Here is a 40,496-nt window from a genome sequence, read left to right on the forward strand (position 1 = left end):
GTCGATGTGGTCGGTGCCGACCCGGGTGTAGTTCTGCTCGACGAGCAGTGAACCGTCGGCGGCGGGCTCGGGCTTGGCGAAGATCGGCCGGCCGTCGGTGGCGGGGTAGGCGGTGCCGGGCCAGGAGTAGAGCGCCAGGTCGTAGTCGCCCGAGGCGATGTGGTCCTTGAAGTAGCTCTGGTCGTCGACCTTGGTGACCTCGGTGCGTACGCCGATGGTCTGGAGCATCTTCGAGATCTTCTCGCCGACGGTGCGCAGGGCTGCCGAACCGGGGTCGGAGGGGAGCACGAAGCGCAGGGTCAGCGGCTTGCCGTCCTTGCCGACCAGCTGGGGGGCGTTCGCCGCCGCCGCGGCGCGGGCGGCCGGGGCTGCGGTGCCGCGCGGGGCGTAGGCACCGGCCATGCCGCCCTTCTTCTTCTCCTGGGCCTCGGTCTTGCTGTCGGTCTTGCTGTCGGCCTTGCCGTCGGAGTTCTGCCTGAGGTCGCGGGGGCCCACGGCGGGGGCGAGGACGTAGATCCCGGACTCGGTGCGGAAGGCGTTGTTGCCGTTGTCGCCGGGCTTGTTGTCGCGGGGCTTGCTGTCGCGGGGCTTGTTCTCGCCGGGCTTGATCTCGCCGGGCTTGTTGTCGTCGCCGACGATGTACATGCCGTCGTTCGAGGGCTCCTCCTCGCTGCTCTCCTTGCTCGCCTTCTTCTTGGCCTGCTCGCGCTTCTTCTTCTCCGCGTCGGACTTGCTCCCCGCCGTACGACTGCCCGCCCCGCCGGGCGTGAAGCCCGCGTCGGCGAGCAGGGCCTGTGCGGCCTGGGTGTCCTGGCTGCCGAGGGCGTCGCTGCCGTCGGCGTACGTCTGCTGCCCGGCGAGGGCGAGGTGGCTGCCGAGCGGGGCGGCGGGCAGGCCGAGCGGGGCGAGCACGGACTCGGCGAGCTCCTGCCGGTTCAGGGCGCGGGCCACCGCGCGGCGCACCCGCTCGTCGGAGAGCGGCCCCGAGGCGCCGTTCAGGGCGAGCTGGGTGTACGCGGGCTCCAGGGACTTGCGGACGGTGAAGCGGCCCAGGCCGCGCTGCTCGGTAGCGTACTTCCGGGCCGCCTCCCTGGCCTTCTCGCGGGCCGCCTGCTCGGCCTCGGCCTGCTCCTCGTCGTCGGCGGCGCCGTGCGCCCGCGCCCAGGAGCGGAGCGCGTCGGCGGGGGTGGTGGTGGAGCCGGGGCCGTGCGCGACGGGCGGCTTGCCCGCGTCCTTGACGGCGAGGGCGATGCGTTCGGCGGCGGACCTGTCGATCTCGGCGAGGTCGACCCTGCCCTCGGCCAGCGCGGTGGCCCGCTGGCCTCGCGGCACCGCGCGCAGCACCAGCTTGTCGAGCTTGGTGGGCTGCCCCCACCAGCGCGGATTGCGCTCCAGGACGACCGAGCCGTCCGCACGGTCCACCTTCGTCGGGCGGAAGGGTCCGGCCGTCTGCTTCAGCTTCGTACGGGCGCCGTCGTTGAAGGCGTCGGGGGTGCCCATCACCTCCTTGGGGTACAGCGGGGTGAAGAGCGAGCGCCAGTCGGCGTACGGCTTGGCGTAAGTGACCTTCACCTCAAGGTTGTTGGCGCCCCTCTCGATCTTCTCGATGCGCTCGTAACCGGCATTGCGGGCGGTCCAGTAGGCGGACTCCTTGCCGCGCAGCGCCCGCCACTGGGCGACGAAGTCGGCGGCACCGATCTCCCGGCCGTCGCCCCACACGGCCTGCTGGTTGATCTTGTAGAGGACGACCTGCTTGGGCTCGCGCTCGACGATCGAGGCGTCCTCCAGGAAGTCCGGATTGCGCTGCGGCTTTCCGGCCTCGTCGAGTACGAAGAGGGAGGGGAGCACCGCGCCCGCGATGCGCGCCGTGGTGGCGTCGGCGTCGGCCTGGAAGGCGTTGAAGGTGGCGGGCACCGAGTCGACCGCCCAGTTCAGCGTGCCCCCGTCGGCGACCTGCTCGCGGTTGGTGGAGGCGAGGTCGGCGGCGACGGCCGTCGCTCCCGCTGCTCCCTCGTCGTCAGCGCCGCCGCCGCAGCCGGTCAGGGCGGGGAGTGCGAGTACGCCGGAGGTGAGGAGCGCCACACCGCGAAGGGGGCGGGGGGATCTGCGGCCGATGTCGGACATGGCTGGTTACCTCCAGGCTGACCCGGCCCCTCCGTACCGGATTGGGCCGTTAAATTCACATTCGGTGGCTTATTGCGGTGATCACACTTGTTGTCCTGCCGACCCACTGAAAGGGGTCTCGCGCGGGAGGTGGCGCCGACACGTCGGGCATCCGGGGAAGCCCACCCGTGCGGCCCAATCGGCGGTCCGCACCGGTCCGTGCGGGGGCGCGCGGGGCGGGCGCACTTCGCGTACCGCTGTACGCACCCTTCACAACAGGGGATGTGACGCGCGACACTCCAAGGCGCAGACGCGTCTCCTACCGCACCGCGGAAGTGAGGGCAATTGATGTCCCTGCAAGAAGAGTTGACGGATCTTCAGAACTGCCTGGACCGGCTGGACGAGTCGGTGCTCCGGCTGACCGGGCACCTCGGGGAGAGCCACGGCCTGGACGTTCGCCGGGTCCGCACGGACGCGGCGCATCTGCGCGAGAGCGTGGCCATGCTGGGGGCGCTCGCGTCCGCGGCCGGGGCCGCCGCGCAGGCGCCGCCGCGACCTGAGCTGATCACGATCCCGGACGCGCCGTACGACAGCGCGCTGTGGACGGACTCGGACGACGAGGGGCTGGGGGCCCGGGACCGCCATGCACCGTGAGGGTGCGCGTGGGGGGTGGGTGCGGCCGGTGGGCGTCGTGCGAGTGCGGCCGGTGGGCGTCGTGCGGGTGCGTCGTGGCTGGTCGCGCAGTTCCCCGCGCCCCTAACTGCTTGCCCCTTACCCCCCAGCCCTCTTGGGCAGCGGGGCCGCACCCCGGGGGCGGGACGGGTGGGCAAGGGGGCGGCCCCCACGCGGAGCACGCCCTCACGACCGCACGCGCTCGCCACCGCCCCCCCCCGACCCCAGGAGCCCCCCTTGGCCACCGGCACCGACCCCTCAGCCCGTACGCCACGTACCACGCATGCGTCCGGCGTTCACAGCCCCACCCGCGCCGCAATCCCCGCCCGCCACCTCCGCACCGACCGCTGGTGGCTGGCCCCCGCTCTCACCGCCGCAGGGCTGCTCGCCTTCGTCGTCTATTCGACCTGGCGGGCCTTCGCCAACAGCTACTACTACTCCGCCCCCTACGTCTCGCCCTTCTACTCCCCCTGCCTGGCGGACAACTGCATCCCCATGAAGGGCGGCCCCAACTGGGAGATCTTCGGCAGCTGGTGGGGGCTCTCCCCCGCCCTGCTCGTCCTGATCTTCCCGCTCGGCTTCCGGCTGACCTGCTACTACTACCGCAAGGCCTATTACCGGGGCTTCTGGGCCTCGCCCCCGGCCTGCGCGGTCGCCGAGCCGCACAAGAAGTACTCGGGCGAGACCCGTTTCCCGCTCGTGCTGCAGAACATCCACCGGTATTTCTTCTACGCGGCGGTGCCGGTCGCCGGAATCCTCACGTACGACACCGTGCTCACCTTCCGCGACGAGAAATACGAGTGGGGCCACATGGGCCTCGGCACGCTCGTCTTCCTACTCAACATCGTGCTGATCTGGGCGTACACCTTCTCCTGCCACTCCTGCCGGCACATCATCGGCGGCCGGCTGAAGCACTTCTCCAAACACCCGGTGCGGTACCGGATGTGGGGCTGGGTGGGGAAGCTGAATGACCGTCATATGTTGCTGGCCTGGGCCTCGTTGATCAGTGTGGCGCTCGCCGATTTCTATGTGTATCTCGTCGCTTCCGGCGCCTTCGAGGATCCGCGCTTCTTCTAACAAATGGAGCTTTTGGGCAATGACTCAACTGGAGCGGCAGGAATGGGACGTCGTCGTGGTCGGGGCGGGCGGCGCCGGGCTGCGGGCCGCGATCGAGGCGCGTGAGCAGGGCGCCCGTACCGCGGTGATCTGCAAGTCCCTGTTCGGCAAGGCGCACACGGTGATGGCCGAGGGCGGCATCGCCGCGTCCATGGGCAATGTGAATTCCGGGGACAACTGGCAGGTGCACTTCCGCGACACGATGCGCGGCGGGAAGTTCCTGAACCAGTGGCGGATGGCGGAGCTGCACGCACGTGAAGCGCCGGACCGGGTATGGGAGTTGGAGACCTGGGGGGCGCTTTTCGACCGTACTGCGGACGGGCGGATATCGCAGCGCAATTTCGGTGGGCACGAATATCCGAGGCTTGCGCACGTCGGTGACCGTACGGGGCTCGAACTGATCCGCACCCTCCAGCAGAAGATCGTGGCACTCCAGCAGGAGGACTTCCGGGAGACCGGGGACTATGAGTCCCGGCTGAAAGTCTTTCAGGAGTGCACCGTGACACGGGTGTTGAAGGACGGGGAGAGAGTCGCCGGGACCTTCTGTTACGAGCGCGAGTCGGGGCGCTTCTTCGTGCTCGGGGCGCCGAGCGTGATCCTGGCGACCGGCGGCATCGGCAAGTCCTTCAAGGTGACGTCGAACTCGTGGGAGTACACGGGCGACGGGCATGCGCTGGCCCTGCTCGCGGGGGCGCCGCTGCTGAACATGGAGTTCGTGCAGTTCCACCCCACGGGGATGGTCTGGCCGCCGTCCGTGAAGGGGATCCTGGTCACCGAATCGGTGCGCGGCGACGGCGGCGTACTGCGGAACTCCGAAGGCAAGCGGTTCATGTTCGACTACATCCCGGACGTCTTCAAGGAGAAGTACGCGAAGTCCGAGGCGGAGGGCGACCGCTGGTACGAGGACCCGGACAACAACCGGCGTCCGCCCGAGCTGCTCCCCCGCGACGAGGTCGCCCGTGCCATCAACTCCGAGGTCAAGGCGGGGCGGGGCACCCCGCACGGGGGCGTCTATCTGGACGTGTCCACGCGGATGCCCGCCGAGGCGATCCGGCGCCGACTGCCGTCCATGTACCACCAGTTCAAGGAGCTGGCGGACGTGGACATCACGGCCGAGGCGATGGAGGTGGGGCCGACCTGCCACTACGTGATGGGCGGCATCGCCGTCGACTCCGACACCGCAGCCACCCGCGGTGTACCCGGCCTGTACGCGGCCGGGGAGGTGGCGGGCGGCATGCACGGGTCCAATCGGCTCGGCGGCAATTCGCTGTCCGACCTGCTCGTCTTCGGCCGCCGGGCCGGGCTGCACGCGGCGCAGCACGCCTTGGAGCACACGGGCGGGGGCCGCCCGCAGGTGGACGAGGAGCAGGTGGACGCGGCGGCGGCCGAGGCGCTGCGGCCGTTCAGCGCGGAGGGGCCCGAGTCCGGGGCCACGGCCGGGACCGCCGCCGAGCCCGGCAGGCCGGCGGAGAATCCGTACACCCTCCACCAGGAGCTCCAGCAGACCATGAACGACCTGGTCGGCATCATCCGGCGGGAGGCCGAGATGACGCAGGCCCTCGACAAGCTGGCCGAGCTGAGGGTGCGGGCCCGGCGGGCCGGGGTCGAGGGGCACCGCCAGTTCAACCCGGGCTGGCACCTGGCCCTGGACCTGCGCAACATGCTGCTGGTCAGCGAGTGCATCGCACGCGCCGCCCTGGAGCGCACCGAGAGCCGCGGCGGCCACACCCGCGAGGACTTCCCGGCCATGGAGCGCTCCTGGCGGCCGGTGAATCTGCTGTGCCGCCCCGCCGACCCGACGGGCGGGCTGGCGGCGACCGACCCGGTGCACGGCCAGATCGAGCTCGCAGCGACGACGACCGAGCCCATCCGCCCGGACCTGCTCGCTCTCTTCGAGAAGGAGGAGCTGGTCAAGTACCTCGCCGAAGAGGAGCTGTTCGAGTGACCACGACTCCGTCCACCGGGCCCGCGTCCGCGTCCGGGCCCGCGTCCGCATCCGGGTCCGCGTCCGCCAAATATGTGGCGAACTTCCGTGTCTGGCGCGGCAATGCGGAAGGCGGCGGCCTGGCGGACTTCAAGGTCGCCGTGAACGAGGGCGAGGTCGTCCTCGACATCATCCACCGTCTCCAGGCCACCCAGGCGCCCGATCTCGCGGTGCGCTGGAACTGCAAGGCGGGCAAGTGCGGTTCGTGCAGCGCGGAGATCAACGGGCGGCCCCGGCTGCTGTGCATGACCCGGATGTCGACCTTCACACCGTCCGACACGATCACCGTGACGCCGCTGCGCGCCTTTCCCGTCGTACGGGATCTGGTGACGGACGTGTCGTTCAACTACACGAAGGCGCGGGAGGTGCCGGCGTTCGTACCGCCGGAGGGCGTGGCGGCGGGCGAGTACCGGATGCAGCAGGTGGACGTGGAGCGGTCGCAGGAGTTCCGCAAGTGCATCGAGTGCTTCCTGTGCCAGGACACCTGTCATGTGGTGCGCGACCACGAGGAGAACAAGACGTCCTTCGCCGGGCCGCGCTTCCTGATGCGGGTCGCCGAGCTGGACATGCACCCGCTGGACGCGGCACAGGAGGCCGGTCTGGACCGGAAGAGGAGCGCGCAGGAGGAGCACGGGCTCGGCCTCTGCAACATCACCAAGTGCTGTACGGAGGTGTGCCCCGAGCACATCCGGATCACGGACAACGCCCTGATTCCGCTGAAGGAGCGGGCAGTGGACCGGAAGTACGATCCGCTGGTCTGGCTCGGCAACAAGATCCGCAGGCGGACTGAATAGCTCCGGAACAGCTACGGAATAGGTACGGAATAGCTTCGGGCTCGCAGCTGCTGCACCGGTCATGTGGAACAGCGACTCATTCGACCTCGACGCCTATCTGACCAGGATCTCCTACGGAGGGGACCGCGCACCCACCCTGGCGACCCTCCACGCCCTGCACCGCGGCCACGTCCTGAACCTGCGGTGGAGCACCATCGACCCGGTGCTCCACCAGGATGCGCCGCTCGACCTGGAGACCCTCCAGGCCAAGATGGTGACCGGCGGCCGCGGGGGCTACTGCTTCGAGCACGCCACGCTCTTCGCGGCGGCCCTCGAAGCCCTCGGCTACGACTTCTTCGCCGTGCAGGGCCGGGTCGTGATGGGCGGCGACAAGATGCTGCCGACCACCCACGCGATGCTGGTGGTGGAGCTCGACGGGCGGCGCTGGCTGTGCGACGTGGGCTTCGGGGCGAGCCAGCTGGAGCCGATCGAGATGATCGCGGGCGAGGCGGGCAACGAGGTGACGCAGGACGCGTGGCGGTACTGGCTGCGCGAGCAGGAGGTCACGCCGGGGGCACACGGTTGGGCGCTGCACCAGCCCGCCATGGGCCCCGGAACGGACCCGGACGGCGACGGCTGGATGGTGCGGCACACCTTCACTGTGACGCCCCAGTACCCGGTCGACTTCCGCATGTCGAACTACTTCGTCGCCACGAACCCCCACTCCCCCTTCAGTCGCCGCCTGTTCGTCCAGCGCGTGCTGCCGGACCGGACGCACATCCTGGATGAACTGAAGCTGACGACTGTCAGGCCGGGCAGTCACCTTCCGCCCGAGACGCGGGAATTGGAACCTGCGGAAGTGCCGAAGGTGCTTTCGGAGGTCTTCGGGATCGAGCAGGACGAGGAGGAGGCGGGGCTGCTGGTGCGGAAGCTGAGCGGATGATCGGGGGGCTAGGGGGGCGTCGTGCGGGTGCGTTGTGGCTGGTCGCGCAGTTCCCCGCGCCCCTAAATGCTTGCCCCTTAGCCCCTGGCCCCTTGGGCAGCGGGACACCCCCACGCGGAGCCCCGCCCCCCACTCAGTACATGCTCAGCAGCTGGTCCACGCTCAGTTCCGCCGGGGCCTGCGGCTCCCCGTCCGGCAGGGCGAGTTCGAACCACACCGTCTTGCCCCGGGGGGTGCGCCGCGCACCCCACGCCGCGCTGAGCAGTCCGACCAGCTGGAGGCCGCGGCCGCCCTCGTCGGTGTCGCGGGCGCGTCGCCTTCTGGGCTGGACCAGGCCCGCGTCCCACACCTCGCACACCAGCGTGCGGTCGAGGAGCAGCCGGAGGCGGACTTCGCCCTCGCCGTACCGCAGTGCGTTCGTGACCAGTTCGCTGACCAGCAGTTCGGTGGTGTCGACGAGGTCTTCGAGGTTCCAGGACTGGAGCTGGGCCCGTGCCAGTTCGCGGGCCCGGCCCACCGAGCGCGGTTCGCGCGGCAGCCGCCAGTCGCCGACCGAAGCCGCCGGGAGGCCCTGGATGCGGGCCATGAGGAGGGCGATGTCGTCCTCGCCGTGCCGGGTGTCGAGGGTGTTCAGGACGTGGTCGCAGACGTCCTCCAGCGGGCGGACGGGCCCGCTCATCGCCGTACGGAAGTCGCGCAGTCCCTCGTCGAGCGGGTGCTCTCGGGACTCGACGAGGCCGTCCGTGTAGAGGGCCAGGAGTGACCCCTCGGGCAGCTCCACCTCGACCTCCTCGAAGGGCTCGCCACCCACGCCGAGCGGCATGCCCGGCGGTACGTCGAGGAGCAAAGGCTCCTCCCCCGGCTCGACCACGACCGGCGGCAGGTGGCCCGCGTTGGCGAACGTACACCGGCGGGTGACCGGGTCGTAGACCGCGTACACGCAGGTCGCGAGGTACACCTCGGACAGGTCGGCCTCGCGGGACTTGTGCGCGGCGCGGGACGCCTGCTGGGTGCCACCGGGGGTGCCGAGTCCGCGGGCGATCTCGTCCAGTGCGGAGAGGACTTCGGCCGGCTCCAGGTCCAGCAGCGCCAAGGTGCGTACGGCGGTGCGGAGTTCACCCATGGCGACGGCGGCCCGCAGGCCCCGCCCCATGACGTCTCCCACCACCAGCGCCGTCCGGTGCCCCGGCAGTTCGATGACGTCGAACCAGTCCCCGCCGACCTCGGTGGCGGTGTTGCCGGGGAGGTAGCGGCAGGCGATGTCGAGTCCGGCGGCCTCCGGGTCGCCGGGCGGCAGCAGACTGCGCTGGAGGATCAGCGCGCGCTCGTGCTCCCTGCGGTAGAGGCGGGCGTTGTCCATGCAGACGGCGGCGCGGGAGGCGAGCTCGGTGGCCAGCGCCCGGTCCCGTTCGCCGAAGGGCTCGCTGCCCTTCGTACGGGAGAACTGGACGAGCCCGATGACCGTGTCGTGCGCGACCATCGGCACGGCGAGCGTGGAGTGCACGAGGTCGCCGTCCGCGCCGTGCACCGCACGGGCCCGCCCGGTGCGCAGCGCCTTCGCGCACGGCGTGCCGAACGGGTAGCGGTGCAGGGACCCGACGGTGATCTCGGCAGGGTCCTCGCCAGGACCCACGCACCCGGGCGCGGCCAGCGGTGCGTCCGACACCGCGCTGGCGAAGGCGACCCGGCGCAGCTCGGCACTGCCGTCGGTGACGTCGGTGACGCCCGGCGGGGCCTCGTCGCCGCTCAGCAGCCCCTGGTAGAGGTCGACGGATGCGAGGTCGCAGAAGCCGGGGACGGCGACGTCGAGGAGTTCGCGGGCGGTGGTCTCCAGGTCGAGCGAATTCCCTATGCGGGCGCCCGCCTCGTTGAGAAGGGCGAGATTGCGCCGGGCGTCGGCGGCCTCGCGGGCGGCCCGGTGGCGGCGGGTGACGTCGGTGGCCAGGCCCGCGACGCCGACGGGGCGGCCGGAGCCGCTGTGCACCCGGTAGAGGTTGACCGACCACTGGCGGCGCTCGGTGCTGCCCGGCTCCGTGCCGGTGATCTGGATGTCGGTCATGGAGTCGCCGCTCTCCAGGACCCGTTTCAGGGCTGCGGACATCCGGTCCGCCTCGGGCGGGGCGAGGTAGTCGTGCACCGTGCGGCCGCGGTGGTCGTCGGCGGCGCCGCCGAACACGGCGGCGAAGCGGCGGTTGGTGCGCTGCACCGTGAGATCCGTACCGAACAGCAGGAAACCGAAGGGAGATTGACCGAAAATGGCCTGTGATGCGGCGAGGTCGGTTTCGATCCGGCGCAATGCCCGTACGTCCACGACGAGGCAGAGCGCACCGCGCTCGCCGGTCGGTGTCTCGCTGGGCATCACATAGATCTCGGCGACCCCCTCCGCCCCGGCGGCACCGGTGGCGGATGCGGGCATCCGGAACGGGACGAGGCCCGTCCACTCCTTGCCGTCGAGGATCTCGGCCACCTCGCGGTGCCCGAGTCCGCGGTGCTCCTCGGGCATGAAGACCTCGACCGGGTCGCGGCCCACGACGTCGCGCGCGGCGACCCCGAAGAGCTCTTCGGCGCGGTTGCTCCACTGCTCGACGCAGCCGTCGGCGCCCAGCGAGAAGGACGCCACCCTGATGTAGTCGTAGATCGAACCCGGCGGGCTGCTCTGCCACAGGGCGCCGCCCGCGGCCCCCGCAGCTGTTGCGCCCCCCGCAACGCCCGCAACGCCCTCAGCGCCCGTACGTGCGTCGGCGCCTGCGTCAGCGCTTGCGTCAGCACCCGTCCCGGCCGGCCCGGACGCGCCGGACACACCGTACGTACCGGACGCGCTTGAAGCGCCGGACGTGCCTGAAGCACCGGACGCACCGGACGCACCCGGCTCGCCGGAAACACCGCCCGCGCCCGCGCCGGACTGCTGCGCCTTCGCTGGTATCTCGTTCACACGACCGTCCCCTCCAGCTCACCTCACCGGAACCGGCCTTGACCGCAGTATTCAGCACCACGGCCCCAGTCGGCACGGCGTTCACGATCGCGACGTCCTCCCGGCCTTCCCCCGGCCCTTTTCGGCCGTAGTTCGCCGCCCGCCCGAAGTGCGGCGACGCCCTTCCGGGTGCCGTCGTGATCGTTCAAGTCCCTTCACACTTCTAACCGGGCAGAGCCAGCTCGAACCACACCGTCTTGCCGCTCTTTCCCCGCCGGGTGCCCCAGCGATGCGCGGAGCACGCCACCAGCTGGATTCCGCGCCCTCCCTCGTCGTCGGGGCCCGCGGCCCGCTCGCGGGGCGGATCCGGAAGCGGATCCGAGACCTCCACCCGCAGGACGGCGTGAGCGGTCCCGGCGGTTCCGGCGAGGGGGCCGGGGGTGTCGAGCCTCACCAAACGCACACCGATGGGCCCGGACGCGTGCCTGAGGGCATTGGTCACCAGCTCGCTGACCAGCAGCACACTCACATCGCTGACCTCGTCGAGGCCCCAGGCGCGCAGGGTGTCACGGACGGCATGCCGCGCGGTGCGGACCGCGTGGGGCCGGGCGGGGAAGGTCCACTCGGCGCAGGCGCCTTCGGTGTCGAGCACGCCGACCACATCCCTGAACAGCAGCAGCGGACCCCAAAGAGGGAGCGTCCTTTTTCGGGGGGTTAATCAGCACATACCCGATATCGGACTCCGGCTATCCCGGGAATGGGCGCACTGTGGCACGAACGGCGTACGAGGTCGCCCGTGCGCTGGGTCCCGTTGCCCCGTTCAGACCCTTGCGGACCAGCCGCGTTAGCCCGTACGAAGAGATCACCGCGCGGTCGTACGAATCCGGCGCGCGCCCCCGTCCCGGGAATCCGCGCCCCCGCCTCGGGAATCCGCGCCCCCGTCCCGGGAATCCGCGCGCCCGTCTTTCCGAAAGTTCACGCGCCGGTCCGGGAATGCGCGTGCCTTTCTAGGACTCCGCGCGCAGCCGGCGCACTGCCTCCGCGACCGCCGGGCGGTCCAGGTCGAGCCAGTCCACCGTGTCGCTCTCGTCCGGGCCGAGCCAGCGCAGCTCGTCGTGATCCTCCAGCGGGCGGGGCTCGCCGGACAGCAGCCGGGCGGTCCACACCTGGAGGACGTATCCGCGCGGCAGCTGCCACTCACCGGGGATCCGCTCGACGGGCTCGGCCTCCACGCCGAGCTCCTCGCGCAGCTCGCGCACGAGGGCCTGCTCGGGCGTCTCGCCCGGCTCCAGTTTGCCGCCGGGCAGCTCCCAGCGGCCGGCCAGCTCCGGCGGGGCGCTGCGGCGCGCGGCCAGCAGCCGTCCGTCATGGCAGAGGGCTCCGCCCACCACAAGTCGATTCGTCATGGGCGGAGCCTAGGACCTGGCCGGCGGGCAGATCCAATGGGTTCACGTGGTCCGGCGGACCCGGCGGGCCCGGTTCACTACTGCCGGGTGGCGGCCTGTTCGATCAGATAGAGCTGCTTGTGTCCGCGGCGGTCGAGCTGGTCGGCCTTCTGCTCGGCCTCCGCCCGCGTGGCGTACGCGCCGACGCGATAGCGGTTGCCGTTGCCGTCCTGCCGCACCACCAGCCACGGAAGCTGTGCACCAGCGTCATTCATCGCGCGCCTCCGTCCGCCGGCCCGCACGCCGTCAGGGATCCCCAGGAAACCTCAGTACGCATATGCCCGACCCTACGCCTGACCTTTACTCACCGGATATGACTTTTTACAAAGAGACACCGATCTGGCCAAGAAACACCGGGGAGTTGACGAAGCCCTCGGGGGCGCATCCGGCTGGATGCGCCCCCGAGGGCTTCAACTGAGCTGTGTACGTAGGGGAGTTGGGGCCGCTCTCACTTCACGGGGAGGTGGTAGGAAACCCGGTATCTGTCGGCGGGAACCACCAGGTCCGCGGTCTCCACCGCCCGTCCGGACGCGTAGTAGGTCCGCTCGATGACCAGCACCACATGTCCCGGTACGCCCCCCAACTCGGCCAGCTCGTCGGCCAGTCCCGGCCGGGCGCCGACCTCCTCCGCCACGTTGTCCACGACGACGTCGATGGCTGCCATCCGCTCGACGACCCCGCAGCCGCCCAGCGGCCCCTCCTCGGGCAGCATCACCGGCGTGCGGCCGGTCACCGCGAGGGGCTCCCAGGACGTGGAGATCATCATCGGCTCCCCGGCGTCCCGGAAGACGTACCGGGTCTCCATCACCCGCTCGCCAGGCTCGATGCCGAGCCGTCCCGCGACCTCCTCCGACGCCCGCGTCTGCTCGCTGCGCGACTCCCAGGTGCCGCGCGCACCGTCGGCCGCCTGCTCCTGCCGGAAGGGCGTGGAGGAGCCTCCACCCCGGTAGGCGGAGCGGGCCACGCTGCGCGGCACCGGCCGCTCCCGTACGTACGTCCCCGAACCCGAGCGGCCCTCGACGAGGCCCTCCGCCATCAGCACCTTGCGGGCCTCCAGGGCGACGGTGTCCGAGACGCCGTAGACCTCCCTGATGCGGGCCTGCGAGGGGAGCCGGGTGTGCGGCGGCAGCTTCCCTTCGGCGATCTGCTGCCGGAGATCCTTCGCCACGCGCAGATAGGCCGGCTGCTCACCGAATGTCACTGGCCACTCCCATCAGGTTGACAGACAGCAACAGCCTGGCAACCTACGGTTGTTGAGCACAAGCAAAGGCCAGGGTTTCACTCGATGTGATGATTCGGCTTTAGGCAGGCATGTTCCCGCGGGTAATGGGCCCGCAGGCTTACACCTCTTCGCCCACACCGCTTCCGGTGCTCCCACTGTCCCCAGTACTCCCGGTGTCCCCGGTGCCACCACTGCTCCCACTGCCCCCGCTGCCCCCGGTGCCCCCGGTGCTGCTCCCGTCGTCCCCGCCCGCCCCGGGGTTGAGGAGCGATCCGGTGAGCTTCTCGCCGGACTCATTGCCGAAGACACAGGTGACGCCCCGGTCGCCGAGCCGCCAGCCGCGCGCGTCCGGCATCAGGTAGTACGAGTCGGCGTCGACGCTGCCGCCACCGGTGTACGCCTTCTCGGCGGTCGCGCACTTCTTGTCTGCGATCGTGCTGATCTTCGCGTCGCCGGGGTACTCGCCTGACTCGGTCAGGTCGAAGGTGCCGAACACCTCGGCGTCGTGCGCCTTCTCGCAGTCGAGGAGCGTCACGTTGTACGTGGTGCCCTCCAGGGAGCCGTCCGGGGTGTCGAAGCACTGCCCGGTCCGCAGGTCCTCGACGGCGTGCGAGTTCTCCCGCATGCCCTCCTCGAAACCCTCCTTGAAGTTGGACAGGGCGCCGGTGAGGGCGCCGACCAGTACGAGAACGACGCTGAGCGACGACAGCACGATGCCCGCGACCGCCATGCCCTTCCCGGAGTCGCCCCGCTTCCTGATCTGCGACAGGGCGATCAGACCGAGGATCAGACCGAGCACCGGGATGCAGCAGACGATGCCGGTGACGAGGGAGGCGATGGCCAGCCCGTTGGTCCTGGGCGGCGCGGGAGGCATCCCGTAGGGCTGCGAACCGCCGTAGGACTGCGGGCCGCCGTAGGGCTGCGCACCGTACGGGGACGGGGCCGGCGGGTAGGGCGTGCCGTAGGCCTGGTGCGGGGGCGGGACCGGTTGCTGCGGGGGTCCGCCGGGCTGCTGCGGCTGGTTCCAGGGCTGTTCCGGGGGCGGCGGCGGTATCGCCATCAGTACGGTGCTCCTCGTCGGGCGGTGCAGGGGGTGCCGCGCGCATCGTACGTGGCGGCTCGGACAGGGGCTCCCGACCGGTCAAACCGGACAGCCGGCAGGCAGCCGGTGGGCAGCCGGCAGACATCACGGCCCCGGTGTCGGAAATTCGCCAGACCGTGCCGCCGGAACCTGGTGAACTGCTCCCATGACGACGACGCAGCACGAAAAGGCGACCCTCCTCCGCTCCCTGCACACCACCCCGAAGGCCCCGCTCCTGCTCCCCAATGCCTGGGACGTGGCGAGCGCGCTGCTGGTCGAGGAGGCGGGGGCCGCCGCCGTCGCCACGACCAGTGCCGGGGTCGCCTGGAGCCTGGGCTCGCCGGACGGCGACGCGCTCGACCGGGACCGGGCGATCGACCTGATCGCCCGGGTCGCCGCGGCGGTGAAGGTACCGGTCACCGCGGACATCGAGGGCGGCTTCGCGGACACCGCCGAGGGCGTGGGCGAAACCGTCGCCGCGGTCATCGCCGCCGGTGCGGTCGGGGTGAACCTGGAGGACGGCAACCGCAGCCCGGCGGAGCACACGGGCCGGATCGCCGCCGCGCGGGCCGCCGCCGACAAGAGCGGTGTGCCGCTCTACATCAACGCCCGTATCGACACCTACCTGTTCGGCCTCGGCGAGGAGTCCGGGCGCCTGGCGGAGACGGTCGGGCGGATGCACGCGTACGTGGGCGCGGGCGCCGACGGCGTCTTCGTGCCCGGCGTCACCGACCCGGAGACGATCGCGGCGCTGATCGCGGCCGTCGACGTACCGCTGAACATCCTGGTGCACCCCGGCTCGCCCACCACCGCCGAGCTGGCGGAGCTGGGCGTGGCGCGGGTCAGCCTGGGCGGGGCGGTCGCGGGCGCCGCGTACGCGGCGGTGCGCCGCGCCACCCGGGAGCTGCTGACCTCGGGGACGTACGACTCGGTGGCGGACGCGGTGCCGCACGGCGAGCTCAACGCCCTTTTCGACAACTGACGTTGAGCCCCTTGGGACACCCCGCGCCTACCTGGCGCCGAACACCTGCGTCCAGTGGATGCCGCGCGAGCTGTCCTTGATGCCGATGCCGACCTCCTTGAACGAGCAGTTGAGGATGTTGGCCCGGTGGCCAGGACTGTTCATCCAGGTCTCCATCACCGCGGCGGGGGTGGACTGGCCGTAGGCGATGTTCTCCCCGTACGTACTCCACTTGTACCCGGCGGCGGTGACGCGTTCGCCGGGTCCGTCGCCGTCCGGGTTGGAGTGGTCGAAGAAGTTGCGCGCGACCATGTCCGCGGAGTGTCCCTGGGCGGCGTTGTCCAGCAGTCCGTTGCGGCTCAGCGGCCCGCAGCCCGCCTTCTGCCGCTCGGTGTTGAGGATGTTCACCACCTCCTGGGCGGGCCCGGCGGGAGGTGCGGGCGGCCGGGTGGCCCTGGTGGGGGCGGCGGTCCGGCTCGGCTTCGGGGCGGGCGGCGGCTTCGGCTTCGAGGTGGTCCGGGTGGGGGTGGCGGTCTTGCTGGGCCTGGCCTTGGTGGGGGTCGCGGAGGCGGTGGGCTTCGTCGCGCTCGGCGTGGGAACCGCCGCGGCGCTGCTGCCCGCACTCGGCAGCACGCGCCCGCCCGGCTGCCCGGCCTCGGCGACCACCGTACTGGCCGCGCCGTCCGTCCCGCCGGAGAAGATCCGGAGCACCCCGAACCCGCCCCCGACGAGAGCCAACAGGGCTGCCGCGCCGATCACTTGACGCCGCCGCCGGGTCCGCTGCTGACGACGGGCGGCGCGGGCGCCCGTACCCGTACCTGTGCCTGTGCCTGTGCCTGTGCCTGTGCCTGTGCCTGTGCCTGTGCCCGTGCTCGTGGCGGAGCCGGTATGCGGGTACGCCGGGTCCGCGTGCGGGAGCGAGGTCTCGCCATGGGCCGTCTCGCCGTGGGCCGCGTACGCGACCGGCTGCGTGTGGGCCACCGATCCGGCGGCGCCCATCGACTGCCCCGGCGCCGCGTTCCGTATCGCCAGACCCACCAGTCCCACCAGCGCTCCCGTCACCGGCACCAGCCCGAACCCGGCCAACAGACCCTCCGCGGGCATCAGGCCGCTGCGGTGGCCCGAACACACCGCGCACTCCTTCGCGTGCTTCGATATTCGCTTCCGCCACAGCGCGGACGGTGCCCCGTCCCACGGCCCGAGCACCTCACGCAGCTGCCCGCACAGCGGCACCGCCGCCAGTGCCCGCACGACCACCCGGGCCGCTTCCAGCTGCGCCTTCACGCGCTGTACGCGTACGGCGGTGTGCTCCGGCGACAGTTCGAGCGCGGTCGCCACCTCGGCCCGGGTCAGCTCGCCTGCGGCCTCCAGCCACCACAGGGACAGCAGCCCGCGGTCGTCGCCGTCCAGCCAGCGGGTCGCCTCGACGGTCTCCTTGCGCTGCCCGGAGAGCCCCATCCTGACGAGGGTGAGACCGACGAAGTCGGCCCCCGGGTCGACGGGCTCGCGGTCGCCGGGGGCAAGGGCGGCCGTCGGCTGCTCGCGCTGCCAGTGGCGCCGTACCTCGTTCATGGCGATGGCCACCAGCCACGACCGGAAGCTCTCCGGGATGCGGAGGGTGCCGAGGCCGTCGAGGGCCCGCAGCATGGTCTCCTGCACGACGTCGTCGACGTCGGCGTGGCCACCCAGGGCCCGGCCGACGATGTTGTAGACGAGCGGCAGGTACGCGGCGACGAGTTCGTCCTGCGCCTGCGGATCGCCGCTCTGCGCCGCCACGATTCTCGCGACTCCGTGTTCCCTGTTCACGGTTGCCCGCCCCTCTTCGTCCGGTCGGCCGCCTGGGCCCGTACGCACACACTTCTTTGCTCCGACACCTGGGAGACCTCGGGCCGGACGGCGGATAACAGAAATCGGCCCGCAATTTCCTCCCGAGCCCGAGCCGGGACCCGAACCCAGACCCGGCCGGGCGGCACGCAGCCGTGGGGCACGATGCTCGCACGGCGGGTTCCGGGCCGCCCGGCGGATGTGACCGGAGACACTGGGGCCCTTGTGGCACCGGGACCCTGGGACACTGGGCGGGTGACCCTTCAGGAGTTTTTCCGGTGGACCGAGGCCGACGGCACCGCGGCGCAGAACCGTTGGCGGTCGGAGAACGGTGCTCCGGCACCCAAGCGGGTCGTCGTCGCCGACGACCGGACGACCGCGGACGCCGCGTTCAAGCTCGTCTGCGAGGGCACGGCGCTGCTGTGGCGCGGCGACTTCCACAACGCGCGGCAGCTGCTGACGGCGCTGGCCCGACGGGTCGACCGCAAGGGCGCCAAGCCCGGCCAGACCCCGGCCGAAAGCTTCCATCTCCACCGCCAGGCCCAGTCCCGGCGCACCCGGATCCTCGGCATGCTGGTGGTGCAGGTCGAGCCGGGACACCGGGTTCCGCTCCGCCGGGCGCCGGAGGTCGCGGACGCCTGCACGGGTGCGTACGGCCCTGCCGACGAGCCGTACACGGTCTCGCTGCGTGAGCTGCTCGGGGTGGTCGGCGCGCACGAGTGGCGCAAGAACGGCGTGCAGGTGCCCGCCCTCGGCGGCGACCGCATCCACCCGCACTACGGGGTGTTCTCACCGGCCCGCGGCGAGTACGTCGACCTGGTCGCCGACGCTCCGCTGCCCGCGCTGACGACCGCGTTCGACATCGGTACGGGTACGGGCGTGCTGTCCGCGGTGCTGGCCAGGCGCGGGGTGCAGCGAGTGATCGCCACCGACCAGGACCCGCGGGCGCTGGAGTGCGCACGGGAGAACCTCGAACTGCTCGGGGTCGGCGACGCGGTGGAGGTCGTCCAGGCCGATCTCTTCCCGCCCGGCCGGGCTCCCCTGATCGTCTGCAATCCGCCGTGGGTGCCCGCCCGGCCTCGCACCCCGGTCGAGTACGCGGTCTACGACCCGGACAGCCAGATGCTGCAGGGCTTCCTGGACGGGCTGCCCGCGCACCTGGAGCCGGGCGGCGAAGGCTGGCTGATCCTCTCGGACCTGGCCGAACACCTCGGCCTGCGGACCCGCGCGGAACTCCTGGCCCGCTTCGAGGAGTCCGGCCTGCGGGTCCTGGACCGCCTGGACATCGCCCCGCGCCACCCCCGGGCCAGGGACACCACGGACCCGCTGTACGAGGCGCGGAGCGCGGAAGTGACGTCGCTTTGGCGCTTGGCGACGCGCTGAGGGCGCTGCGGCACCTGGCGGCGTACTGAGGGTCGCTGTGGCGCTTGGCGACGTACTGAGGGCGCTGTGGGTGCCTGGCGACGCACTGAGGGGCGCTGTGGCGTCCGGCGACGCGCTGAGGGTCGCTTTGGCGCCCGGCGACGTACTGAGGGTCGCTGCGGCGCCCGGCGACGCGCTGACTCCGGCCCCTGGCCGTCGGGGGCGGGCGCGGGCTCAGCCCTGCCCGGCGGCGGCCTCTCCCGGTTCGGCGAGGGCCGCGTTCAGCCGCGCGCGGGCGCCGTCCAGCCAGCGGCGGCACACCTTCGCCAGTTCCTCGCCCCGCTCCCACAGGGCGAGGGACTCCTCCAGGGTCGTGCCGCCCGCTTCGAGGCGGCGTACGACCTCGATGAGCTCGTCGCGCGCCTGCTCGTAGCCGACCTCGGCTTCATCCGTCTTGGCCATGCGTTCCACCCTATGTGCGAGGTCCGACAGCAGCAGTACAGCCGTGGCTACGGTTCGGGCTACAGCTCGGGGACCCTCACCACGAACTCCCCCTCCGACACACGTGCCCGCAGCTCGTCGCCGGCGGACACGTCCTCCGGGGACCGCACCACCGCGCCGTCGGCGCGCTGCAGCACCGCGTACCCCCGTTCCATGGTCGCGGCGGGTGACAGGGCGACCACCCGGGCGCGGGTGTGCGACAGCTCGGAGTCGGCGCGGTCGAGGAGGTGCCCGAGCGTCCGCCGACTGCGCGCGACGAGCGCGTCGACCTCCGCCTCCCGCTCCTCGACCATCCTTTGGGGCCGCTCCATCACGGGCCGGGCCAGGGCGGAAGACAGCCCGCGTTCCTCCCGGTCGAGCATGCCCCGCACCGTACGCAGCGCACGGTCGCGCAGCCCTTGGACGCGGTCGAGCTCCTCACCCACGTCCGGTACGACCTTCTTCGCGGCGTCCGTGGGCGTGGAGGCCCGCAGGTCGGCCACCAGGTCGAGCAGCGGCGAGTCCGGCTCGTGCCCGATCGCGGAGACGACGGGGGTACGAGCGGCGGCCACGGCCCGCACCAGCTGCTCGTCCGAGAAGGGGAGGAGGTCCTCCACGCTTCCCCCACCCCGCGCCACGATGATCACGTCCACGTCCGGCAGGGCGTCCAGCTCCTCGACCGCCTGGACGACCTGAGTGACGGCGTGGACGCCCTGCACCGCGACGTTCCGCACTTCGAAGCGGACGGCGGGCCAGCGGTGCCTGGCGTTCTCCAGTACGTCCCGCTCGGCGGCGGAGGCGCGGCCGGTGACGAGGCCGATCAGCTGCGGAAGGAAGGGCAGCGACCGCTTCCGGTCGAGCGCGAAGAGCCCTTCGGCAGCGAGGGACTTCTTCAACTGCTCCAGCCGGGCGAGGAGTTCACCGATCCCGACGGGCTTGATCTCACTGGCCCGCAGCGAGAGCTGACCGCGCGGCGCGTACCACTCGGGCTTCGCGTGGACGACGACGCGGGCACCTTCGGAGACGACGTCGGCGACCGCGTCGAAGACCTGCCGGTAGCAGGTCACGGCCACGGAGATGTCGCTCGACGGGTCCCGGAGCGTAAGAAAGACGACGCCTGCGCCGGGTCGGCGGGAGAGCTGGGTGATCTGTCCTTCGACCCATACGGCACCGAGACGATCGATCCAGCCACCGATGAGGCGGGAGACTTCGCCTACGGGGAGGGGGGCGTCGGCGGAGGTGTGGAGAGCCATGGGGTGAGGCTAGCGGGGATCGTCGGCGGGGTTGGTGCGCGAGGCCGCGCAATCTCCGCCCTTCCGGGCACCTTCGGCCCGGTCCGGCCACTTCAGCCTGGTCCGGCCATTTCAGCCCGTCCGGCGTTTGAGGACGCGCGGCGCAGCCGTGCACCGGGCGCAGCCCGGGACGCCCGCCCCCACCGGCGCGAGCGGTGCTGCCTTTTCCGCCCCGCGGCGAGCGGTTTAGGTGAAGGGGTGGGGAGGGGCCGAATCCGCGAAGCGGCCCACCGGGCCGCACGGGGTGCGGTGGCGGAGCGGATGCGGTCGCGGAGGAGGGTGTGCTCCGCGTGGGGGCCGCCCCCTTGCCCACCCGTCCCGCCCCCGGGGGGCGGCCCCGCTGCCCAAGGAGGCTAGGGGTCGGAGGGCGGAGGGGCGGCCCCGCTGCCGGGCGGCCCCGCTGCCCAAGAGGGCTGGGGGTCGCAGGGCGGAGGGGCGGCCCCGCTGCCGGGCGGCCCCGCTGCCCAAGAGGCTAGGGGGCGGAGGGCGGAGGGGTGGAGGGGCGCCCCCGCTGCGCGACCAGTACCCCAAGTCCCACCACCAGCCACACCGCCCCCACCACCTGTGCCGTCCTGCTCGCCTCCACGATGACCGCCACCGCGATCGCCGCGCCGATCACCGGGGCCAGGACGTGGCGCCACCACACCGGCGGCCCCTCCTCCCGCCGTACCGCGAACCAGCCCACCACCGATGCGTGCAGCAGCACGAAAGCCGTCAGGGCGCCGATGTCGACCACCGACACCAGGTGGTCCATGCCGTCTCCGCGCCGCGCCGCCCACACCGCCGCCACCAGCGTCACCACTGCCGCGAGCCCCAGTGCCACCCTCGGCACGCCGGACTTCGCGTCCACCCGTGCCAGGAGCTTCGGCAGCCTCCGTTCCCGTGCCATCGCGAACAGCAGCCGTCCCGCCGCCGCCTGCCCGGCCAGCGCCGCGAACGCCGCCCCGATGGCCTTGCTGACCGCCACCAGGTCGTGCAGCCACGACCCGACCGCCCCGTCCACCGCGTCGTAGAAGGCCGTCCCCTGCTTCTCCGGGTCGGCGGCCAGCTCGGCCGCCTGGACCGGCGAGAGCAGCGCGACCAGATACGTCTGTACGACGAAGAGCACGCCGGCCAGCGCCAGACAGAGCAGCACGGCCCTGGCGACCCGCGCCGAGCCCCCCGTCACTTCCTCCGCGAAGGAGGCGATGGCGTCGAATCCCAGGTAGGACAGGACGGCGACGGACACCGCTCCCACCACCGCCGCCAGCGAGAACGACCCCATCGACCCGTCCCCGGTGAGCGGCGACAGCCAGTCCCGCTGCGCCCCGTCCTGTACGAGCACGACCACCGCGGCCACCACGAACACCAGCAGTACGGCGATCTCCAGCGCGAGCACCGCGAAGCCCACGCGGGCGGCGGCGCGTACGCCCCACATGTTGAGCGCGGTGGTCACGACCACCGCGATCGCCGTCCACACCCACTGCGAAACCGACGGGATCAGCGCGTGCATCGCGATCCCGGAGAAGAGGTAGGCCACGGCGGGGATCAGCAGATAGTCGAGCATCGCCATCCACCCGGCGACGAAGCCGGGCCCCTCCCCCAGCGCGGCGCGCGCGTACGCGAAGACGGAGCCCGCCCGCGGCACCACCCGTACCATCTGCGCGTAGCTGAAGGCGGTGAACGCCATCGCCACCGTCGCGACGAGATAGACGAGCGCGACGGCGCCGTGCGACTTGGCGTCGAGGGTGCCGAATACGCCGACCGGGGCCATGGGCGCGATGAACAGCAGCCCGTAGACGACCAGATCCCGAAACCCGAGACTCCGCTTCAGCCCTGGCGCCCCGGAACTGGTCGCCCCGGAACTGGTCGCTCCGGTACTGCTCTCCCCTGCGCTGCTCGCTCCGGCCGCTCCTGCTGTCCCGGCCGGCCCTGTTGCCCCTGCTGCTCCGTCAGGACTCCCCGCCATCGTTCCTCCGTACGTACGTGCGCACCTTCGGCCGTCAGGCCCAGTGTTGCCCCGTACGCGATCTTTGGCCTCCCGGGCACGGCCTTACGATGGACGCATGACTTCCTCCCCCGCCCGCCGTGTCCTGCTTGCCGCCCCCCGTGGCTACTGCGCGGGCGTGGACCGCGCCGTGATCGCCGTCGAGAAGGCGCTCGAGCAGTACGGTGCGCCGGTCTACGTCCGTCACGAGATCGTCCACAACAAGTACGTCGTGCAGACCCTGGAGAAGAAGGGCGCGGTCTTCGTCGAGCAGACCGCGGAGGTCCCCGAGGGCTCCATCGTGATGTTCTCCGCGCACGGCGTCGCCCCGACCGTCCACGCGGAGGCCGCCGAGCGGAAGCTCGCCACGATCGACGCGACCTGCCCGCTGGTCACCAAGGTCCACAAGGAAGCCGTCCGGTACGCGAAGGACGACTACGACATCCTCCTGATCGGCCACGAGGGCCACGAGGAGGTCATCGGCACGTCCGGCGAGGCCCCCGACCACATCACGCTGGTCGACGGCCCCGAGGACGTCGCGAACGTCACCGTCCGCGACGAGTCGAAGGTCGTCTGGCTCTCCCAGACCACCCTCTCCGTCGACGAGACGATGGAGACGGTCGACGCCCTGAAGTCGAAGTTCCCCAACCTCCTCTCGCCGCCCAGCGACGACATCTGCTACGCCACCCAGAACCGCCAGATCGCGGTGAAGAAGCTCGCCGAGGACGCCGAGCTCGTCATCGTCGTGGGCTCCAAGAACTCCTCGAACTCGATCCGGATGGTCGAGGTCGCCCTGGACGCCGGCGCCGGCGCCGCGCACCTGGTGGACTTCGCGAGCGAGATCGACGAGGCGTGGCTGGAGGGCGTGACGACGGTCGGCCTGACCTCGGGTGCCTCCGTCCCCGACGTACTGGTGGACGGCGTCCTGGAGTGGCTGTCCGAGCGCGGGTACGGCGACGTGGAGACCGTCAAGACGGCCGACGAGTCGATCACCTTCTCGCTCCCCAAGGAGCTCCGCCGCGACCTGCGCGCGGAGGCGGCGGCCCTCGGCAGCAAGTAGCACTTCGCCCTACCCGTGCCGGTGGTGCGTCGTAACGTGGTGTCCATGAACGTGTTCGGAGTGGACATCGGCGGTTCGGGCATCAAGGGCGCTCCCGTGGATCTGGAGCGGGGCGACCTTGCCGAGCCCCGGCACAAAGTACTGACCCCGCACCCGGCCACGCCGGACGGCGTGATCGAGGGCGTCAAGGAAGTCGTCGATCACTTCGGCTGGTCGGGCCCGGTCGGCATCACCTTCCCCGGCGTCGTCACGGACGGCATCACCCGCACGGCCGCCAACGTCGACAAGGGCTGGGTGGACCTGGACGCCCAGACCCTGCTCGGCGAGCGCCTCGGCCTCCCGGTCACCGTCCTGAACGACGCGGACGCGGCGGGCGTCGCGGAAATGACCTTCGGCGCGGGCGCAGGCCGCAAGGGCACGGTTTTCCTGCTCACCTTCGGTACGGGCATCGGCAGCGCCCTCTTCCTCGACGGGAAGCTCGTGCCGAACACCGAGCTGGGCCACCTGGAGCTGCACGGCCACGACGCCGAGAAGCACGCCTCCACGAAGGCCAAGGAGGACGAGGACCTGAGCTGGGAGCACTGGGCGAAGCGCGTCACCAAATACCTGGCGCACGTCGAGATGCTCTTCTCCCCTTCCCTCTTCATCATCGGCGGCGGCGTCAGCCGCAAGGCCGAGAAGTTCATCCCCCTGATCGAGGGCATCCGCGCGGAAATCGTCCCGGCGCAGCTGCAGAACAACGCGGGAATCGTGGGGGCGGCCATGGCGGCGGCGAAGCGCTGAGCGCGTGGCGCTTGGCGCGTGGCTGGGGGTGCCGGGCTGGGGGGCCAGGAGGTGCCGGTGGTCATCTGCGGGTCGTTCGGGGCTGGTCGCGCAGTTCCCCGCGCCCCTGAAGGGCGCTCCTGAAGGGGCGCCCCTGGGTGCGCCTCTTTACGGGGCGCTGCGGGGGCGGGAGCGTCGTACGGGTGCCGGGGCGGCTGCCCGTTGGGCTGCCTGGCGGCGTCCCATCTGGCGGATCTTGCGCACGCTGGCGATCAGGCCGGCGATCAGCGTCCCGCCGTACAGCCAGCCCGCGTGCACGGCGAGCGCGGTGACGACGGCCATCAGCCGGCTGCCGAAACCGTCCGAGCCGCCCGCGATGGGCAGCAGCCCGCAGGCGAAGGCGATCGGCACGCTGATCGGCGCGGTGACCAGGTCGGCGGGCCGCACCCACAGCGCGGTCACCAGGCTGACCGGCAGGAACAGCACTCCGTACACGACGGGCGACCCGTCGAACAGCAGCAGGTCCAGGAACGCCAGCGCCAGCATCGTCAGCGAGGCGAACAGCCCGCCGCCGAGCCCGGTCAGCCGCGGATTGGGCAGCCGCCGCAGCGCCAGCACCACCGGTGCCACGGGCCGCGCTGACCGCCCCGCGCCCCGGTAGACGGTCGCGGTCTCGGCGGTGATCTCCCGCGCGGCGATGTGGTGCGGTCGGCGCGGGGAGGGGCGGGGACGGGTCCTGGGTTGCTCCACCGGACCAACGTAGGTCGCCGGACTGGCGGATTCCGAGCTGGGACACGCCTTTTGGACGAGCTTGGCGTTGAGTTCGACGGCGTACGCCCGGCGGGCCGGGCAGCGCACGCGCCGAAGGCCCGGCAGCGTACCGGGGCGGGCGGTGCTCCTCCCCGTACGACACCCCCACCCCCCGCCCGTAAACTGGGGGATCGGTCGGCCCACCCCCGGGCCCGCACCAGCTCCTCATCTCTCCGCTACGGGAAGTCGCCAACGTGTCGCTCACGATCGGAATCGTCGGTCTGCCGAATGTCGGCAAGTCGACCCTGTTCAACGCCCTGACCAAGAACGACGTGCTGGCGGCCAACTACCCGTTCGCCACCATCGAGCCGAACGTCGGTGTCGTCGGCGTCCCGGACCCCCGCCTCGCCGTCCTCGCGGGCATCTTCAACTCGCAGAAGATCCTCCCCGCCACCGTCGACTTCGTCGACATCGCGGGCATCGTGCGCGGCGCGTCCGAGGGTGAGGGCCTGGGCAACAAGTTCCTCGCGAACATCCGCGAGTCCGACGCGATCTGCCAGGTCATCCGCGCCTTCAAGGACGAGAACGTCGTCCACGTCGACGGCAAGGTGTCCCCCAAGGACGACATCGAGACGATCAACACCGAGCTGATCCTCGCCGACCTGCAGTCCGTCGAGAAGGCGGTGCCCCGCCTCACCAAGGAGGCCCGCCTCCAGAAGGAAAAGGTCCTGGTCCTCGCCGCCGTCGAGAAGGCCCAGAAGATCCTGGAAGCCGGCGAGACCCTCTTCTCCGCGGGCATCACCAAGGGCACCGAGCAGGGCGACCTCCTGCACGAGCTGCACCTCCTCACCACCAAGCCCTTCCTCTACGCGTTCAACGTCGACGAGGACGAGCTGGTCGACGAGGACTTCAAGAACGAGCAGCGCGCCCTGGTGGCCCCCGCCGAGGCCATCTTCCTCAACGCCAAGATCGAGTCCGAGCTCATCGAGCTGGACGACGAGGAAGCCCTCGAACTCCTCCAGTCCATGGGCCAGGAAGAGCCCGGCCTGGCCACCCTCGGCCGCGTCGGCTTCGACACCCTCGGCCTCCAGACCTACCTCACGGCAGGCCCCAAGGAGACCCGCGCCTGGACGATCCCCAAGGGCGCCACGGCCCCCGAGGCGGCCGGTGTCATCCACACCGACTTCCAGAAGGGCTTCATTAAGGCCGAGGTCATCTCCTTCGCCGACCTGGTCGAGACCGGCTCGGTCACCGAGGCCCGCGCCAAGGGCAAGGCCCGCATGGAGGGCAAGGAGTACGTCATGCAGGACGGCGACGTGGTGGAGTTCCGCTTCAACGTGTAATCGTGCCGTTACTGCACGCTAGGCGATTCGTCAAGTGTGCAGGTCGGAAGGGGCCGACTCCTGATGGAGTCGGCCCCTTCGCCGTCAGCGTGCTGGATGGGTGCTGGATATTCTGACGCTGGATCAGGCGGTCGCCGAAGCGCGGCGAGGAGACGGTCGCGGGCGGCGGGGTGGTCCGGGTGGTCGTCGAGGTAGCCGGCGTTAAAGGCCTGAGGGTGGAAGCCGGCCAGGGCGTCGTGCCAGGACGGCCGGGCCGCAGAGGTAGTGGGTGCCGCCCGCGTTGGAGCCGGCGACGGGCTCCACCGGGAGACTGTTGGGCAGGGCGATCGACTCGATCGGGTCGGTACGGGCCAAGTCGAACTCGCCGTCGCAGGACAGGTACGAGGCGACCTCGGGATGTGCCGCGATTCTGTGGAGCAGTGCGCTGTCCGAGAGGACGGCCGGGTTGAGGGCCCGGACGATCGCTGGGGTGAGGGGGCGTCCGGCGAGGACGTGGCGGATGGCATCGAGGGGGGACGGGGCGCTCGTAGTAGTCCTCGAAGTGGGCCTGGACGGCCTCGGGGGTCGGATGGGGTCCGGCTTCTCGGAGTCGGACCCCCTGGCGTTTTCCCGTGCGAGGCACGAGACGCGGTCACTTCGGGATCAGCGGCTCTGCAGGAGCCAAACAATCCAGGCGACAGCCCCGGTACCCGCGGCGGTACCGGCCCCCGTAACAAAGCTGTACAGCATCGCTGCACGCAGACTGCGGACCGTGTCCCGCGCTGTGGTGGGCTCTATCGATTCCATGACCACTCCCGGCTCCTCGTACGGTGCGCTGCTCCGTCAATGAGCGGGCGCTGATAAGAGGTTGGGCCCACTGCACACGGGAATACTGTTGAACCGGGCACGACGGGCAGAAGTCTCAAATTCTCCTCGTCGCAGGCGTGCCCGCAGTGCCCGTCGAGGGCAGCGGACACGGCGGTCAGCGCGGCCACGAGGACCGTCATTGCCTTGGGGGAACCCAATGGACCAGCGCGCGCGTGCGTTCTACGAGGAATTACGGGCCCTGGAGAACCGTGCCAGGGCGGCGAAGCGTGCGGCAGGCCGGGGCTACTCTCGGCGGGAAGTCGGCCGCGCCGTCAAAAGGTACGGCGCAGAGGTAAGCGCACAACGGGTCAGCGACTGGCTGTCGGACACCGCGGGGCGGGCGAAGGTTCCCAGCCCAGGCAGCAGCGAGCAGGTCTGGGCTCTGGTCCGGCTGTGGAGCCACTGGGCCGGCGAGGTTCCCAACGAACGTTACTGGCGGACGTTGCTGGACCATGCTCAGCCCGTGGAACGGGGACGTGCGACAGCGCCGGCCGCAGCCCGGTTCTCCCGTCAGGGCGAGGGAGGGGTCGTGGCGTCGTCCGATGTCTCCTCGCTGCGTAGGCTTCCCCGGGACGTGGCGGCGTTCACGGGACGCGTTCATGAGCTGGAGCAGCTTGTTGCGACGGGCGGCTCGACCGGCGGGGTGACCGTACGCACTGTGGACGGGATGCCTGGTGTGGGGAAGACCGCGCTGGTCACCCGTGCCGCGCATCTGCTCGCCGACCGCTTTCCCGACGGTCAGATCTTCATCCGGCTGCATGCCCACACCCCTGGGCAGCGGCCGGCCGAGCCTGCCGAAGTGCTTGCCGGCCTGCTCGCCGGAGTCGTCGGGGCCGCCCAGCAGATACCGGTCGACCTGGACAGCAGGGCGGCCCTGTGGCGTGGTCATCTGGCCGGCCGCCGGATGCTGCTGGTCCTCGACGACGCGGTCGATCACGCACAGGTCGAACCCCTGCTCCCGGCCATCGGCGACTGTCTGGTCCTTGTCACCAGCCGCCGTCGCCTGGTCGCAATGGAGGGCGCCGCACCTCTGTCGCTGGAGGTACTTCCGCAACGCCAGGCCGCCGAACTGTTCACTCGCCTCATTCACCGCGCAGCCACCGACAGCAGCACCGATGCCGAAATGGTCGACGAGATGGTGCGGCTGTGCGGCTGTCTGCCGCTGGCCATCTCGTTGCTCGCGGGGCGGCTGGCGCATCATCCTGCCTGGAGCATCGCCCAGTTGGCGGCAGACTTCATCGCGACACGGGACCGGCTCGACGAACTGCACGCGGGTGACCGCACCGTGGCAGCCGCCTTCGAGCTGTCCTACCGAGACCTGCCTGCCGACCGCCAGCGGCTGTTCCGCCGGATCGGCCTGCATCCCGGGCCCGACATCGACGCGCGCGCCGCCGCCGCGCTCGACGACATTCCCCTGGCTCGGGCACGCCGTGAGCTGGATGCCCTGTACACCGACCACTTGATCGACGAGCAGGCACCAGGCCGCTATCGCCCACACGACCTTGTACGCGACTATGCCCGCACCCTGGTCAGCCGCGACCCGGCAGAGGACCGCGAGCGTGCTGTCACGCGTCTTCTGGACCACTACCAGAACCTTGCGGAAGCAGCCGACCGCCACCTCTCGCTCGCCCCGCGGCCCGTCGGCGGCGCCGCCCTCGACACGGAACTGGGCTCCCGGGAAGAAGCGTTGGTCTGGATGCATGCCGAGCGTGCCAACCTGTTCGCCTGCGCCGACCATGCTGCGGCCACCGGCGAGCACGCCCGGGTCGTTCGGCTGGCAGCGGCGATGACCGCGTTCCTCTACCAAGAAGGCCCCTGGCAGCAAGCCGCCGCTCTGCAGGACCGTGCGGTGGCCGCCGCGGCCCGCAGCGGTGACCGGCATGGCCAGGCCAGTGCTCTGACGGCACTGGGGCATGTACGTCTCCTGACCAACGACTACGCGGCGGCAGTCGTGCTGGAGGAGCGGGCACTGGCCCTTTATGGGGAGCTCGGTGACCGGCACGGCCAGGCTCAGGCTCTGACCGAACTGGGCCGCGTGCTCCGGCTGGTCAACGACTACCCGGCAGCGACCGAACGGCAACGGCAGGCGCTCGCCCTGCAGAGGAACCTGGGCGACCGGCACGGCGAGGCCGAGGCCCTGACCGAACTGGGTTTCGTTCGGTACCGCACCAATGACTACGCGGAAGCCGCCGAGCTGCAGGAGCAGGCGCTCACCCTCTACTGGGACCTCCGTGATCGCCATGGCGAGGCCGGCGCCCTCAGCAGGCTGGGATTCGTGCGATTCCGGACCGGGGACTATCCGGCCGCTGCGACGCTCCAGGACCGGGCTCGGCTCATTTACTGGGAGTTGGGTGCCCGCCAAGGCGAGGCCAACGTGCTGACCGAGTTGGGCCACATCGAAATCGTCACCGGCCGGCACGGCCGCGCGGTCGAGCCACTGGAGCGCGCGCTCACGCTGTACCGGGACCTCGGTGACCGGCACGGCGAGGCGGACGCGCTGACGGAACTGGGACGGGGGCAGACCTCGGCCGGAAACTTCGCACAGGCCACCGCACTCCTGGAGCAGACCCTCGAATTGTTGCGACAGCTGGGCGATCACCTGCACGAGGCTTACGTCCTTACGTGTCTGGGCAGGGTTCGCACCATCACCGGTCAGCACGCGGAGGCGGCCGAACTGCTGCTGCGGTCGCTCGCTCTGCGCCAGGAACTGGGTGATGCCCGGGGGGAGGCCGAGGCGTTGAACGCCCTGGGTGACCTACTCGTCGAGTCTGCGGGGACCGACCAGGCACGCGCCCGTTACGAGCAGGCGCTGAGGCTCACAGCCGTGGTACCGAATCCGCTGGAGGAGGGACGGGCACTCGAAGGCATCAGCCGGTGCAAGGAACTCGACGGTGCGCTCTCCGACGCACTGGCCGATATCAGGGGGGCGGTCGGAATCTACCGTCGTCTCGGGGCAGCCGAGGCGGAACCGGCCGCGATGCGACTGGCCCGTCTGGCTGGTGCCGTCCGGTCGGCTGATTCGAATCACCCGCCCGTCGAATCACCGGCCCGCGATGATCCGGCCTGTAGCTGAGCGTCTTCACCGGGGATCCATCATCGCGCAGCCGAGACATATCCCGTTACGGGAAAGGAATCGCATGGATTCGACGCGGTCAGACCCGCAGGACGTCAGGGTCGCGGTGGTGAGCCCTGTGGATGTCCCCGAAGACCCCCGGGAACAGTGGTTCATCGAGGCCGCCGCCATCGCCCGTCACCCACTGTCCCACTGGGAGCTCTTCACTCACCGGAGCGGGACCGACGACGCCGTGTCCGTCGCTGAGGAGGTGGTGGCCGACGGGGGGTTCGCAGCAGTCATCGCAGGCCTGCGGGAAGAGGAGTCCGAGGCGGCTTTGCGGCTCTACCGGAAAGCGGGCCTGCCGGTGCTGCTGCCCCTGGTGACCGGTCCCGCCGCCGGTGCGGAGAGGGACGACACCGTACTGCGGATGTACCCCAGCGACTCCGACCAGGCCGCAGCGATCGACCGCGTCTGCGAGGAACGCGGCGTACGGAGGCTTGCCGTCCTGCATGACGGCAGCGCACGAGGACGGCAAGTGGGACAGCGGCTGAGCCGACGGACTGCCACGGCAGACGGCACCGGACCGATTGCCGAGGTACACCAGGAGTGGCCCGGCAGCCAATGGCTGGGAGCGGTCGTCCTCTGCGGAACGGCCTCCGGCGTGGCCGACCTGCTGCGCCGCAGCCCCTCTACTGCCGGACAGTTGGTCATACTTACCGACGACTGCGTCCTCCCGGACGCCGGCCAGGGGGATCTCCGGCCGGCAGGCCGCACCATAGTGGTGACCCGGCCGGTCGGGGGCGGAGCCACTCGGGTAGCGGCGGCGTTCGCTGCGCTGGGCGGAGCCCTGGCCAAACACCCGGAGCGGCGAGGAGCAGCGCTTCTGGACACAGTGCGCGGGGAACTGGCTGAGCCCATCGGCCCACAGGATGACACTCCGGACCACGGTTGGCAGGTCCGGACGCAGCGACCGACTCCCCGGCCGTCGGAGCGGGCGGCTGAGCAGCACCACGAGATCGCTGTTCTCGGCGGCGGCATGGTGGGCAGGGCAGCGGCCGCCGAACTCGCCGAGGCCGGTGCCTCGGTGGTACTTGTGGACGACGGCGCCCCGGGATCGTCGGCCAGTACGGTGTCCGGCGGACTGATCCGGGCCTTCGAACTGGACAAGGGGGAGCGAATTCTCGCCTGTGAGGCGTTCCTGGCGCTGTGGGGGCGGCCCGAACTCGCTACTGCGTACGGGTTCCGCCGCACAGGAGCCCTGGTACTCCTCGGGCCGGCGGACCTGGAGAAGGCCGCTGCGGCGGTCACTGAACTGCACAAGCTGAACATTCCGGCCGAGTTGGTCTCCGTGTCCGGGCTGAACAGGCGCTGGCCGGACCTGCGGACAGCCGGGATCGCGGGTGCAGTCTGGGAGCCGGGAGCGGGCTATGCACGCGGCACTGTGGCCATGGCTGCGCTGCTGGACCGCGCCCGGCTGGCAGGCGTACGGGTCCTTTCCCAACACCGGGTCGACTCCCTCACCGCCGGTCCGGACGGCACCGCCGTGCTGACCTGTTCCGGGGCCCGGGGAAGTGACCCGGCCCGCAGGCAATTGCGCGCCGACATCGCCGTAGTTGCCGCAGGCTGCGCCACCCCCGCCCTGCTCGGGGACCGCTGGCCGGCTGACCGGCCTGCCGCGAGCAAGCTCATCCGCTACGGAATCTTCGAGTCGGGCGGCCGGCGCCTGCCCACCATCGTCGATGCCGTCACCGGCGCCTGGGCGCGCCCGGACGGAAGCGACGGGCTCTTGGCCGGCTACCCCCTCGACGGCTGGAATGCCCCCGCCGCCCCGGCGACGATCCCCAACGACCAGCAGGTGCGATGGATACGGCACGGGCTCTCCTCTCGATTGCCCTTCCTCGGCGAGGCAAAGCTGCTCACCGGATCAAGCGGCACTGACCTGTTCATCGACGGCGGACTACCCGCACTGGGCCCGCTGCCCGGCCTGCCGCCCACTGTGGTAGCCGCTGGGTGGTCGGGAGCGGGCTTCAAAACCTCTCCTGCGGCAGCCCGACGAGCCGCAGCTGCCGCCCTGCAACTGCTGGAAGGGCAAAGGAAGCGCCGCACGTCTTAGCCTCGAGCATTGGCATCCACGCGAGGGGGGCGAGTGCATGCGAGGGAGGTGATCTCCAGTCAGATCCGGTTCTGTGCGGCGTCGTAAGGGGCAGGTTGCGCAGGCCGGTGTCGCGGGCGTTTCGGATGCGGTCCTCGCAGCGGGCTTCTGCGGTGGCGCAGTTCGAGGTCGGCGGGCTGGCCGCCTGTGGTGTTGGTCGCGAAGCAGGTCAGTCGCAGTCCGTCGAAGTCGGTGAAGCGCAACTGGGCACCGGGGTGGGGGCGCTCCTTGCGGACGATCAGCCGCATGTCCTTGGGCCAGGTGCTCAGGTCGGGCACCTCGCCGAGCACGCGGTGCCCGCAGCAGGGGCAGGGGTAGCGGTCGCTCACCTGGGCAGTCTCCTTGCCGGTCCCACCGGTGCGCCATGGATTTCTCGGCCTCCGCCCGCCCGACCAGTCCGCAGCCAGTCCGCGGGACACTCGTAAACGGCCGTCGAGAGCCAACGCATGCCAACGAGGAAACCCCAGGTCAGAGCCCTGGAAGGGGCTCCGCCGCAGGTCAGGATCAGTCCACAGACGTTCCGCTTCAACGTCTGACGGTTTCCGTCACAGGGGCCGACTCCTTCGGGGGTCGGCCCCTCGCTGTTTCCGGTGTCTCGGCCGAGGACTGCGCGGTACTCCGAGAGGCGTACGAGAACGCCCTGGGCAACATCAATGTGCAGGAGCGCGAGCTGATTGGTCCGGATGTGGCGGAGATCGTGATCCTGGCAGCTCGCTACCGCTACTGAGTCCGCTGTGTCCTCGGTGAGTAGTTGACCGGAAGCCGGCCGACTGCCCGCTCCCGCTGCTCGCGCCGGGCCGGCCGGCGCGGCAGCGGAGGAGCGGAGGCGCCTCAGGCGACGGCGGTTCCCTCAAGTTCGACCAGTTGGCCGGGGATTGCCAGTCGCGCCACCCCGAGCATCGTGGTGGTCGGTGCGACCTGGGCGGCGCCCAGCCGTCCCGCCAGCAGGCCGTAGTGCTGGAAGAGCAGGTCGACGTCGGTCGTGTAGACGTTGAGCCGGACGAGGTGGGCGAGGGTCATGCCCGCCTCGCTCAGCACGGCCTCCAGGTTGGCGATGCTCAGCCCCAGCTGCGCCGCCATGTCACCGTCGTGCTCGGGCTTGCCTTCACCGCTCATCGCGGTCTGTCCCGAGATGTACAGGGTCCGTGTGTGCCCAGAGACGACCTCGCCCTGGTTGAAGCCCATCTCCACCGACCACGTCACCGGGTTGACCGCAGTTCGTTCCATTGTCGAAGTAGCTCCGTTCGGTTCGTTGAGAGTACGAACGTCCATCGGCTCGGTAGCCGCCACGCTCTGACGCCGTGTCAACGAGGCTCTCAACCAATCACGACACCCTTAGTCATGTATTCCGTTAAAGTTCCCGCATGCGCGCCGACCGGTTGGTCTCCCTGGTGCTCCTGTTGCGCCGGCACGGTCGGTTGACTGCGGACACCCTGGCCCGCGAGCTGGAGGTTTCCACCCGCACGGTGCTGCGCGACATAGAGGCACTGTCCGTGGCCGGCGTCCCGGTCTACGCCGAGCGCGGCAGGCACGGCGGTTTCGCGTTGCTGCCCGACTTCCAGACGGTGCTCACCGGGCTGAAGCACGACGAGGCGCTCGCCCTGCTGATCGCCGGATCGCGGCGTGGCGCGCAGCTGTTCGGCCTCGGCTCGGCGCTCGCCTCGGCCATGCTCAAGGTGGTCGACGCACTGCCCGAAGCCCTTCGGGACTCCGCGGCCGGGGCGGCGCAGCGACTGCTCGTCGACCCGGAGACCGACCTCCTCTCGCGCCGCGTGGCCGGCGAGGAGCTGCCCGACGCCCTCGTGAGCGAGGTCCGGCGCGCGGTGTTCGCCGGACACAAGCTGCGCATCCACTACGCGGCCGTGGACCAGGCCCCCAAGTGGCGCACGGTGGACCCGATCGGCCTGGTGACCGTACGGGAGCACGGCTATCTGCTGGCCACGAGGTCCGGCACGGACCGCACCTACCGGCTGTCGAGGGTGCTGGCCGCCGAGGAACTCGACGAACCCGCGCAGCGGCCGGACCGAGTCGATCTGGACCGGGCCTGGCAGGAACGCACCACCCGGTTCCGGGCCGGCGACGACCAGGTCGCCGTGCTGTTACGGGTGGACCCGGCGCGGCGGGAGGAACTGGTGGGCACCGCACTGGCCGTCCGCACCGAAGAAGCCGACGCGGACGGCTGGCTGCGGATGAACGTGACCTTCCAGGATTCGAGGCACGCGGAATGGGCACTGTGGCAGCTCGCCACGAACGCGGAGGCGCTGGCCCCGCAATGGCTGCGCACCTCCCTGCACAACCGCGCCGCCGCGCTCGTCACCCGCTACGGAGTGCCCTCCTGAGCCAGGCCCTGGCCACGGCGTTGCCCCGCTCCTCTCACGGTGCGGATGTGACCCCTGCCACGATCACCCACCGTTAGTTGAAATTTAACCTAAAGCCGCTCTACGGTGGTGGCATCGCTTGATTCTCCGCACGTCTGGAAGGCACGACGCATGTCCCTCGTTCTTGACCCCGCCGCCCAGGACCTCCTCTTCCGCGAGGCCCGCACCGCCAACACGTTCACCGACGAGCCGGTGACCGAGGAGCAGGTCCAGGCGATCTACGACCTGGTCAAGTACGGCCCGACCGCGTTCAACCAGTCGCCGCTGCGCGTCACCCTGGTCCGCTCCCCCGAGGCCCGTGAGCGCCTCGTCGGTCTGATGGCCGAGGGCAACCAGCCGAAGACCGCCAAGGCCCCGCTGGTCGCGATCCTGTCCGCCGACAACGAGTTCCACGAGGAGCTCCCGGCGCTGTTCCCGCACTTCCCGCAGGCCAAGGACGCCTTCTTCTCCGAGCGCCCGGTCCGCGAGCAGGCCGCCCTGATCAACGGCACCCTGCAGGCCGGTTACTTCCTGGTCGGCGTCCGCGCCGCCGGTCTGGCCGCCGGCCCGATGACGGGCTTCGACTTCGCCGCCGTCCAGAAGGAGTTCCTGGACGACGACCACACCCCGCTGATGATCGTCAACATCGGCAAGCCGGGCGAGGACGCCTGGTTCCCGCGCTCCCCGCGACTGGCCTACGACGACGTCATCACCACCGTCTGAGCCATGCACAAGTGAGCAAGTGAGCAGGGGCCGCCGCACCGATCGGGTGCGGCGGCCCCTTCCGCGTACCTACGACTGTCCGCGTACCTACGACTGCTTCGGCTACTTCGGCTACTTCGGCTACTTCGGCTACTTCGGCTGCGGAGTCTGGGGAGCCTGCGGCGTCTGCGGCTGCTGCGGCTGCTTCGTCTTCAGTGCCGCCGCCATCTCCGCGAGGCGCTCGTCGATGGCCGTGCCCATCACGACGGTGGTGGCGCCCTTGTCGGTGCGGACCAGGGCGTCGTACTTCTCGCCCTTCCAGACCTGCCAGGTGCGGCCGCCGGCCTCCTGCGTCTTCCCGGTGTCCTTCGCGGAGAGCGTGACCTTCGGGACGTACTTCGCGGGGTCGTTCGTCGACTGCTCGACCGCGACGTACTCCTTCTGCGGGTCGAGGAAGCCCAGGTGCCAGGCCTTGCCCTCGTCGCCGCGGTACGTCACCGAGGTCGCCCGCCACTCCTTCGGCAGGCCCTGCGGGGCGAGCACCGGGTAGGGCGCGGACCGCTGGGCCGTGCTGAGCTCGACCCGGTAGTCGACCGTCTTGAGGGGGTCGGCGTTCTCGTCGTGCGGGATGACCGTGTAGATGCCGGCGACGACGGCCCCGATGACCACCATCGAGAGCACCATGTCCCGGATCTTCTGATTGCCACGCTTCGCTGCTGCCACGTCCTCCATGGTCCCCCATGCGGGTCTCCCGCCCCGCTCCAGGGGGCGGACGTAACCGATATGCCGCTCATACGTGCACCCCCTCTGCTCATTTTGTCGATGTACGGATAGAGTTCGGAGTACCGTCCCCTTCCCGGTTTCCGGGTTTCCCGGTACCTCCTCTCCCGGCCGTCGCCGCCGTAGCCGTACAGAAAGGTCCGCACCCGATGACCGAGCACCAGCTCCCGTCGCCGCTCGAAGTTCCTGCCGAGGCCCCCGACCGCAACCTGGCCCTCGAGCTCGTTCGCGTCACGGAGGCCGCTGCCATGGCCGCCGGCCGCTGGGTCGGCCGCGGCGACAAGAACGGCGCCGACGGCGCGGCGGTCAACGCCATGCGCACCCTCGTCTCGACCGTGTCGATGAACGGCGTCGTCGTCATCGGCGAGGGCGAGAAGGACGAAGCCCCGATGCTCTACAACGGGGAGCGGATCGGCGACGGCACCGGCGCCGAGGTCGACATCGCGGTCGACCCGATCGACGGCACCACGCTGAACGCGAAGGGCATGCCCAACGCGATCGCGGTGCTCGCGGCCGCCGACCGCGGGACGATGTTCGACCCGTCGGCCGTCTTCTACATGGACAAGCTGGTGACCGGCCCCGAGGCCGCCGACTTCGTCGACATCAACGCCCCGGTCTCGGTGAACATCCGCCGGGTCGCCAAGGCGAAGAACTCCACCCCCGAGGACGTCACGGTGATGATCCTCGACCGTCCCCGCCACGAGGGGATAGTGAAGGAGATCCGGGAGACCGGCGCCCGCATCAGGTTCATCTCGGACGGCGACGTCGCCGGTTCGGTCATGGCCGTACGCGAAGGCACCGGCGTCGACCTGCTGATGGGCATCGGTGGCACCCCCGAGGGCATCATCAGCGCCTGCGCGATCAAGTGCCTGGGCGGCACCATCCAGGGCAAGCTCTGGCCCAAGGACGAGGCGGAACGTCAGCGCGCCATCGACGCCGGGCACGACCTGGACCGCGTCCTGCACACCAACGACCTGGTCAGCGGCGAGAACGTGTTCTTCGTCGCCACCGGCATCACCGACGGCGAGCTGCTGCGCGGCGTCCGCTACCGCTCGGCGACCGCCACCACGCAGTCCCTGGTGATGCGCTCGAAGTCGGGTACGATCCGCCAGATCGACTCCACGCACCGCCTGTCGAAGCTGCGCGCTTACAGCGCGATCGACTTCGACCGCGCGAAGTAGCACACGCGGCGAGAAGAAGTAGCACACGCGGCGAGAAGCTGCGAGCGCGACTGAGGGGCGGCCACCCGGTGACAGGTGGCCGCCCCTCACTCGTACGCACGCGATGCACTCGTACGTCCGCGATGCACTCGTACGCACGCGATACACCCGTACGTACGCGACGCGCGCTCAGCCCGCGATGCGGTGGTCCCCCGTTCCCGGCGCCGCCTGCAGTTCTATCTCGCGCCGGCGCCGCCTGGCCAGGACCACCCGGCGCTCGGCGGCGGTGAGGCCGCCCCAGACGCCGTACGGCTCGGGCTGCAGCAGTGCGTGCTCGCGGCAGGCGATCATCACGGGGCAGCGGGCGCAGACCCGCTTCGCGGCCTCCTCGCGGGACAGCCGGGAGGCGGTCGGCTCCTTCGACGGGGCGAAGAACAGCCCGGCTTCGTCCCGGCGGCACACCGCCTCCGTGTGCCATGGGCCGGCCTGGTCCCGCTGATCACGGACCGGTACCGGCGCACGCTGCGCGGGCACGGTGGCGACCTGCAAGGACTGATGCGGCGGTTGCAGCACGGTCTACTCCTGACGACGGCTTCGCGAGCGAGCGACGATGCGCAGTCCCTACCCGCTGTGCCGACGCCTATGCACAGGGTTTCGAACCATGTCCAGTACGCCCAGGGCGTGTTGGGGCTTCGGAAGCCCACATTCCGCCGTATTCCACCCGCAGTCCGGTCAGTGGCCGAGGTGTTTGCGCAGGCGGTCGTGCAGGTCGGCGATGAGCTTGCCGCGCTTGGGCTTCGCCTCGATGTTGCCGAACACCGAGAGACCGTTGACGACCACGACCGGGGCCTCGGGGTCGGCGGCCTCCAGGGTGCGGACCTCGAAGTTGCCGAAGATCCCGTTGCCGTTGCCGCGCAGGGTGATGTTCTCCGGGACGCGGATCTCGACGTTGCCGAAGACGGAGGTCGCGTTGATGGTGGTGAGCCGCTGCGCGAACAGGGCCTCGGTCAGGTCGATCTCGATGTTCCCGAAGAGCGCGAAGGCCTTGGTGCGCGGGGCGATGCGCCAGCGGCCCTTGCGGGTGGAACTGCTGAAGACGGCGACGAGGCTGTCCTCCACCTGGGCGCCCTGACCTGCCGCGTACGGGTCGTACGCGGCCGAGGGCGCGGGAGCCGGGGCCCGGCCGCTGCTGCCGCCGGGCGCGGGCAGGTCGCTCACCAGGGGCTCAAGCTCGGCCTGGGTCTTGGCGCGGTAGACGGCGTCGATGCGCTCGCCGTGCTCCTCGGCGTCGAGCCGGCCCTCGGCCATGGCCTCCCGCAGAATGTCCGCGACCCGGTCGCGGTCCGCGTCGGAGGCGCGGAGCGAAGTCTGCTGCGCCACCGGGGCGGGCGGCTGCGGCGGCTGCGGCGGCTTTCGAAGGGACGGCTGAGGCTTCTTTTCGAGGTCCACCCGACCACCGTACCGAAACGCGATAGATCGCGACAGGGGGCCACAGGGGGCGACTGAGCCTTACCTCACTGACGCGGGAGCCCGCGGCCGTTCTACGCTGGTGGGCGCGCCGTACCAATGGAGGTACGACGACGCTGTCTGCCCGCCTAGTGAGGAACGGCCGAAATGCCAGAGTTTGCGTACTCCGATCTGCTCCCGCTGGGAGAGGACTCCACGCCGTACCGGCTGGTGACCGCCGAGGGTGTCTCCACCTTCGAGGCCGACGGGCGTACGTTCCTCAAGGTGGAGCCGGAGGCGCTGCGCAAGCTCGCCGCCGAGGCGATGCACGACATCTCGCACTACCTGCGCCCGGCCCACCTGGCGCAGCTGCGGCGCATCATCGACGACCCGGAGGCGTCAGGCAACGACAAGTTCGTCGCCCTGGACCTCCTGAAGAACGCGAACATCGCGGCGGCGGGTGTCCTGCCCATGTGCCAGGACACCGGCACGGCGATCGTCATGGGCAAGCGCGGGCAGAACGTGCTGACGGAGGGCGAGGACGAGAAGGCCCTCTCCCACGGCATCTTCGACGCCTACACCAAGCTCAATCTGCGGTACTCGCAGATGGCCCCGCTGAACATGTGGGACGAGAAGAACACCGGCTCCAACCTCCCCGCCCAGATCGAGCTGTACGCGACCGACGGCGGCGCCTACAAGTTCCTCTTCATGGCGAAAGGCGGCGGCTCGGCCAACAAGTCGTTCCTCTACCAGGAGACGAAGGCGGTCCTCAACGAGGACTCCATGATGAAGTTCCTGGAGGAGAAGATCCGCTCGCTGGGGACGGCGGCCTGCCCGCCGTACCACCTGGCGATCGTGGTCGGCGGTACGAGTGCGGAATTCGCGCTGAAGACCGCCAAGTACGCCTCCGCGCACTACCTGGACGAGCTGCCGTCCGAGGGCTCGCCGACCGGGCACGGCTTCCGGGACCAGGAGCTGGAGCAGAAGGTCTTCGAGCTGACGCAGAAGATCGGGATCGGCGCGCAGTTCGGCGGCAAGTACTTCTGCCACGACGTGCGGGTGGTGCGCCTCCCGCGCCACGGTGCGTCGCTGCCGGTGGCCATCGCGGTGTCCTGCTCGGCGGACCGCCAGGCGACCGCGAAGATCACGGCCGATGGCGTCTTCCTGGAGGAGCTGGAGAAGGACCCGGCGCGGTTCCTGCCGGACACGACGGACGAGCACCTGGACGCCGATGAGGATGTCGTACGGATCGACCTCAACCGGCCGATGGACGAGATCCTCGCCGAGCTGACCAAGTACCCCGTCAAGACCCGGCTCTCGCTGACCGGCCCGCTGGTCGTCGCCCGTGACATCGCGCACGCGAAGATCAAGGAGCGGCTGGACGCGGGCGAGGACATGCCGCAGTACCTGAAGGACCACCCGGTGTACTACGCGGGCCCGGCCAAGACCCCCGAGGGTTACGCGTCCGGCTCCTTCGGCCCGACCACCGCCGGCCGGATGGACTCCTACGTCGAGCAGTTCCAGGCGGCGGGTGGCTCCAAGGTCATGCTGGCCAAGGGCAACCGCTCCCGGCAGGTCACGGACGCGTGCGGCGCGCACGGCGGCTTCTACCTGGGCTCGATCGGCGGGCCGGCGGCGCGGCTCGCCCAGGACTGCATCAAGAAGGTCGAGGTCGTCGAGTACGAGGAGCTCGGCATGGAGGCGGTCTGGAGGATCGAGGTCGAGGACTTCCCGGCCTTCGTCGTCGTCGACGACAAGGGCAACGACTTCTTCACCGCCCCCGCCGCCCCACCACTCCTCACCCACATCCCGGTCCGAGGCCCCGGCCTCCCCTAACCTCCGGGGTACACGGCCCCGCCGCCCCCCAGCCTCCTTGGGGGGCGGCGGGGCCGGTGGTCGTCGTGCGGGTGCGTCGTGGCTGATCGCGCAGTTCCCCGCGCCCCCAAAA

At 70.7% G+C, this 40,496-nt stretch carries 32 protein-coding genes and 1 pseudogene (1 of these 33 running past the window's edge); 16 read left to right on the plus strand and 17 right to left on the minus strand.

All coding sequences use genetic code 11. The features are described 5' to 3' along the window. A protein-coding gene (locus AB0D18_RS18070) for an ABC transporter family substrate-binding protein (protein ID WP_362418802.1) crosses the window boundary here: on the minus strand, nt 1–2,124 show its 5' portion. It extends 234 nt beyond the left edge of the window; the window shows 2,124 of its 2,358 coding nt (coding positions 1–2,124); it begins with the start codon at nt 2,122–2,124; its stop codon lies beyond the left edge, outside the window. A 327-nt stretch (nt 2,125–2,451) separates the two neighbouring features. On the opposite strand from AB0D18_RS18070, the gene AB0D18_RS18075 reads away from it, so the two are divergent. From AB0D18_RS18075 to AB0D18_RS18095, 5 genes are all read left to right on the plus strand, one after another. Beyond that, nucleotides 2,452–2,757: a hypothetical protein gene (locus AB0D18_RS18075; RefSeq protein WP_362418805.1), complete on the plus strand. Its 306-nt coding sequence runs from the start codon at nt 2,452–2,454 to the stop codon at nt 2,755–2,757. 255 nt (nt 2,758–3,012) lie between these two features. Continuing rightward, the gene (locus tag AB0D18_RS18080; protein ID WP_362418807.1) at nt 3,013–3,852 is read left to right on the plus strand and encodes a hypothetical protein; all 840 of its coding nucleotides are present in this window, start codon (nt 3,013–3,015) and stop codon (nt 3,850–3,852) included. Between the two features lie 19 nt (nt 3,853–3,871). After that, the gene (locus tag AB0D18_RS18085; RefSeq protein WP_362418810.1) at nt 3,872–5,836 is read left to right on the plus strand and encodes a fumarate reductase/succinate dehydrogenase flavoprotein subunit; all 1,965 of its coding nucleotides are present in this window, start codon (nt 3,872–3,874) and stop codon (nt 5,834–5,836) included. Nucleotides 5,837–5,910: 74 nt separating this feature from the next. Next, a complete protein-coding gene (locus tag AB0D18_RS18090) occupies nt 5,911–6,669 on the plus strand; it encodes a succinate dehydrogenase/fumarate reductase iron-sulfur subunit (protein ID WP_362418934.1) in 759 nt (252 codons plus the stop codon). Between the two features lie 61 nt (nt 6,670–6,730). Further along, the gene (locus AB0D18_RS18095) at nt 6,731–7,591 is read left to right on the plus strand and encodes an arylamine N-acetyltransferase (protein ID WP_362418813.1); all 861 of its coding nucleotides are present in this window, start codon (nt 6,731–6,733) and stop codon (nt 7,589–7,591) included. Between the two features lie 133 nt (nt 7,592–7,724). Here the strand turns inward: AB0D18_RS18095 and AB0D18_RS18100 are convergent, their stop codons facing one another. The 6 genes from AB0D18_RS18100 to AB0D18_RS18125 form a co-directional block, all read right to left on the minus strand. Beyond that, the gene (locus AB0D18_RS18100) at nt 7,725–10,256 is read right to left on the minus strand and encodes a SpoIIE family protein phosphatase (RefSeq protein ID WP_362418937.1); all 2,532 of its coding nucleotides are present in this window, start codon (nt 10,254–10,256) and stop codon (nt 7,725–7,727) included. Between the two features lie 469 nt (nt 10,257–10,725). After that, nucleotides 10,726–11,163 (minus strand): ATP-binding protein, encoded by a 438-nt coding sequence (locus AB0D18_RS18105; RefSeq protein ID WP_362418816.1) that lies wholly within the window; start codon nt 11,161–11,163, stop codon nt 10,726–10,728. A 346-nt stretch (nt 11,164–11,509) separates the two neighbouring features. Continuing rightward, a complete protein-coding gene (locus AB0D18_RS18110; protein WP_362418819.1) occupies nt 11,510–11,908 on the minus strand; it encodes a (deoxy)nucleoside triphosphate pyrophosphohydrolase in 399 nt (132 codons plus the stop codon). Between the two features lie 77 nt (nt 11,909–11,985). Next, the gene (locus tag AB0D18_RS18115; RefSeq protein ID WP_362418822.1) at nt 11,986–12,162 is read right to left on the minus strand and encodes an SPOR domain-containing protein; all 177 of its coding nucleotides are present in this window, start codon (nt 12,160–12,162) and stop codon (nt 11,986–11,988) included. A gap of 233 nt (nt 12,163–12,395) precedes the next feature. Continuing rightward, complete coding sequence (locus AB0D18_RS18120) at nt 12,396–13,148, minus strand: GntR family transcriptional regulator (protein WP_362418825.1); 753 nt, start codon at nt 13,146–13,148, stop codon at nt 12,396–12,398. Between the two features lie 139 nt (nt 13,149–13,287). Beyond that, on the minus strand, nt 13,288–14,229 hold the full coding sequence (locus tag AB0D18_RS18125) for a DUF4190 domain-containing protein (protein ID WP_362418828.1): 942 nt from the start codon (nt 14,227–14,229) through the stop codon (nt 13,288–13,290). A gap of 187 nt (nt 14,230–14,416) precedes the next feature. On the opposite strand from AB0D18_RS18125, the gene AB0D18_RS18130 reads away from it, so the two are divergent. Further along, on the plus strand, nt 14,417–15,232 hold the full coding sequence (locus AB0D18_RS18130; protein WP_362418831.1) for an isocitrate lyase/phosphoenolpyruvate mutase family protein: 816 nt from the start codon (nt 14,417–14,419) through the stop codon (nt 15,230–15,232). A 27-nt stretch (nt 15,233–15,259) separates the two neighbouring features. On the opposite strand, the gene AB0D18_RS18135 is transcribed toward AB0D18_RS18130, so the two are convergent. Continuing rightward, nucleotides 15,260–17,017 carry a sigma-70 family RNA polymerase sigma factor gene (locus AB0D18_RS18135; protein WP_362418834.1) on the minus strand — a complete coding sequence of 586 codons (1,758 nt, stop codon included), beginning with the start codon at nt 17,015–17,017 and terminating at the stop codon, nt 15,260–15,262. Between the two features lie 273 nt (nt 17,018–17,290). Between AB0D18_RS18135 and AB0D18_RS18140 the strand changes: the two genes are divergently transcribed. Beyond that, complete coding sequence (locus AB0D18_RS18140) at nt 17,291–18,418, plus strand: class I SAM-dependent methyltransferase (RefSeq protein WP_362418837.1); 1,128 nt, start codon at nt 17,291–17,293, stop codon at nt 18,416–18,418. A 213-nt stretch (nt 18,419–18,631) separates the two neighbouring features. Here the strand turns inward: AB0D18_RS18140 and AB0D18_RS18145 are convergent, their stop codons facing one another. The 3 genes from AB0D18_RS18145 to AB0D18_RS18155 all read right to left on the minus strand — a co-directional run bounded on the left by AB0D18_RS18145 (nt 18,632) and on the right by AB0D18_RS18155 (nt 22,117). Then, the gene (locus AB0D18_RS18145) at nt 18,632–18,859 is read right to left on the minus strand and encodes an exodeoxyribonuclease VII small subunit (protein ID WP_362418840.1); all 228 of its coding nucleotides are present in this window, start codon (nt 18,857–18,859) and stop codon (nt 18,632–18,634) included. A gap of 59 nt (nt 18,860–18,918) precedes the next feature. Further along, nucleotides 18,919–20,130 carry an exodeoxyribonuclease VII large subunit gene (xseA, locus tag AB0D18_RS18150; RefSeq protein WP_362418843.1) on the minus strand — a complete coding sequence of 404 codons (1,212 nt, stop codon included), beginning with the start codon at nt 20,128–20,130 and terminating at the stop codon, nt 18,919–18,921. A gap of 511 nt (nt 20,131–20,641) precedes the next feature. Beyond that, entirely contained in the window at nt 20,642–22,117 is a 1,476-nt protein-coding gene (locus tag AB0D18_RS18155; RefSeq protein ID WP_362418846.1) for an APC family permease, read from the minus strand. Nucleotides 22,118–22,214: 97 nt separating this feature from the next. Between AB0D18_RS18155 and AB0D18_RS18160 the strand changes: the two genes are divergently transcribed. Together AB0D18_RS18160 and ppgK are read left to right on the plus strand one after the other, a co-directional pair. After that, complete coding sequence (locus AB0D18_RS18160) at nt 22,215–23,195, plus strand: 4-hydroxy-3-methylbut-2-enyl diphosphate reductase (RefSeq protein ID WP_362418849.1); 981 nt, start codon at nt 22,215–22,217, stop codon at nt 23,193–23,195. 45 nt (nt 23,196–23,240) lie between these two features. Continuing rightward, nucleotides 23,241–23,978 (plus strand): polyphosphate--glucose phosphotransferase, encoded by a 738-nt coding sequence (ppgK, locus tag AB0D18_RS18165; protein WP_362418852.1) that lies wholly within the window; start codon nt 23,241–23,243, stop codon nt 23,976–23,978. Between the two features lie 147 nt (nt 23,979–24,125). On the opposite strand, the gene AB0D18_RS18170 is transcribed toward ppgK, so the two are convergent. After that, nucleotides 24,126–24,641 carry a DUF6542 domain-containing protein gene (locus tag AB0D18_RS18170; protein ID WP_362418940.1) on the minus strand — a complete coding sequence of 172 codons (516 nt, stop codon included), beginning with the start codon at nt 24,639–24,641 and terminating at the stop codon, nt 24,126–24,128. 320 nt (nt 24,642–24,961) lie between these two features. On the opposite strand from AB0D18_RS18170, the gene ychF reads away from it, so the two are divergent. From ychF to AB0D18_RS18185, 3 genes are all read left to right on the plus strand, one after another. Beyond that, nucleotides 24,962–26,050 (plus strand): redox-regulated ATPase YchF, encoded by a 1,089-nt coding sequence (ychF, locus tag AB0D18_RS18175; protein ID WP_362418855.1) that lies wholly within the window; start codon nt 24,962–24,964, stop codon nt 26,048–26,050. Between the two features lie 1,003 nt (nt 26,051–27,053). Beyond that, entirely contained in the window at nt 27,054–29,969 is a 2,916-nt protein-coding gene (locus AB0D18_RS18180; protein WP_362418858.1) for a tetratricopeptide repeat protein, read from the plus strand. Nucleotides 29,970–30,078: 109 nt separating this feature from the next. Further along, a complete protein-coding gene (locus AB0D18_RS18185) occupies nt 30,079–32,064 on the plus strand; it encodes an FAD-dependent oxidoreductase (protein ID WP_362418861.1) in 1,986 nt (661 codons plus the stop codon). 85 nt (nt 32,065–32,149) lie between these two features. Here AB0D18_RS18185 and AB0D18_RS18190 read toward each other — a convergent pair. Then, nucleotides 32,150–32,381, minus strand: a pseudogene (locus AB0D18_RS18190) (IS1380 family transposase); the annotation flags it as partial. A 553-nt stretch (nt 32,382–32,934) separates the two neighbouring features. Then, entirely contained in the window at nt 32,935–33,330 is a 396-nt protein-coding gene (locus tag AB0D18_RS18195; RefSeq protein WP_362418864.1) for a RidA family protein, read from the minus strand. A gap of 137 nt (nt 33,331–33,467) precedes the next feature. Here AB0D18_RS18195 and AB0D18_RS18200 point away from each other — a divergent pair, with 137 nt between their 5' ends. Then, a complete protein-coding gene (locus AB0D18_RS18200) occupies nt 33,468–34,442 on the plus strand; it encodes a WYL domain-containing protein (protein WP_362418867.1) in 975 nt (324 codons plus the stop codon). 150 nt (nt 34,443–34,592) lie between these two features. Next, nucleotides 34,593–35,183 carry a malonic semialdehyde reductase gene (locus tag AB0D18_RS18205; protein WP_362418870.1) on the plus strand — a complete coding sequence of 197 codons (591 nt, stop codon included), beginning with the start codon at nt 34,593–34,595 and terminating at the stop codon, nt 35,181–35,183. Nucleotides 35,184–35,312: 129 nt separating this feature from the next. Here AB0D18_RS18205 and AB0D18_RS18210 read toward each other — a convergent pair whose 3' ends face one another. Beyond that, nucleotides 35,313–35,894, minus strand: coding sequence for a DUF4245 domain-containing protein (locus AB0D18_RS18210; protein WP_362418873.1), 582 nt, complete (start codon nt 35,892–35,894; stop codon nt 35,313–35,315). Nucleotides 35,895–36,091: 197 nt separating this feature from the next. Here AB0D18_RS18210 and glpX point away from each other — a divergent pair, with 197 nt between their 5' ends. Continuing rightward, the gene (gene glpX, locus AB0D18_RS18215) at nt 36,092–37,123 is read left to right on the plus strand and encodes a class II fructose-bisphosphatase (protein ID WP_362418876.1); all 1,032 of its coding nucleotides are present in this window, start codon (nt 36,092–36,094) and stop codon (nt 37,121–37,123) included. A 168-nt stretch (nt 37,124–37,291) separates the two neighbouring features. On the opposite strand, the gene AB0D18_RS18220 is transcribed toward glpX, so the two are convergent. After that, nucleotides 37,292–37,675: a WhiB family transcriptional regulator gene (locus tag AB0D18_RS18220; RefSeq protein WP_362418879.1), complete on the minus strand. Its 384-nt coding sequence runs from the start codon at nt 37,673–37,675 to the stop codon at nt 37,292–37,294. Between the two features lie 159 nt (nt 37,676–37,834). Beyond that, nucleotides 37,835–38,551: a DUF1707 domain-containing protein gene (locus AB0D18_RS18225; RefSeq protein WP_362418882.1), complete on the minus strand. Its 717-nt coding sequence runs from the start codon at nt 38,549–38,551 to the stop codon at nt 37,835–37,837. A 165-nt stretch (nt 38,552–38,716) separates the two neighbouring features. Here AB0D18_RS18225 and AB0D18_RS18230 point away from each other — a divergent pair, with 165 nt between their 5' ends. Continuing rightward, nucleotides 38,717–40,384, plus strand: coding sequence for a fumarate hydratase (locus AB0D18_RS18230; protein ID WP_362418885.1), 1,668 nt, complete (start codon nt 38,717–38,719; stop codon nt 40,382–40,384). Nucleotides 40,385–40,496 lie beyond the last annotated feature (112 nt).

It is taken from the genome of Streptomyces sp. NPDC048442 (assembly GCF_040651475.1).
In the GTDB taxonomy this organism is placed as follows: domain Bacteria; phylum Actinomycetota; class Actinomycetes; order Streptomycetales; family Streptomycetaceae; genus Streptomyces.

Coding starts and splice junctions, on each gene's coding strand:
- AB0D18_RS18075 (WP_362418805.1), top strand. CDS start 2,452: ATGTCCCTGCAAGAAGAGTTGACGGATCTTCAGAACTGCCTGGACCGG.
- AB0D18_RS18085 (WP_362418810.1), top strand. CDS start 3,872: ATGACTCAACTGGAGCGGCAGGAATGGGACGTCGTCGTGGTCGGGGCG.
- AB0D18_RS18095 (WP_362418813.1), top strand. CDS start 6,731: ATGTGGAACAGCGACTCATTCGACCTCGACGCCTATCTGACCAGGATC.
- AB0D18_RS18110 (WP_362418819.1), bottom strand. CDS start 11,908: ATGACGAATCGACTTGTGGTGGGCGGAGCCCTCTGCCATGACGGACGG.
- AB0D18_RS18115 (WP_362418822.1), bottom strand. CDS start 12,162: ATGAATGACGCTGGTGCACAGCTTCCGTGGCTGGTGGTGCGGCAGGAC.
- AB0D18_RS18125 (WP_362418828.1), bottom strand. CDS start 14,229: ATGGCGATACCGCCGCCGCCCCCGGAACAGCCCTGGAACCAGCCGCAG.
- AB0D18_RS18130 (WP_362418831.1), top strand. CDS start 14,417: ATGACGACGACGCAGCACGAAAAGGCGACCCTCCTCCGCTCCCTGCAC.
- AB0D18_RS18145 (WP_362418840.1), bottom strand. CDS start 18,859: ATGGCCAAGACGGATGAAGCCGAGGTCGGCTACGAGCAGGCGCGCGAC.
- xseA (WP_362418843.1), bottom strand. CDS start 20,130: ATGGCTCTCCACACCTCCGCCGACGCCCCCCTCCCCGTAGGCGAAGTC.
- AB0D18_RS18155 (WP_362418846.1), bottom strand. CDS start 22,117: ATGGCGGGGAGTCCTGACGGAGCAGCAGGGGCAACAGGGCCGGCCGGG.
- AB0D18_RS18160 (WP_362418849.1), top strand. CDS start 22,215: ATGACTTCCTCCCCCGCCCGCCGTGTCCTGCTTGCCGCCCCCCGTGGC.
- ppgK (WP_362418852.1), top strand. CDS start 23,241: ATGAACGTGTTCGGAGTGGACATCGGCGGTTCGGGCATCAAGGGCGCT.
- AB0D18_RS18180 (WP_362418858.1), top strand. CDS start 27,054: ATGGACCAGCGCGCGCGTGCGTTCTACGAGGAATTACGGGCCCTGGAG.
- AB0D18_RS18195 (WP_362418864.1), bottom strand. CDS start 33,330: ATGGAACGAACTGCGGTCAACCCGGTGACGTGGTCGGTGGAGATGGGC.
- AB0D18_RS18200 (WP_362418867.1), top strand. CDS start 33,468: ATGCGCGCCGACCGGTTGGTCTCCCTGGTGCTCCTGTTGCGCCGGCAC.
- AB0D18_RS18205 (WP_362418870.1), top strand. CDS start 34,593: ATGTCCCTCGTTCTTGACCCCGCCGCCCAGGACCTCCTCTTCCGCGAG.
- AB0D18_RS18210 (WP_362418873.1), bottom strand. CDS start 35,894: ATGGAGGACGTGGCAGCAGCGAAGCGTGGCAATCAGAAGATCCGGGAC.
- glpX (WP_362418876.1), top strand. CDS start 36,092: ATGACCGAGCACCAGCTCCCGTCGCCGCTCGAAGTTCCTGCCGAGGCC.
- AB0D18_RS18230 (WP_362418885.1), top strand. CDS start 38,717: ATGCCAGAGTTTGCGTACTCCGATCTGCTCCCGCTGGGAGAGGACTCC.